This is a genomic window from Nocardioides agariphilus, assembly GCF_015352445.1.
GTDB lineage: Bacteria > Actinomycetota > Actinomycetes > Propionibacteriales > Nocardioidaceae > Nocardioides > Nocardioides agariphilus.
Genome location: NZ_JADKPO010000014.1, coordinates 1 through 55,107, shown reverse-complemented (window position 1 = coordinate 55,107; position 55,107 = coordinate 1). Strand labels below are relative to the sequence as shown.

Here is a 55,107-nt window from a genome sequence, read left to right as displayed (position 1 = left end):
CCGTGCTCGTCAAGGCCGCAGCCGGCGGTGGCGGCAAGGGCATGCGCATCGTGCGCCGGGCCGAGGACTTCGACGAGGCGGTCGCGGCCGCGAAGCGCGAGGCGCTGTCGGCCTTCGGCGACGACACGATCCTCGTGGAGAAGTACGTCGAGCACGGCCGCCACATCGAGGTGCAGGTGCTCGCCGACCACCACGGCAACGTCGTGCACCTCCACGAGCGCGACTGCTCGACGCAGCGTCGCCACCAGAAGGTGCTGGAGGAGGCCCCGGCACCCACGATCAGCGACGGCGTACGACGTCTGGTCACCGACAGTGCGGTCGCCTTGGCCCGCGAGGTCGGCTACACCAACGCCGGCACGGTGGAGTTCCTCCTGGACGTCGACACCGACGAGGCCTACTTCCTGGAGATGAACACCCGGCTCCAGGTCGAGCACCCCGTCACCGAGGCGATCACCGGCCTCGACCTCGTGCACCTCCAGCTCGACATCGCGGCCGGCAAGCCGCTGCCGTTCAAGCAGGACGACATCGCGGTCACCGGGCACGCGATCGAGGCGCGCGTCTATGCGGAGGACTCCTTCGGTGGCTTCTTGCCGCAGGCCGGACGCACCTCGCTCGTGCGGTGGCCCGAGGGCGCGGGCATCCGGGTCGACCAGGCGTTGGAGAGCGGCCAGGTCGTGAGCACGTCCTACGACCCGATGCTCGGCAAGGTCATCGCGCACGGTCCCGACCGCGAGGCCGCGCGACGGGCCCTCCTCGGAGCGCTCGACCGCACGGGCATCCTCGGGTTGACCACCAACACCGGGTTCCTCCGAGCGCTGGTCGCGAGCGATGAGTTCCGGCAGGCGAGGATCGACACGGCCTGGCTCGACACCGCCGAGGTGGCGGCCCCGGACGCGGACGTCCCACGGGTGTTCGTCGCCTGGGTGCAGGCCATGCTCGCCGCGACCACTGACAGCGGTCACCCTTTCCAGGCCGACGGCTGGCGCCTGGGCGGGCCGGCGGCGGACACGCGGGTCGAGCTCGACAGGCCGGTCCTCGTCGGTCGCGACAGCGTGGGCGAGCACCGGGTGCGGATGCTCAGTGCGGCCAACCACATGGCCGTGCTGGAGATCGACGGCCGTCGCGAGCAGGCGGTCGTCAACGTGCAGCCGCACATCGCGGAGGTCTGCTGGCGCGGACAGCGGTTCGTCTTCGACCGCCCCGACGTGTTCGCCGACCACGGACTCCTCGCCGGTGACGGTGCGGTGGTGGCGCCGATGCCGGGAACGGTCCTGGAGGTCCGGGTCGCCGTCGGCCAGAGCGTCGCGGAGGGCGACGTGCTCGGTGTGGTCGAGGCCATGAAGATGGAGCTGGCGCTGAAGGCGCCCTTCGCCGGCACGGTGTCAGCTGTCGACGCCGTGGCCGGTGAGCAGGTGTCGCTGGGCGACCAGCTGTTCATGGTCTCGACAAGCTCGACCAGTTCGACCACCTCGACCACGGAAGGAGAGGCGTGATGGACCGGCCAACCGTCGTCACCGTCGAGGGGCTCCCGGAGCGGGTCACGATCTACGAGGTCGGGGCGCGCGACGGCCTGCAGAACGAGGCCGCCCTCGTGCCGACCGAGGTCAAGGCGGAGCTGGTCACCCGCCTGCTCGACGCGGGCCTTCCTGTCGTCGAGGCGACGTCCTTCGTGCACCCGAAGTGGGTCCCGCAGCTGGCCGACGCGGCCGAGCTGATGACCCTGCTGGGCGAGCGGGGACGCGACCTTCCCGTGCTGGTGCCCAACGAGCGCGGCCTGGACCGCGCGTTGGAGCTGGGCTGTCGCCACATCGCGATCTTCGGCAGCGCGACCGAGACGTTCGCCGCCAAGAACCTCAACAGCACGCTCGACGGGCAGTTCGCGATGTTCGAGCCGACCGTACGCCGGGCGCGCGACGCCGGTGTCGACGTACGGGCCTATGTCTCGATGTGCTTCGGCGACCCGTGGGAGGGCGCCGTACCCGTCTCGCAGGTGGTCGAGGTAGGCAGGCGCCTGTTCGACCTGGGCGCCTCACAGCTGAGCATCGGGGACACCATCGGTGTCGGCACCGCGGGCCACGTCTCGGCCCTGGTCTCGGCCTTCGTCGACGCGGGGCTGGGGATCGAGGCCCTCGCGATGCACTTCCACGACACCTACGGGCAGGCACTGGCCAACACCCTGGCTGCGCTGCAGGCCGGGGTGACCACCTTCGACGCGAGCGCGGGCGGCCTGGGCGGCTGTCCCTACGCCAAGTCCGCCACCGGCAACCTCGCCACCGAGGACCTCGTCTGGTTCCTCACCGGCCTCGGCATCGAGCACGGCGTCGACCTCGACGCGCTCGTCGCCACCAGCAGCTGGCTCGCCGGTCACCTCGGCCGCCCGAGCCCGAGTGCCGTCGTACGCGCGCTGGCCACGGCTGGTTGAGGAAGGCGCGCACGCGCTGGTTGAGGAAGGCGCGCAGCGCCTGTCTCGAAACCACGTCGCGGCCATCTGCGACCGGGTTTCGAGACGGTCGCTGCGCGACCTCCTCAACCAGCGGGGCGGAGACGGGCCTGCCACAATCGGGGCATGAGCCGGGTCGTCCACCTGCACATCGGTGCGCCGAAGACGGGGACGACGTACTTGCAGCACCGGCTCGCCCGCAACACCCGCACGCTGGCCAAGCACGAGGTCTACGTGCCGACGCGCAGTCCGCTGGTCTCGCCGGAGCTGTTCCAGTTCCGGGCGGCGCTCGACCTCCTGGGCCAGGACTGGGGCGGCCCGCCCGGGCACGCCGACGGCGCGTGGCGGCAGCTGGTGCGCCGCATCCGCAGCAAGTCCGGTACCAGCATCGTCAGCCACGAGATCCTTGCGCCCGCGCCACCCGACGTGATCGCCAAGGCGATGCGCGACCTCGAGGGCTGCGAGGTGCACGTCGTCTACTCCGCGCGCGACCTCGGGCGAGCGCTGCCGGCAGCGTGGCAGGAGAGCATCAAGCAGGGCCGCCGCTGGGCCTACCGCCGCTTCCTCAACCGGGTCGAGTTCGGCCGCCCGTGGTTCTTCCGCGCCTTCGACCTGCCGTCGGTGCTGACCAGCTGGAGTGCCGGTGTACCCCCCGAGCGGATCCACCTGGTCACCGTGCCGCAGCGCGGTGCCGACCCGAGCGAGCTGTTCCGGCGGTTCTGCACGGCGTTCGGGATCGACCCGGAGTGGGCGCCCCTCGACAGCGACCGCCTCAACACCTCATTGGGCGTGGCCGAGACCCAGGTGATCCGTCAGCTCAACCGGCGCATGGACAGGTCGACGCGGCGCGAGGCCGAGTACGACGACCTGATCCGTGAGCTGCTCGCCCAGGACCGCCTCGTGCACCGCGACTCCCCGCCCGTGCTGCTGCCGCCCACGCGCCTGCCGTGGGCCAGCGAGCAGGCCGACCGGTGGATCGAGTGGGTCAAGGGCAACGGCATCCACGTCGTCGGCGACCTCGAGGACCTGCGGCCGTTGCCGATCGCGGACGACGAGGCGTACGTCAACCCTGACAAGGTGCCGCCGCGGGTCGTGCTGGGCGCAGCCGTCGACGCGCTGTCGGCGATGACCCGCGAGGCGGCGGCCAGGACCGACCCGCGCCGCAGCCTGGGTGCGAGGTTTCGCAAGCTGCGCGAGCGCACGTGAGCGACGAACGCCGGGCATGGGGCTGGATCGCTCACCTGCTCGACGGCGGTACGACGCCGTGGCAGGACTGGCGCGAGGCCGGCGAGCCGCAGACCGGCCAGACCGGCCAGCCCGGCCAGCTCGGCCAGCTCGACCAGGTCGGCCGCTATCTGCCCGGCGCCCAGCAGCTGGAGCTGCTGCGGCGTATCAACCTGGTCGGGCGACCGAGCGCGGAGCTGGCCAGGCAGGTGCTCGACGCCAGTGCGGCGGGGCGTGGCCGTCCTGACCTCGAGCTGAGCGGGGTCGGCCGCAGGTCGAGCTTCGGCCCCGACCCCGTTGACCCCGGTGACCTGCCCGCGGGGGAGCTGGTCCGGGTCGCGGCGAGCATCCTGGCCGACCAGCTGGTCGACAGCGGTGCCCCGGCCGAGGTGCCACCGGGCAAGCCCGCTTGGTGGCGCCGCGGCTACCGCCTGGTCGGCGACCCGGAGATCGCCGATGACCTGCGCGCCCAGCTCATCGCCCGCGGGCGAGCGCCGGGGGGGCGGCGAGCAGTGGTCTACGTGTGCGGGTCCGACCTGGGCACCATGCTCGGCCACGCGTGGACGCAACGCGCCTTCGGCGAGGGCGTCAACGCGTGGCGCGAGTGGCTGCGCGCCCTGCGCGAGCGCCGCGAGCTTCCGCCTCGCGCGGACCTGCTGGCCGCCTGCCGCGTGTGGGCCGACCGCGTCGGCAAGGACCGCGTGCAGGTCGTGCTCGAGCCGGGGACCGTGGCATCGCTGGTGGGGGAGCGCCGGCCGCTGACCGTGCCGGGCACCGTGCCCGGCGAGGGCGGGGAGCTGGCGCGTCGCGTGGGCTCCGTGCTCGGTCTGCTGGTGCGACCCGAGGAGCGGGCGAGCCTGCTCTCCTCCCGCCTGCGGCCGCGGGTCGATGCGAGCCTGGCTGGGCTGCGCGGCGGCCGGCCACTCGTCGTACCACCGGCCCACCGCGACTGGGTCGAGCGCGAGGCCGAGCGGTTGCGACACGGCATCGAGCGCGCTGGCTACGCTGTCCACGGTGACCTGGACCGGCTCCTGCCGACGTGGCCGGCCGACATCGACCCGGCCCATGTCGGCCCGTCGCCGGATGCCACCCTCGACCTGGCGGTGCAGGTGCTGCTGACCGAGGGTCAGCCCGACAGGAGGACGGCATGACGCAGAAGGTCATCCTTCACGTCGGCACCCCCAAGACCGGCACGTCGTACCTCCAAGACGTGCTGCACCGCAACCGGGCCACCCTCGCCGGGCACGGCATCCTCTATCCGGCCGATCGCTTCGACGCGCACTTCCTGGCCGCGCTCGACCTGATGCGGCTGCCGTGGGGCGGCCTCGAGCGTGAGGCCGTCGGCGCCTGGGACGACCTCGCTCGGCGGGTGCGCGGCTGGCACGGCCACACCGCGATCATCAGCCACGAGATCCTCGCCGCCGCCTCGCGCGCGCAGGTGGGACGCGCGCTGTCCTCGCTGGGGATGGCGCGGGGCAGTGACGTCGAGGTGCACCTGGTGCTCTCGGTGCGCGACCTGGTCCGCCAGATCCCCGCCGAGTGGCAGGAGAACGTCAAGCACCGCAGCGCGATGAGCTACCAGCGGTTCCTCGCGCGGATCACCGACCCGAGCCGCAACAGCCGGATCGCGTCGTGGTTCTGGAGCGTGCAGGAGATCCCCGAGATCCTCGACCGGTGGGGCGCGGACCTGCCGCCCGAGCGGATCCACCTGGTCACCGTGCCCTCGCCGGGGGGCGCTCCCGATCTGCTCTGGAAGCGGTTCGCCAAGGCGTTCGGGCTCGAGGGCATCGACCTCGAGCTCGGCGTCGAGCGTGTCAACCCCTCGCTCGGCGTACCCGAGACGGCACTGATCCGCCGGATCAACCGCTCGGCCAACCGGGTCGTCGAACCTGCCGACTACCGGCCGCTCGTCCGCGAGCTGCTGGCCCACCAGACCCTGTCGCGCCGGGTGACCTCGCCGCGACTGTCGCTGCCGCCCGAGCACGTGCCATGGGTGCGGGAGCGGGAGGCGGCGTTCGTCGCCGAGATCGAGAGCCGCGGGTACGACGTGGTGGGTGACATCCACGACCTGCGCGGCAACCCGGGCCTGCATCCGTACGTCGACCCCGACCGCCCGCGCGAGCGCGACGTCGCCGGCGCCGCGGTCGATGCCATCAAGGCACTGCTGCTGGAGACCTCACGCATGCGTGCGGAGGAGTCCAGGTTGCGTGAGGAGCTCGAGGAGACCCGTGAGGCGTTGCGGCGGTCCTACCTGCGGCCGTCGTACCGCTTGCGCGAGAAGGCCGTGCTCGCGATCAGCAAGAGCCGTGGTGGTCGCGGTCTGCTCGGTGTCTACCGTCTGGCGCGAGGCAGGAGCTCTCGGTCGGCGTAGCGGCCGACCTTCCACGTCGCGAACCCGTCGGCGCCCATGCCGACGACCCCGCCCACCAGGGGGATCCGACGGCCGACCGTGGTCGCGAGTCGCTTGCCGGCGATCTTGGTGATCAGGTTGGTGGCCACCGCTGCGGAGATCACCTGGTCGATGCCCGCGTCGTGGGCCGGTGCGGTCGCCAGCGCCATCGGCGGTGCGGGAACCTCCTTGGCCTTGACCAGGTCGCCGACGATCTCCTCGCCGAGCAGGGTCACCAAGATGGCGTTGCGCACGCGCGGGTCGTCGAGGTCGTAGCCGCGCAGGTGCGCGATGCCGGCGATCATCCGGCACTGGATCAGGGCGAGCCCGGTGATGTTGGCCGGGATGGTGACCGCTGCCGTCACGAGACCGCCGAGGTTGGTGACGAAGCCCTGCGCGCCTGCGAGACGTACGTGGTTCTCGATCACCTCGTGGATCGCCCGCTCGATGTCGCCACGCTGCTCGCGCAGCTGCTTCTCGGCGGCGTGCGCCGCCGGCGGCAACGGCCCGATGCCGTGGATGGCCCGCGCCAACGCCTCGCGGACGAACGCCGTGGTCAGCCCCGGCGCCAACCCCGCGATCCGCGGCGCCAGCTGCTTGCCCACCGCCTCCTTCACACCCATGGTCCCCAGGGTACGGGCGGGCTGGGGGGATAGTCCGGTACGAACCGAACCCTGATGAGGCCGGTCCAGGGTTCGGTTCGTACCGGACTATCCCGACGCCCTACCGTTGTCCACATGCGAGTGGAACCGCCGCGGAGTGAGTGGCGGTTTCCGGGGCCGGCGAGGTTCGACCCGGACGACGACCTGGTGGCGGCGGGGGCGGACCTGGCGCCTGGGACGCTGCTGGAGGCGTACCGGCGCGGGATCTTCCCCATGCCGTCGGGGCGCCGTGGGGATCCGCTGCTGTGGTTCTCGCCCGTACGTCGCGGAGTGCTGCCGCTCGACGGCCTGAAGGTCTCCCGCTCGCTGCAGCGCTCGATGCGCCGGTTCGAGATCCGCGTCGACACAGCCGTGCACGAGGTCATCGATGCCTGCGCGGACCCCCGGCGGCCCGCGGGCTGGATCGACCCCGACATCCGCTCGGCGTACGTCGAGCTGTCCCGCCTCGGCTGGGTGCACTCGGTCGAGACCTGGCGAGACGAGGTGCTGGTGGGCGGACTGTACGGCGTGTCGATCGGCGGCCTGTTCGCCGGCGAGTCGATGTTCCACCGCGAGACCGACGCGTCGAAGGTGGCACTGGTCGCGCTGGTCGAGATGTTGCGCGACGACCCAGCAGAGCCTCGACTCCTCGACGTCCAGTGGCAGACCCCGCACCTGGCCTCCCTCGGTGTGGTGCAGCTGAGCCGTCGCGACTACCTCTCGCGCCTGCCGCACGTGATCGCTGCCGCCGTACCCCGGGCCTTCGCTTGAGACCTTGGAGGCGTCGGGCAAGGTTGTCGCGGTGTCCCGCCACCGATGACCGAGGAGCTCGACGATGCGTCTGACCACCAAGCCCGCCGCACTGGTGGCCGTTGTGCTGCTCGTCCTCACGGTGCTCACCGGCTGTGGCGGCGACTCCAGCCGCGACTCCAGTGCCGCCGACGGTGCCGGTCAATCCGGGCAGGGCCCGGGTGACGGGCCGCCCACCAACGGGTCGGTCGAGGACTTCTGCGCCACCTTCGTCGACATGATCCAGCAGGCCTCTCAGTCGGGCGGCGCCATCAGCGACGCGGAGGCCATCAGGCTCGCCAAGCAGACGGCCGCCAAGCTCGCCGAGATCGGCACTCCCGAGGACATCCCGGCTGACGCGCGCCAAGCCTTCGAGCTGGCCATCGAGAGGATCCAGTCCATCCCCGACGACGCCACGCGGCAGCAGATGAACGAGATCGCCGACGACTTCACCGCCGAGCAGCAGAAGAACCTCGACTCCCTGACCACCTACGTCACCAACAAGTGCATCTCGCTGCCGTCGGGCCTGCCGTCGAGCTGATCGCCTACTTGAGGAGGCGCGACATCCGCCGGTCGGCGAGCGGCTTGCCGCCGGTCTGGCAGGTGGGGCAGTACTGCAGCGAGGAGTCGGCGAACGACACCTCGCGCACGATGTCGCCACAGACTGGGCACTTCTCGCCGGTGCGCCCGTGCACGGCGAGGCCGGACTTCTTCTCGCCCTTGAGCTCGCTGGCGGCAAGGCCACGCGAGCGGTCCACGGCGTCGCCGATGACGGTGCGGATCGCGTCGTAGAGGGTCTGCAGCTCCTGGTCGGTCAGGCTGTTGGAGGGCTTGAACGGCGACATCCTCGCCGCGTGGAGCAGCTCGTCTGAGTAGGCGTTGCCGATGCCGGCGATGGTGCCCTGGTGGCGCAGTACGCCCTTGATCTGCGAACGCCCTGCCTGCTTCAGGATCCCGTCGAGGACCTCGATCGTGAACGAGTCATCGAGAGGGTCGGGTCCCAAGGAGGCGATGCCGGGTACGTCGAGTGGTTGCCGCACGACGTACGTCGCCAGCCGCTTCTTGGTGCCCATCTCGGTGACGTCGAAGCCGGACTCGTCGTCGAGGATGACCCGCACGGCGAGCCCGGACTTCTGGTTGGGCCGGGGCGGGATCGGGGGCAGCTCCGCACGCCAGCGCACCCAGCCGCCGCGGGCCAGGTGGAGGATCAGGTGGAGGCCGGACGCCGAGATGTCGAGGAACTTGCCGTGACGCGTCACGTCGTCGACGAGGGTGCCCTCGAGGGCGTGGACAGGCGGGTCGAAGGTCTTGAGCGCGTTGATGGCCACGACGTGGACCTTGGCGATGGCACGGTCGGTCAGCCGGCCCTTGAGGTCGAGGGCCAGCGCCTCCACCTCGGGGAGCTCCGGCACGGAGGCGAGTCTAGGCCGCTGCGCCGACCTCTTCCGCCTGTCGGCGGTCGGGGTCACAATGACCCATGCCCACCGCGCGACCGCTGCCCGAGACGGGCTCGGTGTTCCTCGATGCCCGCGGGGGAGACCGCGCGCTGCGGGTCTCCTGGCATACCGATGCGGGCGTGGTGATCCTGTCGTTGTGGCACGGCAACGTGTGCAGCGGCTCGTTCCGGTTATCGGTCGACGAGGTGCCCGACCTGATCGAGATGCTGCGCGACGGGCTCGACCAGGCCTACTCCGAGGCCCTCGGCAGGCGTCACTCGCAGGCCGGCTGAGTGCCTGACTCCTACTCCCTGCGGTCGATCGGCGTGGTCCGGTCGCTGCTGGCCGACCGCAGCGAGGCTCCGCGCCAGCCCGACGAGGACGCTCCCGCAGCAGAGATCGTGCTCGACGACGATGTGTGTCCGGCTCTGGTCGGCATCGAGCCCGGCGACCGCATCGAGCTGCTGACCTGGCTGCACCTGGCTGACCGTTCGACGCTCTCGACCCATCCGCGCGGCGACGCCTCGCGACCGCTGACCGGGGTCTTCGCGACCCGCTCGCCCGACCGACCCAACCCGGTCGGCCTGCACACCGTCACCGTCACGGCGGTCCTCGGCAACGTCGTACGCGTCGATGGCCTCGAGGCCGTCGACGGCACTCCGGTCATCGACATCAAGCCCTCGCTCGGCGGGCTCGGTCTGCGCTGACCCGCCGCGCGAAATCTACGGATCGCGCTAGACACCCCGATACCGTCCGATCATGGACCCGATCCGCAACCCGTACGCGCCCGGCGCCGGGCAGCGACCGCCGGAGCTGGCCGGTCGCGACAAGGAGCTCGGTCAGTTCGCGGTCACGCTCGAACGCGTCGCCGCGGGGCGCCCCGAGCGGAGCATGGTGCTCAGCGGGCTGCGCGGCGTCGGCAAGACCGTGCTGCTCAACGCCCTGCGCGGTCAGGCGGTCCAGCGGGCGTGGGGAACTGGCAAGATCGAGGCCAGGCCCGACCAGAGCATCCGGATCCCGGTGGCGCAGGCCGTGACCGCCGCCATCCGCGAGGTCAGCCACCGACACCGCGATCCCGACCGGGTCGACGAGGTCGCGGGGGTCGTCAAGAGCTTCGCGCTGCGTACGCCGGTCGAGGACCGCAAGGGCATGCGCTGGACCCCACCGGCCGACGTACCCGCCGCCAAGGGCCGCGCCGACAGCGGCGACCTCGAGCTCGACCTGACCGAGCTGCTCTCCGACGTCGCGGCGGTCGGCGGCGACCTCGGCGTGGGCATCGCGCTGTTCGTCGACGAGATGCAGGACATCGCGCCCGACGAGCTCGCCGCGATCTGCGGCGCCTGCCACGAGATCAGCCAGCAGTCGGCGCCGTTCCTCCTCGTCGGCGCCGGGCTCCCGCACCTGCCGGTCGCGCTGTCGGCGTCGAAGTCCTACGCCGAGCGCCTGTTTCGATACGTCGTGGTCGACCGCCTAGCCCCGGCCGAGGCGCGGCGGGCGCTCACTGTGCCGGCCGACTCCGAGGACGTCGACTACAAGGACGACGCACTCACCGAGCTGCAGCGCCTGACGGGCGGCTACCCGTACTTCGTGCAGGCCTTCGGCAAGGCCACCTGGGACGTCGCGACCGAGTCGCCGATCACCCGCGACGACGTACTGGCTGCAGCTCCCGAAGCCGAGGCGGAGCTGGCCGTCGGGTTCTTCGGGGTCCGCTACGAGAGGGCGACCCCCGCCGAGCGCGACTACATGACCGCGATGGCCGAGCTCGGCGTCGCCTCGGGCGATGCTCCCGTCGCGACCGCCGACCTCGCCCGCCACCTCGGCCGCAAGCCGCAGTCGCTCTCGCCCGCCCGCGACGGCCTGATCAAGAAGGGCCTGGTGTACTCCGGCGAGCGCGGCCGCGTCGCGTTCACCGTGCCGCACTTCGGGCAGTTCCTGCGGGGCCGCTGACAGGCTCGGTTCAGCCCAGAGCGGAACGACGCGACGTACTGCTCGTTGCCGACCTACGGTGGCCGCATGGGTGAGGTGCTGCCGCTGCGACCGTCCTCCACTCCGGCGTCCGAGCAGGAGCCGCTCTGGCGTGAGCTGGTCGGGGCCGAGCTACGTCGCGAGCGGCTCGCCCGTGAGGAGCGACTGAGCGACGTCGCCGAGCGGGCGGGCGTCTCGACGCAGTACCTCTCCGAGATCGAGCGTGGCCTCAAGGACCCGTCGTCCGAGATCCTCTCCGCCGTCGCGGGTGCCCTCGAGCTCTCCGTCCGGAAGCTGTCCATCCGCGTCGCGCGGGCCTCGGTGTCGGCGTCGGGAACGTACGGCGCCCTCTGCCTCGCCGCCTGAGGTTGCCCGCCAGTTCTCTGGGTTGGCACGACATGCATTGGCCGACAACCCAGGGATTCCCCGGCCGGCCGGGGAATCCCTGCGGTCACCCAGCCACCACCTGCGAGCTCAAGACGGCGTCGGCGATGCCGTAGTCGACGGCGGCCTGGCCGGGGAGGACGAGGTCGCGGTCGGTGTCCTCGCGGACCTGCTGGGGGGTACGGCCGGTGTGGCGGGCCAGGATCTCCTCGAGCAGCGCGCGGATGCGGGCGACCTCGTCGGCCTCGACGATGAGGTCCGGGATGGTGCCGCGCTGCGAGGTCGCGGGCTGGTGCAGGACGACGCGCGCGTGGGGCAGCATCTGACGGTGGCCGGGCTCGCCGCCGGCGAGGAGTACGGCGGCCGTCCAGGCTGCCTGGCCGACACAGGTCGTCTCGACCGGCGCCGACACGAACTGCATCGCGTCGTAGATCGCCAGCATCGCGGTGATCGAGCCGCCAGGGGAGTTGATGTAGAGGCTGATCGGCGAGGCCGGCGCCTCCGAGGCCAGGTGCAGGAGCTGGGCGATGACGGCGTTGGCGACGCCGTCGTCGATCTCGGTGCCGAGGTAGATGATCCGGTCCGACAGCAGGCGGGAGTACAGGTCGACGGTGCGCTCGCCGCGCGGGGTCTGCTGGACGACGTACGGGATCGTGTAGGTGCTCATCGGGCGACCCCCGATGAGTGAACCAGTCCCACGAGGGTGCGGCCACCGGACGGAGCGACGTCGTCGACCGACGACACGACCTGGTCGACGAACCCGTACGCCTGCGCCTCCTGCGCACTGAACCACCGGTCGCGGCGCGAGTCGCGCTCGATCGTCTCGATGCTCTGGCCGGTGTCCTCGGCGACCAGCGCCAGCACGGTGTCGCGGGTGTAGCGCAGGTCCTTGGCCTGGATCTCGATGTCCATCGCGGTGCCGCCGATGCCGGCGGATCCCTGGTGCAACAGGATGCGCGCGTGCGGCAGCGCGTGACGCTTGCCCGGTGTGCCCGCCGAGAGCAGGAACTGGCCCGCGCTCGCGGCCATCCCCATGGCCAGCGTGGCCACGTCGTTGGGGATCAGCCGCATCACGTCGCGGATCGCGAGCATCGCCGACACCGAGCCGCCGGGGGAGTTGATCCAGAGGCTGATGTCGGCGCGTTTGTCCTCGGCCGAGAGCAGGAGCAGCTGGTGCATCAGCCGGTTGCCGTTGCCCTCCTCGAGGGCCTCGCCGAGTACCACGATCCGCTGGTGCATCAGGCGACGGGACAGCTCGTCGTCGAGCTGGGTCAGTGAGGTCATGCGCCCACGGTGACCGACGACGTACGCCGGCCGAAGGGCACGCCGCTGCAGGCAGATCTGCCCTCAGCGGAGCAGGTCCAGCAGCTCGGGCGGACCTGACGCGACCAGGAGCGCGCTGCGGGCGGACGCCGACACGTAGCCACTGGCGACCATGTGGTCGAGCAGAGCCAGCAACGGCGCCCAGAAGTCGTCGACGTCGTAGAGCGCGACCGGCTTGGCGTGCAGGCCGAGCTGGGACCAGGTGATGATCTCGATGAGCTCATCGAGGGTGCCGGTGCCGCCGGGCAGGGCGACGAACGCGTCGGCTAGCTCGGCCATCCGGGCCTTGCGCTCGTGCATGGTGTCGACCAGCTCGAGCGTGGAAAGACCGGTGTGGCCGACCTCGCGGCTGAACAGGTTGCGCGGCAGCACGCCGACGACATCGCCACCTGCCGACAGCGCCGCATCGGCGAGCACGCCCATCAGGCCGACGCCGGCGCCGCCGTACACGATCGCGTGCCCTGCCTCGGCGATGGCCCGACCCAGCTGGGCGGTCGCCGTCTGGTGGGTGGAGAGTCCGGGGGAGGAGCCGAGGAAGACCGCGATCCGCATGCGCCCATCATGGACGGGTGCCCCGCCCGGCTGGCCGCCCCACCGGACTAGGGTCGCGACCATGGCGGACCGGGTGGCGGTGTACTTCGACTTCGACAACGTGGTGATCTCGCGCTACGACAACCTCCACGGTGACAGCGCGTGGCGGCGAGATGACGCCCGCCACCACAAGCCCGACCTGGCGTCCGACGACCCGGTCGACGTCCGGCTGGCCGAGGCCGAGGTCGACCTCGGCGCGATCATCGACTACGCGGCGTCCTTCGGCACCGTGGCCTTCACCCGTGCGTACGCCGACTGGTCGGTCCCCGCCAACGCGGCCTACCGCAAGGCCCTGGTCGACAAGGCCGTCGACCTGGTGCAGATGTTCCCGGCCTCGGGAACCAAGAACGGCGCCGACATCCGGCTGGCCGTCGACGCCGTCGAGGACCTGGCCCGCCACGCCGACATCACCCACGTGGCGCTGGTGGCCGGCGACTCCGACTACGTGCCGCTGGCCCAGCGTTGCAAACGGATGGGGCGGTTCGTGGTCGGCATCGGCGTCGCCGGCTCGACGAGCCGTGCGCTGGTCAACGCCTGCGACGAGTTCCGCGCCTACGAGCGGCTGCCCGGCGTCTCGCCGCCGCCCCTGCCCCAGCCTCGGTCCAAGGTCGAGGCGGAGGCTGAGGCCGAGACCGGGGCGGAGACCGAGGCTGAGACCGGGGCTGGGCCAGGGACCAGGCCCGCCAAGAAGGCGGCTGCCAAGAAGACCGCCAAGAAGTCGACCGCCAAGAAGGCCACCTCACCCGAGCCACTCAGCCCTGATGACGAGGCGACCCGGCTCCTGTTGAGGGCCGTGCGCGTGGGCCTGCAGAAGAGCGATGACGAGTGGATCTATGCCTCCGGGGTGAAGAGCCAGATGCAGCGGATGAACCCGGAGTTCAACGAGAAGTCGTTCGGGTTCTCCTCCTTCAAGGCCTTCGTGGAGTCGCGGTCGTCAGTGGTCGCCTCCCGGGTCCACGACAACGGCCAACTGCTGATCCGCCTGGCCTAGCGGCCGTCACGAGCGGATCGGACGGTTGCTCCGGACGATCCCGAGCGGGTCGGCCACCTGCTTGGCTGCCGCGAGGCGGGCACGCGTCCCGGCGGACCACCACAAGGCGGGGTCCTGGTCCGACTCGAGGAAGTTGAGCAGCGTGCGCCCGCTGTCCACCGCGCTCACGGCGTCGGCGACGCGGGCGAACTGCCCGTGGATCGCCGGCACCAGCTCGGGTACGGCGGGCACGCCGAGGGCGAACACGGAGTACGGCTCGGTGACCGGTCCGTGCGATCCGGCGTCAGCAACCTCAGCGGCGAACGCGGCACCCAGGTGACGGATCTGGAAGACCGTCAGGGGTGAGCCGCTGTCGGGCCCGACGGCCGCGACGATCGCGGCAGCCGTCTGGTCGTCGAGCTCGCGCAACAGGTGCGAGGACTGCAGGCCCGGCATCGGTTCCGTCGGCTCGTCGGCGATCGAGCCGAGGGCGGCCATCGGCAGCTCGCCCATCAGGTCCATCGCGATGCCCTTGACCGAGCGGAACGGCGCGAGCATCCGTTCGCCCTCGACGGCGTTACCGAGGTAGGCCGCGGCCACCGATACGAAGGACTTGCCGCGGATCGGCTCGGGCAGCTCCGGGAACGGCGGGAACTGGTAGGTGTGGAACCACAAGGTCAGCTCGGGAGGAGCCGTCGCCGTGGCCGTGCGGAACGCGTCGAGCACGGCGGCCATCTGCTCGAGCGGCCACAGCAACCGGCCGCCGTACAGGCTCGGGGCGGGGTGCAGGGCGACCTCGATGCGGGTGATGATCCCGAAGGAGCCTCCGCCTCCGCGGACCGCCCAGAACAGCTCGGGCTCCTCGTCCGCCGAGAGCCGCCGCAGCCGGCCGAGGCCGTCGACGAGCTCGACGGTGACGACGCTGTCGGCGCCGAGCCCGAAGCTACGTCCGAACCAGCTGATGCCGCCGGTGATCGTCATGCCCACGACCGTCGGGTCGGGGTTGGAGCCGGCCAGGAAGGTCAGGCCGGTGCCGTCGAGGGCGGCGAGCAGCTCGCCGGACTTGACGCCGGCGCCGACCCACGCCGTACGCCGCTGCACGTCGACGCTGATCTCGTCCAGCGCGCGCGTGCGCAGGAGCAGCACACCGTCGGCGGCCTCGGACACGGCACTGTGCCCGGTGGGCTGGGCGGTCACGTCGACTCCGTGGTCGACGGCCCAGCGGATCGCGGCCTGCACGTCGTCGGCGTCGTGGACCTCGAGGACGGCCAGCGGCTGCTGGTCGACGTTGACGGTCCACGCCATCCGAGCCCGGTCCCAGGCGGGGTCCTCGGCGGTGTGGACGGTACCGACCACGCGGCGGCGCAGGTCGGCGATGGCGTGTGCGGTGTTGCCCCGAGGAGTGTCCCGAGGAGTGTCCCGAGGGGTGTCGCGAGGAGTGTCGCGAGGAGTGTTCTCGTGGGGGCCGCGCGTCTCGAAAGTGCTGGTGGAGTTCGTCATGGCACCACACTGGCGGGCAGCGCTTGTTGCGTACTTGTGCCTGACTTTCGCGGCCTCCGAGCCAGAGGTTGTCCGCCATTTCTATGGGTTGGCACGACATGCATTGGCCGGCAACCCAGGGATTACCCGGTCGGCCGGGTAATCCCCACCGGGCCGGCCTCAGCCAGCGACTCCAGGAGCGCGAGGGCCTTGCGGTGCCAGGGACGTACGCCGATGGCGGCGGTCAGCTCGACGGCGGAGGCTGCTTCGTCGAGGGCGCGGGGGTCGCCGAGGGCGTGGTGGCCGAGGGCGAGGAAGTAGTCGACGGCGCCGAGGTGGTCGACGGTGCCGTAGATCGCGACGGAACCGGCGTACGGCTCGAGGCGGGCGACCGCGTCGGCGAGCTCGTCGGTCGGCCCGGTCTCGGACAGGACGAGGACACGCAGGCACAGCGCGGCCTGGAGGGCGTAGTCGCTGGCACCGACCGGCGGCTGGGGGCCGAGCATGTCGTGGGCCGCCTCGGGCTCGCCGGACTCGAGCAGCGCGACCGCGACGATCGCGCGCATCGCCGGGCTGCCCTCACGGGCCCGCGTCACGATCTCCTGCGGCACCGCGCCGCCGGGGGGCAGGAGACGGACCCTGGCCAGGTTCTCCAGCTCGAAGGAGAAGATGTAGCCGCTCGTCTGGTGCAGCTCGAGGGCCGCCCGCGTCAGGTCGTCAGCCTCGGGGTCCTCGCGGTCGCGAGCCCTCGCGACGTGCCACCACGCCATCGGGATCTCCACGCCCGTGTGCCGCAGCGCCGACACCTCGACGGCGCACCCCGCCATCGCGGCGTCCGCCTCGTCGGGCCGGCCGATGTCGAACAGCGTCCCGCCGAGCCGGAACAGCATCAGCGCGCGTGGCTCCCCGACGAGCTCGAGGTCGAGCAGCTCCTGGAGCACGCCGAGCCGAACCTCGGCACCGCCCGGCTCCCACAGCTGGAGGGCGCGCACGAGCAGCACCTCCTGGAGGACGGCGACATCCCCACTGGTGCGGGCGAGCTCGATGGACCGGTTCCCGGCCTCGTTGGCGGCGGGTCCGTCCATCGCGTAGAACAGCTCCATCTGCAGGGCTGCCTGCAGCCGGGCCTCGTCGCGCGGGGCGGCGATCGCCGCCGACTCGCGCAGCAGCTCCAAGAAGTCCTCGTCGCGGACACCGTGCTCGCGCCAGGACCAGACGCCGGCACCGTTGAGCACGCTGACCGCGTCGGCGACCAGATCCGGTCGGCCGAGGTCGCGCGCGAGCCGGGACGCGGCCAGGATCTCCTGCCTGGCTTGGGGAGTGCCGGCCAGTCGTAGCAACGCGGCGGCCTTGCCGCGGTGGGCGTCGTACTCCGCCAACGTGCCGGTCTCCGCGTCGGTCATGGCCTGGTCCCACAGAGCCAGTGCCTCGGCGTGGGCGTGGCGAGAGGCGGCGAGCCTGGCCGCGCGGGCGAGCCAGCGGGCGGCACGCTCGGTCTGCGGCCGACCCAGTGGCGCGGCCTGGTGCGCGTGGTGGGCGATCGTGGCCGCGGTGTCGGGGTCGTCGCCGAGCCGGTCCTCCAAGACGGCGGCGGCAGCGTCATGGACGCGCATCTGGCGAGCCGCGCTGAGGGTCGCTGCGACGGCGTCGCGGGCCAGGGCGTGCACGAACGCGTAGCCGGCGCCGCGCTCCTCCAGCAGGCCGGCGGTGACGGCCAGGTCCAGGCGGTCCAGGAGGTCCGCGACCGGCTCCCGGGTCAGCTCGGCCAGCACGTCGGGGTCGACGAAGGGCCCGAGCACCGCGGCCGTGGCCAGCGTCGCCTGCGTGGGCTCGGGCAGGCGCGCGATCCGTTGGGCGAGGACTTCCCGCACGCCTTCGGGCACCGGCAGCGCTGCGGCGTCCACGGACTCCACGTCGGCCAGGCCCTGGAGGAGCCGGGCGTACTGCAGGACGAAGAACGGGTTCCCGCCCGTCACCTCGGCGACCCGCAAGTCCAGGCGCGGGTCGTGCTCGCCGACGGCCTCGGCGAGCAGCTGGCCGACCGCCTCGTCGTCGAGCCCGTCGAGAGGCAGCCGTTCGGCGCCTGCCCGGGCCAGCGCGGCCATCGTGTCGACGAGGTGGTCGCCCGGGTGTCCGTCGGCCGTACGCCGGGTGGTGACCACGACCAGGGGCGCTGGGGGTGCCGTGCTCGCCAGGTGCCGCAACAGCTGCAGGCTGGTCGCGTCGGCCCAGTGGATGTCCTCCAGGACCAGGAGCAGCGGCCGCCTCCACGCGGAGGCGACGAGCAGCTCGACGACGGCGTCGAACATCCGCAGCCCCGACCCGCCGGACAGGTCGGTCGGCGAGCCGCCGAGCAGCGGCGCTAGCTCGGGGGCCTGGTCGGCCTCGGCCAGGCCGCGCACGATCGTGACCCAGGGCCACAGCGCCGGCGCGTAGTCGCCCTCGTGGCAGCGCCCGACCAGTACATCGATGCCGGCCTCGGCCGCGAGCCGGGAGAGGTCGGCGACCAGCCTGGTCTTGCCGATGCCGGCCTCGCCCGAGACCGCCAGGTAGTGCGTGCGCCCCGAGGCCCGGGCAGCATCGAGCACCGAGGCGGCAGCAGCGGTGACACCGGCGCGGCCGGCGGTGGCGGTACTGGGCGTACCACTGGGCGTACCACTGGGCGTACTGCTGGGCGTGCTGCTGGGCGCCGGGGACGGGCTCGGAGCCGGTCGGGAAAGGGGCGTCGTCGCCGGCGGTGCGGCGATGGCGAGGTCCTGGGCGAGGACCGCCTGCTCGAGCTGCCGGGCCCGATCGGACGGGTCGACGCCGAGGTCCTCGGCCAGGCGGGACCGCAGCGTACGCAGGGTCTCGAGGGCCTCGGCCTGACGGGCCGACTGGTACTGCGCCAGGGCGAGCAGGCACCACAGGCCCTCGCGATAGGGCTCGGCCGGTGCGAGGGGGGAGAGCAGGAGGGCCGCATCCCCCGGGCGTCCGCAGTCGAGCAGGGCGCGGGCACGGGACTCGTGGACCACCATCCGGAGCTCGCGGAGCCGGTCGGCCTCGGCGACGGCCATCGGCGCGGTGCACCCGGAGTACGGGTCGCCCGTCCACCAGCTGTCCGCCTCGTCGGCACGCTGCAGGGCCTCCTCGGGCGAGCGGGCCGCAGCCACCGCCGATGCGGCGGCCTCGAAGGCCCACGTGTCGACATCGAGCGCGTCGGCGTGCACGGCGTACCCGGCGGCGGTGCTGACCAGGCGGGTCCCGGCCCGGCTGCTGCGATCGGGCTCGAGGATGCTGCGCAGTCGCGAGACCGAGACCTGCAGCATCCCGAGCGCGGTCGGTGGTGCGTCTGCTCCCCAGACCTCGGTGACGATGCGCTCGGCGGGTACGGGCGAGCCGTGCGCGGCCAGCAGGACCGCGAGCACGCCGCGGTCTCGGCCGCGGGTCAGCACGTGGCGGGTGTCGTCGACCGTCACCGCCATCGCGCCGAACGCGGTGTAGGTCACGGGCACGCGGGCATCGTAGGTGGTCAGCCGCCGTAGGGCCGGGTGATCGCCTCGAGCACGTGACCGTCGGGTGCGAGCCAGTAGACGCCGCGGCCGCCGTCGTGGTGGTTGATCTCGCCGGGGTGTCGCTGGTGCGGGTCGGCGAAGTAGGTGATGCCGCGCTCGGTGAGGCGTGCGAAGACGGCGTCGAACTCGTCCTCGCCGACGAGGAACGCGTAGTGCTGGGCATGCACGCGACCGGCCTGCATCACCGAGAGGATCGCGTCGTTGGTGAGGTGGACGTTGAGGAACGGCGGCTCGTCCTCGGCCGCGGGCAGACCGAGGACCCAGGTCAGGAAGCCAGCGGTCGCGCGCTGGTCGGTCGCGTTGACGATGGTGTGGTTGAGCTCGATCTTCATGGCACCAGCCTCGGGGTCAGTACTTTCCTGCTGCTTGCGCCGCGCTTGCCACCACGGCGGCCCAGGTCCGGTCGATGTCCGCCTCGGTGGTGCGCCACGATCCGGTGGCCAGGCGCAGCGCCGCTCGGCCCTCGACCTTGGTGTGGGACAGGTACGCCGTGCCCGACGCGTTGACGGCCTCCATCAGGTCCATCGTCAGCTGGTCGCTGGCCTCTTCGCTGGCATCTTCACTGGCCCCTTCACCGGCCCCTTCACTGGCCCCTTCACTGGCCCCTTCACTGGCACGGAGCCGGAAGACGACCAGGCCCAGCACCGGCTCGGTGACGATCTCGAACCGGTCGTCGGCACGCACCAGGTCGGCGAAGCGGGAGGCCTGGGCGACGCCTGCCTCGATATGGGCGCGCAGGCCGCTCAGCCCGTACGTGCGGAGTACGGTCCACAGCTTCAGCGCGCGGAACCGGCGACCCAGCTGCGGGTGCCAGTCGCGGTAGTCGACGACGGCGCCCGACTCGGTGGCCGGGTTGCGGAGGTACTCGGGGAGGATCGACAGCGCCCCGACGAGCGCCGCGCGGTCGCGGACCCAGAAGGCGCTGCAGTCGAAGGTCGTCAGCAGCCACTTATGCGGGTTGGTGACGTAGGAGTCGGCGTGCTCGACGCCCTCGTGGATCCAGCGGTGCTCGGGGCACACGGCCGCCACCCCCGCCCACGCCGCATCGACGTGCAGCCAGGCGCCGTGCTCGCGCGCCACCTCCGCGATCGCTGCGGTGGGGTCGATCGCGCCCGTGGACGTCGTACCGACCGCCGACTGGACCAGCACCGGTCGCACCCCCGCCGCCACGTCGGCCGCCATCGCCTCGCGAAGTGCCGCCACGTCCATCGCCTGGGTCTCGGGGTCGACGGCGATCGAGCGGACGGCCCGCTCGCCGAGGCCGCTCATCATCGCGGCCTTGAGCAGCGAGGAGTGCGCCTGCGTGGAGCCGTAGATCGCGAAGGAGCCCTGCGTGAGGCCGTCCACGCGGGCCGACCCGCCGGTGGCCCGATGGAGCGCGGCGAGCACGGCGGTGAAGGTCGCCGTCGACGCGGTGTCCTGGATGACCCCGCCCCCCTCGCCGTCACGAGCGAACGTGTCCGGCAGCGCGAGGGCGACGCGCAGCTGCTCGAGAACGACCTGCTCGAGCTCCGTGGCGGCGGGACTGGTGGCCCAGATCATCCCCTGCACCCCGATGCCACTGGAGAGGAGGTCGCCGAGCACTCCGGCCGGTGAGGAGTTCGCCGGGAAGTACGCGAAGAACCTCGGGTGCTGCCAGTGCGTCAGGCCTGGCACCAGGTGGGCATCGAGGTCCGCCAGTACTGCGTCGAGGGCCTCCGGCTCCTCGGGTGCTGTCGTGGGCAGCGCCGCCGCCACCTCGCCGGGCCTGACCTGGGCGAGTACGGGGAGGTCGCCGACCCGCTCCCAGTAGTCCGCGATCCAGTCCACCACCCGGTGTCCCTGCTCGCGGAACTCCTCGGGCGTCAGGTGGGGTCGGGTCATGGCTGCACGCTAACGGGATCGGTGGTCGCGGTTGTCGAGACCTGGACGTGGTCTCGACAGGCTCGACCACCGGATGAGCCACCGGGTGAGGACTCACGGCAGGCGCAGCACCCACTCGTCGCCGTCGTCTCCGACGACGCTGAGGCCGAGGCGCTCGTACAGCGCCAGGGCGCGTGGGTTGTCCTTCTCGACCGAGAGACCGAAGCCGCGCCCGGACGCCGCCGCCTCGGCCATCAGGTCGCGGACGATGTGGGTGCCGATGCCCTTGCCCTGGTGGGCCGGCAGCAGCTGGAGACCGGAGAGAGCGACGAGCTCTGGGGTGCGTACGACGCGGAGCCGGCCGACGTCGACGCCGTACGCCGTCACCACGGAGGTCGTACTGTCCGGCACGCCGGGGCCCAGCTGCTCGCGGGTCCACTCGAGGAAGCCCTCGCGGTACTCGGCGCGGTCGAGCTCCGCGGGGAACCTGCCCTGGTCCTCGGTCGCCGCCATCGCCGCGTCGGTCAGGAACTCGGCATCGGCCGGGGTGGCCGGCCGGATCGCGACGCGCTCGGCGGGCAGCAGCGAGTAGACGAGCGAGTCGAACCAGCGCCCGCCCGGGTAGCGGGCCGACTGCCGCTCCCGCCCCTCGCAGGTGAACCCGGCGCGCTCGACGACGCCCACGGACGCGGTGTTCTGGGGGTCGACGCGGGCGAAGACCCGCATCAGCCCGTGCTCGCGGAAGCCCCAGTCGGCCACGAGGAGGAGGGCACGGGTCGCCAGGCCGCGCCCGCGGACGGACTGGCGCAGGAAGTACGCCGCCTCGCCGACGCCAGGGTCGGCGAACCGCAGCATCGCGCCACCCACCACGTGCCCGTCGACGACGACGCGGAACACCCCGCCCCAGCCGTCGGCCCAGGCACCCTCCGACCGTTCGATGTTGGCCAGCGCCTCGGCCTCGCCGGGAAGGTCGCCGTCCCAGAGCATCCAGTGACGCGTGTCCGCCTCGGAGTAGACCTCGCTGATGTCGCGGGCGTCGGCCGGTACGGCTCGCCGCAAGGTGAGCTCTCTGTCGACGAGGGTGTCGGTCATGTCGGCTCGTCCTCGGGCTTCCCGGGCGGCAGCGGCCGACCCTCGGCCAGCGCCGCGAAGCGGTCCAGCAGGATGTGCCACTCGCTGAACCGGGCCCTCCCCGCGACGTTGCCAGCGGTCCAGCCACCGTGGCTGAAGTGCACGATCGTGCCGTCGCCCAGCTGCTCGAACCGCACATCGAGGGTGCTCGGGTGGTCGGGATCCTGGGCGAGCGTGAAGTCCATCGCGAGGCGCTGCCGCGGCTCGTAGGCGGTCACGGTGCCCCAGCGGTACGCCGACCCGTCGGCGATCCGCATCACGCACTCGCCGCCGACCCGCGGCTCGATCGCGACGTCGCTCAGACCGGGTGGTGCGTAGGCCGGGTGCCACCAGCTCCCGATCTCGCGGGTGAACACCTCGAACGCACGCTCGGGCGCGCACGCCACGACGTACGCATGCTCGATCGGCCCTGCTGCGGTGCCACCGCCCTCGGTCGGGATGTCGTCCTCGACGAGCTGGTGGAAGACCAGCCGGTTGGCGAACGGGTCGATGACCGCGACCTCCAGGCCCCACGGCATGGTCTCGATGCCGGGGCTGGCGTAGGAGTACTCGCGCTCGTGTAGCTCCCTGTGCAACCTCTTCACGTCGCTGACGAGGATCCGCACGGTCGCGCCGGGGCTGGCATCGCCGTGGTGCTCGCTGAGGTGCAGCACGGCGCCGTCGCGGCTGGCCTGGAGGTAGACCGGTGAGTGGTCGTCGAAGGTGTGCTCCCAGTCGACGCTGAAGCCGAGGAACTCGGAGTAGAACTCGCGGGCCTTGGCCACCTCGAAGATCCGGAGTACGGGGATCACCGGGCCGAAGTCGCCGCCGGGCTGGGCGGGTCGGGCTGCCAAGGTGTTCCAGTCGCGGGCGCCATGCTGGTGTGCGACCAGCTCGAGAGCCTCGGAGTGGGTGAGGTCGACGCCGCGGTCGACGAGGTCGGCGCGAAGCCTCCTGGCCTGGTCCTTGTACGGCGCCTTGAGGTCTGTCGACATGCTGCTCTGCTTCCCGGGCGGACGGGTCCTCGATGGACAGGTGCAGGTGCCTGCGTTGCTGCGTGGTCCGCCCCAGGTGTGCAGGCGTGTCACAGGCAGTCGTGGTACTCGTCACGGGCATTCACCGAGCCCGGTCTCCCGGGTGCAGGCGGCCGGCTGCCCTGGCCGTGCCGGAAGACTACGCCGGAGCCGACGGCCGCGACACCTGCTCGGCCAGGTCGCGAGGGGCCTGCACGCAGTAGGAGTCGGTGAGCAGCTCGCCGAGCTCCTCCCAGTCGGTGTGCGCGTCGAGGAGCATGCCGACCACGTTGCGTCCCCAGCCGGCCCGGAAGTACGGCGGCCCCAGGTGCTGCAGGGCCATCACCTCGTCGGGCTCGGCCCGGAACACCACCCGGAACAGCTGGTCCTCGCCGCCGAAGACGTGCGCGACCGTGTTCCCCGCCACCTGCCAGTGGATGCCGACCCAGGCCGGCTCCTGCCGGCACTGGGGGAGGGCGTCGAGGACCCGGCCGATCCGCCGCACGAGGTGAGCGGGGACCTCCGGCCGGTCGCGCCGAGGGTTGCCACGGGCCACGGGTCCAGCCTGCCAGAATGGCTGCCCATGGAGTCGGCCGTGCGGCCCCAGGTCGTCGCTCACCGGGGTGCCAGCCACGAGAGCGCCGAGCACACCCTGGGTGCCTACCTCAAGGCGCTGGACCAAGGTGCCGAAGCACTGGAGTGCGACGTCCGGCTGACCGCCGACGGCCACCTGGTGTGCGTCCACGACCGCGACCTGCGGCGTACGGCGAGCACCAAGGGCGTGGTGTCCTCGATGGAGCTGGCCGACCTCAGCCAGCTCGACTTCGCCTCGTGGAAGAACCCGTGGGCAGACCTGGACGACGAGGCGCCCGACCGCGACCCCGACCGTGATGGCGTGCTCACCTTGCGGCGACTGCTCGAGACCGTGGCGGCCTACGAGCATCGCGTCGAGCTGGCCATCGAGACCAAGCACCCGACCAGGTACGCCGGGCTGGTCGAACGCAAGCTGGTCGAGATGCTCGCGGAGTTCGGCTGGCACGAGGCCGACGCGCCCGTGCGGGTGATGAGCTTCTCCTACGTCGCGCTCCAGCGCGTGCAGCGCCTGGCGCCTGACCTGCCGCTCGTGATGCTCCTGGAGCATGCCCGCCACTGGCCGGTGCTGCGTCCCCTGGTCGACGACGACTGGATCGTCGGCCCGGGCATCGCCACCTTGCGCAAGCACCCGACGTTCGCCCGCCGTCTTGCCGACTCCGGCCGCGACATCCACGTCTGGACGGTCAACCAGGAGGAGGACCTGCGTACCTGTCTCGCCCTCGGCGTGAAGGCCGTGATCACCGACCGTCCGAGGTTCGTGCTCGACCTGCTCGACAACGTCTGGCCCCTCCCACCGCCGATTCGTCAGAGCAGGCGTCGCGGCGCGGACCCGGCCGACCGCTGACGAATCGGGGCGGGGGCCGGTCGATAGGGTCGCCGCCATGGCCAAGAAGTCCCGGACCAGACAACGCGCTGGGCAGCGCGAGCAGAGCGCCACCCGTCACGAGGGTGAGGTCGGGCCGCGCCAGCCGTGCCCGTGCGGGTCCGGCCGTCGCTACAAGAACTGCCACGGGTCCCAAGACGGTGCCGCGGTGTACGTCGCTCGGCCGTTCGAGGGTCTGCCGTGGGAGTGCGATCTCGTGGCGCTGCGGGAGCTGGTCCCGTCCGCCACCGCCCCGCTGAGGGTCGAGGACACCACGCGCGAGGTCACCTTGTGCACGCTGCTGCCGATGGCGGCGCCGGCGATGGTGCGTGACTCAGCTGAGGTCTGGCTCGGTCTCCAGGTGCAGCACAGCTTCGGCGACCCGTCCCGGGACCTGGCCGCCGTGCTGATCAACGCTCTCGGCGCCGCCGAGGAGGGCAGGGGTGCCGGCATCGTCGGCCTCACCGACCCGCCCGGCCTCGGCCCGCGTCTGCAGGACCTGGTCACCAACGACAAGCTCGAGATCACCGTGCACGACGGCTTCGGCTTCTGGGTGGCCGACGCCGAGGAGGACGCCGCGACGGCTGCCGCCCTCGAGCAGGCCAACGCGGCCGCCTCGCCCACGGCGAGGCTGACCAGCGTCGAGGCGGCGTACTGGACCAACGTCGGCACCAAGGAGCACCTGCGCTGGGTGATGCCGCAGCCGGAGGGCGAGTTGCTCGACGCCCTGGCGCGGTTGCACGCCGCGGGTCGCGACAAGATCGCTGAGGAGTCGCGGCTGGTCGGGATGTTCCGCGCCCACGGTCTGCTGGTGCCGGTCTGGGACCTCCCTGTCGGCACGGGTGCGGAGGCTCTCGAGGAGGCGGCCGACGCGTTCGCGACCGCACTGGGAGAGGCCCTGGCCGACGGCTCGGCGCTGACCAGCGAGGAGCGCTCGGCCCGCGCCGGCCTGGCCAACCGACAGGTCACGCTGCGCAACTGAGCGCTCTCACCCGCCGACGATGTGACTCTCGTCATCGTGGCCGCGGAGAAGTCGTGTTGATCTCGCGTGGATGCTTTGTGTCAATGGTGACGATCGGTTAGCGTCGTTCTCGACCCGGTCGTTGTCGCATCCCCCGTCGACAACGGCCGGGTTCTTCCTTGTCGACCGCCGGCTCGCTGACAACCTCCGGGACGATCCGGGCGTCCCAGCGGCATGGGGACACGGGGACTCGGGATGGTCGCAGCGTCGGCGGCGCTGCTGGTGTCGACGATGCTGACAGGGTGCGGGGAGGCGGGTCCGCCCGACCGCGCCACCCCCCAGCAGCCGGTCGCGACACCGAGCTCGGTCGAGGACCTGCCCACCGGCCGGCCGACCTCCTTTGCGTTGCTGAGCGACGGAGTCCTGCACGTGGACGGCTTCTCGATCAGCACTGACGCCGACCGGCTCGTGCATCGCGGTGGCACCACCCTGGTCGGCAGCGTTGACGAGCAGCACAGTCGTTGGTGGCTGGTCGACGGCGGGCGTCTCGAGCCGTTGATCGACGACGCGACCGCCTACCTGGTGCCGGTGCTCTCAGCCGACGGAGGTACGGCCGCCTGGCGCGTCGATGCGACCGTGACCAAGGTCGACGACACGACCTCGCGTTACCACTGGGAGCTCGTCGTCTTCGACGTGCCCTCGCGGACCGTGCTCGGCACGACCGGCCTCGATGGCGATGTGACGTGCTGCGACCAGGGCGGCCTGCTGATGATCACCGGCGTCACCAACGACGGTCGCGTCGGCCTCTCGGGCGGCCCGGCCGGCAACCTGTCGATCTGGCGTGCCGGGGACGCGCTCCTGCCGGTGAAGGTGCGGGCGTCGTCGTACTCCGGCTTCGACCCGTGGCCGCTGGGCGTGAGCTACGTGCTGGCCGCGGATCCCGGAGCGCGGGTCAGCTTCGGGAGGGTCGACGCGGCTGGCGTGGTCACCGAGGTCGGCTGGACCAGGGCCACGGCGATCTGGTCGGCGGACGGGAGGCGCGTCGTCGACCGCGTCTCGAGCCGCTCGACACAGACGAGTCGACTCGAGGTCTCGGTGCCGGTCACCGGCGCGACCGTACCGCTCGCACTCCCGCCCGCGCCCGACTGGCAGGCGCTCGGCTGGGAGGACGACGGCCACGTGGTCGCGGCGCGCGTGAGTACGCCGGACGCCGGCCCCCCGACGTATCTCGCGGTGGTGCGGTGCGAGGCAGCTAGCGGTGCGTGTGAGCGAGTGCATGCCAGTGCTTGACCGCTTGCCGCGCGCTGCCTGGTCCGCCTAGCCCGGGAGGTCGGCGCGGCTGATGGGGCAGCTCATGCAGCGCGGGCCCCCGCGGCCGGAGCCGAGCTCGGAGCCGACGATGCGGACGACCTCGATGCCGGCGTCCTCGAGACGGGAGTTGGTCTCGTCGTTGCGTTCGTAGGCGACCGCGACGCGTGGGGCGATGGCGAGGGTGTTGTTGCCGTCGTCCCACTGCTCGCGCTCGGCGGTGACCGGGTCGAGGCCGGTGTCAATCTGGTGCAGGGTGTCGATGGCCATCGCCTTGGCGGCGGCGACCAGGAACGGCTCGGCGTCGGCCACGTGGAGCACGAGGTCGGAGTCGGTCTCGCCGTGCTCGGCGACCGTCACGGTGTAGGCCTGCAGGGTGCCGGCGACGTTGGGGTACATCACGATCTTGTCGACGTCGACCATCGTCAGCACCGTGTCGAGGTGCATGGTGGCGCGCTCCTGGGCGATCGGCACCGCCAGCACCGTGTGCACGAGGCCCTGGTGCATGATCTCGCGCGCGAGCTGCTCCACGCCGGCCGGCGTCGTACGTTCGCCGACGCCCACGGCGACCACGCCGGGAGCCAGGAGGAGTACGTCGCCGCCCTCGACGTGCTCGTCGCGCCAGCCGTGGAGGGTGCCGGTGCCGGCGAACCTCGGGTGGCGGGTGTAGATGAGCTCGGTCAGCTGGGTCTCGCGCTTGCGAGCGGGCATGGCCAGCGAGGTGATGGCCACCCGGTCGCGGATCCAGACGCTGGAGTCGCGGGTGAACAGCAGGTTGGGCAGTGGGTCGACGATGAAGTCGTGCTCGTCGATGAGCGAGGTCACCAGCCCGAACCCGCCGCGCACCTCGTCGTTGCGGATGCCGGCGGTCAGGTAGGTCGTCAGCTGAGCGGGGGAGGACTCGGTGAGCAACGGCCGCAGGTAGGTGCGCATGGTGTCGCCGATGTGCAGCTGGGTGAGCGCGGTCTCGATCGCCTCGGCCCGCACGCTCTCGTCGGCGAACGTCTCGGTCAGCAGGTCGGTGAGGTAGAGCACCTCGACGCCGCGACCGCGCAGCGCCTCGGCGAACGCGTCGTGCTCGTCTTGTGCCCGAGACACCCACGGAATCCCGTCGAAGAGCAGGCGGTCGTTGTTGCGCGGGGTCAGTCGCTTCAGCTCCAGGCCCGGCCGGTGCAGCATCACGGTCTGGAGGGTCCCGACCTCGGAGTCGGCTCCCAGCGGGGGCGTGTGCTCATCGGTCATGCCGCGACTCTATGAGACAGCGTCGTCAGGCGACGAGTTCGTACACCGTCAGCAGCCCGAGAACCAGGCAGACCGCAGCGCCGGCGTAGTGCAGCGCGTGCAGCGGCAGCCAGCGCAGCAGCTGGCGCCCGACGACGACCGCGAGGCCGCTCACGACCAGCAACGCCAGCAGTGCGCCGATGAACACCGAGACGGGTGCGTCGTAGCGGGTGACCAGGGTGATGGTGAGCAGCTGGCTCAGGTCGCCCCACTCGGCGGCGAAGATCACCAGGAAGCAGGCGAGCACCTGGCGCAGGCCGCGTACGTCGCGCGCGTTGGCGACGAACTCCTCGCCTGACGACTGATGGTGTGACCGGCCCTCGCGGAAGAGGACCACCGCACCGATCAGGAACATCGCGGCCGCCACGCCGCGCACCAGACCGTCGGGCAGGAACGAGGCAGCATGTCCGAGCAGGACCGCCACCGTGGTCTGCACGGCGAAGGCCAGGCTCACGCCGATCCACACGAACAGCGGCCGGTATCGCGTGGCGAGCACCAAGGTGGCCAGCAGCGTCTTGTCGGGGAGCTCGACGAGGAAGACGGTCCCGAACGCGACGGCAAGCGCGACCAGGTCCACGGCCCGAACCTACCGAGACGTCAACAGACCCCCCGCACAGACCCGTTGTATCAGCGCCTGCCCGGGTGTTTCCTGAGGGGAGAGAAGCGCGGGGAGGGAGTCACGGCATGCCCGTCTTCGATGACTACGCCCAAGGAACGCCCAACTGGGTCGAGCTGATGACGCCCGACCAGCGCGGGGCCGCGGACTTCTACGGCGCGCTGTTCGGTTGGCAGATGGTCGAGAACCCGCTCGACGACGGCCACGTCTACATCGTCGGCAACCTCCAGGGCGACGCCGTTGCCGGCATCACCTTCCAGCTGCCCGAGCTCGAGGGTCACCCCGCGTTCTGGAACGTCTTCCTCGCGGCCGACGACGTCGACGCGGTGGCTGCGAGGGTCGGGCCGGCCGGAGGTGTGGTCGAGGCCGAGCCGTTCGACTTCTTCGACTACGGCCGCACCGCACGCATCCAGGACCCCACCGGAGCCCGGGTCTCGCTGTGGCAGCCGAGGTCCGTGCGGACCGTACGTGCCAACGAGCCCGGCACCCCGATCTGGAACGAGCTGCTCACCCCCGACGTCGGACGCGCCACGCAGTTCTACTCCGACGTACTCGGGCTGAGTTCCGACACGCACCCGGTGCCGTGGGCGAGCGTGCCGACCTACACGACGTTCGCGGCTGCTGGCCGCCAGATCGCCGGCGTGGCGCCGCCCCTGGAGGAGGCACCACCCCACTGGAACGTCTACTTCAACGTCGTCGACGTCGAGGAGTCCGTCGCCCAGGCCGAGGCCCTCGGCGCCAAGCTCATCGTGCCCGCCTACGACCTCGAGGCCACCGGCCGGATGGCCACCCTCACCGACCCCCACGGTGCCCTGTTCTGCCTGATCGAGTCCGCCGCTGGTTGAGGAAGGCGCGCTGGCGTAGGGAAGCCGCCGCTGGTTGAGGAAGGCGCGCTGGCGTAGGGAAGCCGCCGCTGGTTGAGGAAGGCGCGCTGGCGTAGGGAACCCGCCGCTGGTTGAGGAAGGCGCGCTAGCGCCTGTCTCGAAACCCGGCGAGTAGGGAGTCCGCCGCTGGTTGAGGAAGGCGCGCTGGCGTAGGGAATCCGCCGCTGGTTGAGGAAGGCGCGCTAGCGCCTGTCTCGAAACCCGGCGAGTGGAGTGCCTGCCAGTTGCTGGGTTTCGAGACGGGCCCGACGGCCCTCCTCAACCAGCGGTGGCCCGGAACGGGTCGGCGGGGTAGACGCCGAGGATCTTCACGTCGGTGGTGAAGAAGCGCAGCTCCTCGAGGGCCCGGTGTACGGGCGGGTGGTCGGGGTGGCCGTCGACCTCGGCGAGGAACTGGGTGGCGGTGAACTCCCCACCCACCATGTAGCTCTCCAGCTTGGTCATGTTGACGCCGTTGGTCGCGAAGCCGCCCAGCGCCTTGTAGAGCGCGGCCGGCAGGTTGCGGACGTTGAAGATGAACGAGGTGACGATCGGCCCGTTGTCGGCCGGTGCCTCGACCAGGTCGCGCGAGAGCACCACGAACCGGGTGGTGTTGTGGTCCTCGTCCTCGACATCGGCGGCGAGCACGTCGAGGCCGTAGATCTCGGCCGCGAGCGGCGGCGAGATCGCGGCCTGCGTGGGGTCGCCGGCCTCCTTGACCTCGCGCGCGGCGCCGGCGGTGTCGCCGGAGATGACCGGCGTCAGGTCGTGCTCGCGGATCACCTTGCGGCACTGCCCGAGCGCGTGGACGTGGCTGTGCACCGTCTTGATCTGGTCGATCGAGCTGCCGGGCAGGCCCATCAGCGCGAACTGGATGCGCAGGAAGTGCTCGGCGACGATGTGCAGGCTGCTGGCCGGCAGGAAGTGGTGGATGTCGGCGACCCGCCCCGCCAGGGAGTTGTCGATCGGGATCATCGCAAGGTCGGCCTCGCCCCCCTCGACGGCGGCGAAGACGTCCTCGAAGCTCGCGCAGGCCAGCGCCTCCCAGTCGGGGTAGTGCTGCTGGCACACCAGGTGGGAGTTGGAGCCGGGCTCGCCCTGATAGGCGATCTTGTCGGGCACCCGCGCAGTTTCCCACCGTCGCCCCGGTCGCGGCGGCCGGGTTCCCAAGAGTCGGTCGGTTAGCGTCCCGGAGTGAGCCTCATCCTCGTGGTCCTGGTCGGGCTGGCCTGCGTGCTGTTGGCGGCGCTCGTCGCCGTACTCATCGTCGTCGTGACGCGATCGCGGGCCGCGCGTCGACCTACCGGCATCGACGCAGTGCCCGAGGACGTCCTGGGTCTGCGCCAGGAGGTGGCCGCGCTGCGGGCCGAGGCGCGCGGGGCGCTGCGCCACCTGTCGGTGGTCAGGTACGACGCCTTCGAGGACATGGGCGGCCACCTCAGCTGGTCGCTCGCCCTGCTCGACGACAGCGGCGACGGAGTCGTGCTGACCGCGATCCACGGTCGCTCGGACGCGCGTACCTACGCCAAGAACGTCACCGGCTGGCGTGGCGACCAGCAGCTCTCTCCCGAGGAGGAGGAGGCCCTCAGCGGCGCTCGCGCGGGATAGTCCGGTACGAGCGGAACCCTGGAAGCACGGTTCGAGGGTTCGGTTCGTACCGGACTATCCCGAGGGGCCGAGTCAGCGCTGCACGTAGAACAGGCGCTTGTTGACGAACTCCTCGATGCCGAGCGGGCCGAGCTCGCGACCGAACCCGGACCGCTTCGTACCTCCGAAGGGCAGGTCGACGCCCTCTCCCGCGGGGGTGTTGACGTTGGCCATGCCGACCTCGAGCTGTGCGGCGACCTGGACGGCGCGCTCCTCGTCGGTGCTCCAGACGGCACCGCCGAGCCCGTAGTCGACGGCGTTCGCGAGCTGTACGGCGTCCTGGTCGCTGGAGACCTGGTAGACCACCGCCACCGGGCCGAAGAGCTCCTCGCGGTAGGCCCGCATCTCGGGTGTGACCCCGGTCAGCACGGCGGGGGCGAAGTACGCCCCGGGGCCGTCGGGCAGGGTGCCGCCGGCGTGGAGGGTCGCGCCCTTCTCGACGGCGTCGCGCACCTGGTCCAGGAGCCTCTCCGCGGCCGCTCGCGAGACCATCGGCGCGTACTCGCCCTTGGCGCCCGCGCCCTCCGTGCGCGGCTTCATCTCCAGCGCCCGCTTGGTGAGTCCGGAGACGAACTCCTCGAAGATGTCGTCCATCACGATCATCCGCTTGTTGGAGTTGCACGCCTGGCCGACGTTCTCCATCCGGGTCGCCCATGCGGTCTCGGCGGCCTCGTCGACGTCCGCCGTGTCGAGCACGATGTAGGGGTCGGACCCACCGAGCTCGAGCACGACCTTCTTCAGGTGTCGCCCCGCCTCTGCGGCCACGGCGGCGCCGGCCCGCTCGGACCCCGTGAGCGAGACGCCCTGCACCCGGGGGTCGGCGATCATCGAGGCGACCTGCTCGTGCGTGGCGAAGAGGTTGACGTAGACGCCCTCGGGAACCCCCGCGGCCTGCATGATGTCGGCGATCGCGAGCGCCGACGTCGGGCAGTTCTCGGCGTGCTTGAGGATCACGGTGTTGCCGACCACGAAGTTGGGAGCCGCGAACCGGGCCACCTGGTAGAAGGGGTAGTTCCACGGCATGATCCCGAGGATCGTGCCGACTGACTTGTACTCCACCCGGGCGTCGGGGTTGCCGGGCAGCGGCCGCGGCGCGATCATCTCCGGTCCGCTGTCGGCGTAGTAGGTGAAGATCTCGCCGGAGAACTCGGCCTCGCCCGAGGCCTCCGACTGCGCCTTGCCCATCTCCAGCGACGCGATCTTGCTGAGCTCCTCGGCTCGCTCGGCGAAGAGCGAGCCGACGCGGCGCGCGATCTCGGCGCGCTCCTCGACCGGACGCGCAGCCCAGTCTGCGTAGGCACCGGCCGCCGAGGCGAGCGCGCTCTCCACCTCCGCATCGGTCGCGGGCGAGAAGGTCTGCACGACCTCGCCGGTGCTGGGGTCGGTCACTTGGTAGGCAGGCTGCGACATGGTTCTCACTCCTGGGTTGGTTGCTGCGGTTGGTCGATGAGGGTCTCCGCGATCGCCCGGGCCACGGCGTCCGCGACCTCGTCGATCTGGGCGTGCGTGATGGCCAGCGGCGGCCGGATCTTCAGTACGTCGTACGTCGGTCCGGTCGTGCCGACCAGCACGCCGAGCTCGCGGACACGGTCGGTGACCCGGCTCACGGCCTCGGCGGCGGACCCGGCCAGGTCGACCCCCACCAGTAGGCCGCGGCCGCGGATCTCCCGCACGGCGCCGGTGTCGGCGGTCCGCTCGTGCAGTCGCGCCACGAGGCGTTGGCCCATGGCGCGCGCATGGGAGACCAGGTCGTCGTCCTCGATCACGTCGAGCACGGCCAACCCGGCTGCGGCCGCCACCGGGCTGCCCGCGAAGGTGCTGAAGAACTCGGCCTGTTCGCCCAGCGCCGTGACGTAGCTGCGGCGCGTGAGCACCGCGGCGATCGGGTGGCCGTTGCCCATCGGCTTGCCGAGCGTCACGATGTCCGGCGCCAGGCCGGCCGAGACGAACGACCAGAGGTGGTCGCCCGCACGGCCGAAGCCGGCCTGGACCTCGTCGGCCACCACGAGGGCGCCTGCCCCGCGAGCCGTGGCGGTGAGCTCACGGTGGTACGACGAGTCCGGCGTATGGATGCCGTCGCTGGTGTACAGCGGGTCGACGATGACCATCGCCGGCCGGTGGCCGCGCGCGCCGAGGCGCTCGATGGCATCGCCGAATGCTGCGATGTCTGGGTCGCGCCCCACGGGTGCGGCGAACCGCTCCACGTGGTCCGGTCTCCAGCCGCTGCGCCACTCCTCGGGCGAGAAGTCGTTGGTCGCGGTCGTGACGCCGTGGTAGGCGAAGTGCGTGACCAGCGCGCCGGTGTGGCCGGTCGCGGCTCGGGCCAGCCGCCAGGCCAGGTCGGTCGCCTCGCTGCCGGAGTTGAGCAGCAGCACGGTGTCGAGGTCACCGGCGAGCCCCGGCGGCAGGGTCGCGACCAGCCGCTCGCCGAGCTCGATCGCCTTGGGGTGCAGGTAGCGCAGGTTGATCGCCAGCAGTCGGGCCTGGTCGGCGATCGCTCCGCTGACGCGGGGATGCGCGTGCCCGACGACCGGCACGTTGTTGTAGGCGTCGATGTAGGTCCGCCCGTCGCTGTCGGTGAGCGTCGCTGCGCTACCGCGCACGAGGTGGACCGGGTCGGAGTAGGTCAGCTCGGCGAGCGCATCGCCGAACACCGCCGTACGGCGTCGCGTCAGCTCGACCGTGTCGGGCGGCGGGGTGGGGCCACCGAGTCGGCGCGTCACCTCGTCGGGGCCGAGCTCGGCGAACTGGGCCAGCAGGCTGAGCGAGATCGCGTCCCAGGCTTGGATGTAGGCGGCGTTGTCGGGATGCCCTGCCGCACGCCAGCTGGAGATGCACAAGGTGATCGCGGCCCGGACGGCCGTGGTGTCCCCGAGGGCGGCCAGCTCCTCGGGCTCGAGCGGGGTGACGCTGCGGTAGCCGTCGAGGAAGCGTCGGAGCGTGGCGAACAGCGCGTCGTCCCGCATCGTCGAGGCCAGCGACCCGAACGCCGCCGCGATGTCGGAGACCAGGGTGGAGTGCGTCAGGTCGCCCAGGTCGATGATGCCGGTGACCTCGCCGTCGTCGCCGACGAGCAGGTTGTCGAGGGACAGGTCGGAGTGGACGAGCTGGGCGCGCAGCGTCGACCACACCGGTCCGACCCGCTGGTCGAACCCGTCGAAGGCGGACTCGACCAGGCGACGCGTGTCGGGGTCGGCGATGTGAGCGGAGAGCCGGCGCGTCTGGTCCTTCTCCTCGACGTGCCACAGGAGCTTGCGTCCGGCGGCCGGGTGGAAGAACCCGCGCAGCGCCTTGGACAGGCGCGCGGTGGCGGCGCCGTAGGCGACCACGGTCGGCGGCGCGAGCTCTGAGCCGAGCAGACCGGCGCGTCCGGGCAGTCGGTCGTAGGCGCGGAGGAAATGGGCCTCCCCGGTATCGGGGTGGCGGACGACGACATGGTGGGCGCCGTCCTTCAGGGTGCGTGGCGTGCTGAGCGGCAGGCCGGGGTCCGCGGCGACCGCCCAGAGGGCTGCGGACTCCTCGAGGTCGATGTTGGCCGGCGACTCTGCCGCGTTGGAGACCTTGACCACCAGCTGCTCGACCTCGTCACCGAACAGGACGACCTGGTCCCGCTCGCTGTTGAGGCGCTGCAGCACCCGGCCCTCGACCCCGAACGCGTCGAGGACCAGCTCGGCGATGGAGTGGTCGGCGAGCCGTGGCGCCGAGCTGGTGAGGACGTCGTCGGACACGCTGGTCACGAGCGGAGCCTATGACTGAATGGCTGTTCAAGCCAGGCGGAAGACACGTGACTCCCAGGGAGCGAGGGGATCGGCCGGTCCGGGGGTCGCATCCTGCACCGAGCCGATCAGCAGCTCGGCGTCGTCGTAGGCCACCTCGCTCAGGTCAGCTACGACACCGGGGTCGGACGACAGGTTGGCGACGACGAGCAGCCGGACTCCGTCGTACTCACGGACGAAGGCGTAGACCTGAGGGTCGTCGACCAGCAGCATCCGGAAGGAGCCGTGCGCCACGACGGGCTCGTCGTGACGCAGCGCGATGAGCCGCCGGTAGTGGGCGTAGACCGAAGCCGGGTCGTCGACCTGCGCCGCCGCGTTGATCTCCCCAGCAAGGGGGTGCACCTCGATCCACGGGCTGCCACTGGTGAAGCCGCCGGTCGCCGAGGCGTCCCAGGGCATCGGGAGGCGGGCGTTGTCGCGGCCCTTGCGAGACAGCGCACCCATGGTGTCCTCGGGGGAGCGACCCGAGGCGACGGCCGCGGCGTAGTAGTTGAGCGACTCGACGTCGCGCAGCTGGTCCAGGCGGGTGAACCCGGCGTTGGGCAGGCCGAGCTCGTCGCCCTGGTAGACGTACGGCGTGCCGCGGTGCAGGTGCAGGACGGTGGCCAGTGCCTTGGCCGACTGCTGGCGATGCGCGGGGTCGTCGCTGCCGAAACGGCTCACGCACCGGGGCTGGTCGTGGTTGCCGAGGTAGAGGCTGTTCCAGCCGGCGGCGGCCAGCCCCTCCTGCCAGCGGTTCAGCGAGTGCTTCAGGTCGAGCATGGTCATGGGCACGATGTCCCACTTGCCCTGGGGTCCGGAGTCGAGGTCGACGTGCTCGAACTGGAAGACCATGTCCAGCTCTGCTCGCGCCGGGTCGGTGTAGAGGCGGGCCTGCTCGATGGTGGTCGCCGGCGTCTCCCCCACGGTCAGCACGCCGGGCGGTCGGTCAGCGAACACCTCGCGGTGCATCTCCTGGATGAACTCGTGGATGCGCGGACCGTTGACGACCAGCGGAGTCGTGTCGCCGTACCTCGAGGTGTCCACGACGCCGGCGCCGAGGGGGTCGCGCTCGAGGCGTCCGTCGGGCAGCTGTGGCCGACCGTCCGGGCCGTCGACCAGCACCTTGGACAGCAGGCAGACGACGTCCATGCGGAAGCCGTCGACGCCGCGGTCCAGCCAGCGGTTCATCATCGCGTAGACCGCCTGGCGGACCTCCGGGTTCTCCCAGTTGAGGTCCGGCTGCTCGGGTGCGAACAGGTGCAGGTAGTACTCACCCGTGGTCGGGTCGTAGGTCCACGCCGGTCCCGAGAACGCCGAGCCCCAGTTGGTCGGCTCGGCACCTGGCGTGCCCGGCTCGAAGCCCGGTCGAGGCCGGCGCCACCAGTACCAGTCGCGCTTGGGGTTGTCGGTCGAGGAGCGGGACTCGGCGAACCAGGCATGGGCGGAGCTGGTGTGGTTGACGACGAGGTCCATGACCAGCTTCATGCCCCGGGCGTGCAGCTCGGCGATCAGCTCGTCGAGCTGCGCCAGCGACCCGAACAGCGGGTCGACGTCCTCGTAGTCGCTGATGTCGTAGCCGTTGTCGGCCATCGGCGAGCGGTAGACCGGGCTGAGCCACAGCACGTCGACGCCGAGCCTCTCGAGGTAGTCGAGCCGCTCGATGATGCCGCCCAGGTCGCCCACCCCGTCGCCGTTGCTGTCGGCGAAGCTGCGTGGGTACACCTGGTAGACGACGGCCGACTTCCACCAATCGCGTGCGGTCACGTGGCTCAGTCTTGCGGACCGGTGGTCGGGCCCTACCACCGACGGGGCTCGGGCTCAGCCCTTCACGTACGAGAGCTTCTCGCAGACCAGCCCGTCGCGGAACCTGATCACATCGACGCCGCGGACGTGACCGTCCTCGCCGCCACCGTCGTCCGCCGATCCCCAGGCGTAGCGCCAACGTACGACGGCGCGGTCGCCGGTCACCAAGGACTCCTCCTCGGTGAAGGTCATGCCGGGGGTGCCCATCACCTCGACCCACACCGGACGCACGGCGTCACGCCCCTCGAAGCGCTGCCCGTCCGGCGACGGCGAGGTCGAGTCGAAGACGATGTCGTCGGTGACCAGGGCGAGCGCTGCGTCGACGTCGCCGGATCCGAACGCCGCGTTGAACGCGGCGAGCACGCGGTGGTTGGTGCCCCAGCTGGCGTCCCGTCCGAACCTGGCCAGCAGGTCGTGGTGGGCGTCACCGTTGAGCTGCCGCCGGGCGGCGATGGCGCCCGCACCCCGGTAGCCCGCCTCGTTGTCGTCGAACCACGCGGTGAAGGCCGCCACGAGATCGCTGTCCATGCTGGTGTCGCCGCCGATGGCGACGGCCAGGTCCCATCCGTGGATGAGGTGGTCGGCGGCGAGCTGCATGGCGTACTCGTCCTTCGGCGTCTCGCCGAACGACAGGTGCACGGTGCCGCCCTTGGGGAGCTCGTCGGTGACGGCCTCCACGGCCTCGCGGGCTGCGGTCAGCGCCGCGTTGACGGGGTCCGTGCCGACGACGTCACCTTCGAACTGGTCGCCCACCTCCTCGATCGTGGCGCCGCGCATCAGCGGCACGGTCCAGAGATCCTCGTAGGTGATGTGGTTGACCAGGCCGCGCACGTCCCAGTCGACGCACGGCGTCGGTTCGGCCCACTGGTCCTCGCCCACCGTGCCGAGGCGGTCGGCGAAGTAGTCGACAGATCGCAGGTAGATCGTCTTCACGTCCATGCCAGTCATCTCCCTTGGCTCCTTTCAGACCAGCCCGGTCCCGAGCGCCAGCTCTGCTTGGCGCAGCCACCAGGGCAGCGCCGCTCGTTCCCTCTCACGTACGGCGGGATCGGGGTGGTCGGCGATGTCGAGCGCCTTGTTCCACCCCAGCCTCGCCAGACCCGCGAGCAGGCCCAGCCTCATCGCGTCGTCGTCGTAGGCCGGCCCCGCCGCTTCGCAGTACAGCTGGACCAGGTCCTCGGGCCCGTCGACCGCGAACAGGTGCGCACAACGAGCGAGCAGCTCGCCGACGTCGAGGGCGCCCGGGCCGGCGGTCGCCATGCCCCAGTCGATGAGGGTCAGGCAGCCGGGCCGGTCCGGCTCGAAGGCCATGTTCACCGTGGCCAGGTCGCCGTGCACGAACGTGGCCGGGAACCGCGCGCAGGCTGCCGCGATCGGCGAGGTGTCCAGGGCCAGCTCCAACACTCGCTCGCCGACCTCGCCTGGTGCGATCTCGGCCCACAGCTCCCAGCCGCGCAGGGCGAAGTCGATGATCGCGTCGCCGGCGTACGGCTGGATGCGGCGGGGCTCGAAGATGCCGAGATGGACGTCGAGCGGGGTCAGTCCCGCGGGTGCGGCGCCGAGGTAGGCACTGTGCAGCTCGGCGGTCGCGGTCATGGCCGTTCGTGCCTGCTCCGGCGTGACGACGGATTCCCAGTCGAGCACCGCGTCACCGAGGTCGCGCATGACGAGCACGCCGGCGTCCTCGTCGTACCAGCCGCCCAGCGCAGCGTGTCGCACCGTCGGCGGCAGCCCGTCGAGCACACCGCGGCGCACCATCCGTACCTCGCGCCCGTGGTCGTCGCCGGTGATCAGCATGACCAGGTCGATCTTGGGGTCGAAGCGCTTGACCACCACCCGCGACCCGTCGGCCAGTGTCACGCGCTCCAACGTCGCACCCGACCGGCCGTCGTCGTTGACCGAGGTGCGTTCCAGAGCGGTCTCGAGCGCCGCGCGGTCCATGCGCCCATCGTCCTCGCCCGAAAGGGTGAGCGCAGCCCCCAGTTCTGACGGAGTGCTATCGGCCCTCTACCTGGGCACGCGGACCAGCAGTCGCCCGTGGACGCAGTGCATCCGCAGCTCGCGGCCCGGCCCGATGGAGTCGCCGTCGAGCTGGCGCGGGGTGTCGGCGCTGGCGCGCACCACCACGGACTGGCCGGTGAGGCGTCCGATGGTCTCGTCCACGCGCTTGCCCTTGCTCAGCACCCGCGCCACCAGAGGCAGCCACGACAAGAACCGCTTGGGGTGCAGGATCACCACGTCGAGCACGCCGTCGTCGATGGCGGCGTCGGGCAGCAAGGGCATGCCCGCCTGGAGGAACCCGACGTTGCCGACCACGACGGTGACCGCCTTGTACGACGTGAACTCGCCGCCGTCGACCGCGATCTCGACCTTCACCACCGGGGACATCAGGGCCTTCAGGCCCGAGAGCACGTAGGCGATCCAGCCGACCTTGCGCTTGATGTCCTCGTTGACGCCCTCCATGATCGCGGCGTCGAGACCCATGCCGGCCATCACCATGAAGTGGCTGTCCTCGAACCCGTCGCCGCTGACCTCGACCAGGTCGATAGCGCGATCCTGGCCGTTGAGGGCCACGTCGATCGCGGCCCGGATGAACAGCGGGATCTGCAGGTTGCGGGCGAGCAGGTTGCCGGTGCCCGCCGGGACGATGCCCACCGGGATGCCGGTACCGGCCAGCTCGGCGCACACCTCGCGCACCGTCCCGTCGCCGCCGCACACCAGCACCAGGTCGGCGCCGGCCACGGCGGCCGCCTCTGCCATGCCGGTGCCGGGGTCCTCGACGGTGGTGTAGTGCCAGGCGGGCGTGGACCAGCCGGACTCCTGGGCCATCGCGGTCACGATCGAGCGGAACTGGTCGGCGTCCTCCACCTTGCTGGGATTGAGGATCACGGCCAGCTGGCGGTTCCCCGGCACCGCCTCGTGTAAGGGTCGCGCGTGCGCTGCGTGGCTGCGTGGCAGCGGGCTGTAGACGGCCATCCACAACAGCGCGACCCCGACCGCGAGCGCCGTACCCCCGATCAGGTCGGTCGGGAAGTGGCGGCCGAGCAGGAGCCGGTCGGCCCAGATCAGCAGGACCTCCGCGGCCGCCAGCGCGTAGATGACCCGCCGCATGCTCGAGCGGCGTACGAACATCAGGGCAAGAACGCACACCACGGCCATCAGGGCGGCGTTCATGGAGGTGTGGCCCGACGGGTAGGACCGGTTCCCCAGCACGCCGAGGGCGTCCTGCCACTCCGGGCGGACCCGCGCGAACATCGCCTTGGTCAGGTCGGTGACGATCCAGGTGGTGAGCACGACCAGGATCGAGTACGTCGCCGCGCGTCGGTGGCCCCGCACGGCCAGCCACACCGCGAGCACGAGCGCGGCCAGCAGCACCCACGTCGCGCCGAACCACGCCTCGATGTGACGCAGGAGCGCGATCAGCGACGCGTGCCCGTCGGCCCAGCGCTCCGCGTCGCGGCCGAGACCGTCGATGGGGTCGAGTGGAGTGCGCTCGGCGGAGACCGCGACACCGAGCACCCCGAACAGCGCCAGGAAGAAGACAGCCCACGAGAGCGTGATCACTCTGGGGCGGTCCAGCACGGGCGTCAGTATGCACTTCCGCTGGTTGAGGAAGGCGCGCCAGCGCCTGTCTCGAAACCATCGGGGGGCTCGTGAAGGTCCCTGGCGGGACGTCCTCGACCAGCAGGTATGGATAGCCTCGTCCCATGATCGACCCCCGGCTGATTCGTGAGGAACCCGACCGCGTCCGCGCCGCCCAGGCCAAGCGCGGCCTGTCCGACGAGGTGGTCGACCGGGCGATCTCCGCCGACGAGACACGGCGCGCGGCCATCGCCGAGTACGAGCGGCTGCGCGCCGAGCAGAAGTCCCTCGGCAAGCAGATCCCCCAGGCCGCGCCGGAGGAGAAGGCCGCCCTGCTCGAGCAGACCAAGGAGCTGGCGGCGCGCGTCAAGGCCGCCGAGTCCGCCCAGTCCGAGGCCGAGGACCTCTGGCGGTCGACGCTGATGGAGATCCCCAACGTCGCGGCCGACGAGGCGCCGGCCGGTGGCGAGGACGACTACCGCGTGATCGAGACCATCGGCACCGCGCCGCAGTTCGACTTCGAGCCCCGTGACCACGTCGAGCTCGGGCAGATGCTCGGCGCGATCGACCTCGAGCGCGGCGCCAAGGTCTCCGGGTCGCGCTTCTACTTCCTCACCGGCATCGGTGCCCAGCTCGAGCTGGCGTTGGTGATGATGGCGATGGACCAGGCCCGCAACGCCGGCTTCACCCAGATGATCGCGCCGGCGCTGGTCAAGCCGCGCGCCATGGAGGGCACGGGTTTCTTGGGCCAGGCCGCCGACGACGTCTACAAGATCGAGGACCAGGACCTCTACCTGGTCGGCACCTCCGAGGTCCCGCTCGCGGCGTACCACTCCGACGAGATCCTCGATGCCTCGTCGCTGCCCCTCCGGTACGCCGCCTTCTCGTCCTGCTTCCGCAAGGAGGCCGGCTCCCACGGCAAGGACACGCGCGGCATCTTCCGGGTGCACTGGTTCGACAAGGTCGAGATGTTCGTCTACACGACCGTCGAGGAGTCCTACGCCGAGCACCTGCGGCTGCTGGCGTGGGAGAAGGAGTTCCTCGACAAGCTCGAGCTGCACTACCGCGTCATCGACGTGGCGGCCGGCGACCTCGGCACTTCTGCGCAGCGCAAGTACGACTGTGAGGCCTGGATCGCCTCGCAGGGCCGGTTCCGCGAGCTCACCTCGACCTCCAACTGCACCGACTTCCAGACCCGTCGCCTGGACACCCGTGGTCGCTTCGCCGACGGCTCGATCGGGCCCGTGGCCACCCTCAACGGCACGCTGTGCTCCATCAACCGGCCGATCATCGCCCTGCTCGAGACCCACCAGCAGGCCGACGGATCGGTCAAGGTGCCGAAGGCGCTGCAGCCCTACCTCGGCGGGCTCGACCTCATCAAGCCCCCAACGTGACACCAGATGTGACACCAGCCGTGACACCTGACGTAAGCCCGAGCGACTGGCTGCCGCGCGTCGTCGCACTCGACATCGACGGGACGCTGCTCAAGTGGGTCGAGGGCTCGGGGCAGACCCACGAAGAGGTACCTGCCGCCGTACGTGACGCCGTACGCCGGGCCCACGACGCGGGTGCCCACATCGTGCTGGCCAGTGGTCGTTCGCCGCACGGCATGACGGTGATCGCGGACCTGCTCGGCCTGCCGCTCGATGACGAGGACCCGCTCTGGGTGGTGGCCTCCAACGGTGCGGTGGTGTTCCGCTACCCGCCCCTCCAGGTCGTCCACGAGGAGACCTTCGACGCGCGCCCGGCGGTCGAGGCGATCCTGCGCGAGCACCCGACCGCGCTGGTGGCGGTCGAGGAGCGTGGCGTCGGGTACCGCGTCAACCGGCCGTTCCCGGTCGGCGAGCTGTCCGGTGAGATGGTCATCACCGAGGTCCGCGACCTGGTGGCCGAGCACGTCAGCCGCGTGATCATCCGCGACCCCGACTCGACCGCCGAGGACTTCCTCGAGCTCGCCGCGCGTCTCGGGCTGCACGGCACCGACTACGTCGTCGGCTGGACCGCCTGGCTCGACCTGGCTCCCGTCGGCGTCAACAAGGCCAGCGGGGTCGCCCATGTCGCGACCCGGCTGGGCCTCGAGGCCGCCGACGTACTCGCGATCGGCGACGGCCGCAACGACATCGAGCTGCTCCAGTGGGCCGGCCGCGGCGTGGCCATGGGCCAGGCCGTCGAGGCCGTGATCGCCGCCGCCGACGCCGTCACCGCCACGGTGTACGACGACGGCGCCGCCACCGAGCTCACCCGCTGGTTCCCCGTCGCCTCGGGTGGTTGAGGTGCTGGGTCGGCGATCGGTGGTTGAGGTGCGTGCGGAGCGAGGCTCGGAACCCCGCCTCGTCGCCACCGACCTCGACGGCACGCTCGTACGTTCCGACGGCACGGTCTCGCCGTACACCCAGGCCGTGCTGACGGCGCTCGACGAGCGGGGTGTGCCGGTGGTGTTCGTGACCGGGAGGCCGCTGCGCTGGGCCGAGGACGTCTTCGAGCACGTCGGGGGCCACGGGCTGGCGGTCATCTCCAACGGCGCCCTGGTCTGGGATGTCGCCCGTCGCGAGCCGGTGCTCACCCGGACCATCGAGCCGGCCGCCGGCATCGAGGTGTGCGAGCTGATCCGCTCCGCCGTATTCGGGAGCGCGTTCGCGGTCGAGACGCTGTCGGGCATCTCGCTCGAGCACGGGTTCCGGGAGAGGTACCCCGTTCCGAGCGGCACGCGGCGCGGGCACCTCGCCGAGATCTTCGCCGGACCCGCCCTCAAGCTGCTGGCGCGCCACGAGGAGCTGGGCTACCAGGAGTTCTGGGACCGCGCCGTCGCGGCCATCGGCGACCGTGCGGTCGTGACGTGGTCGTCGACATCGTCGCTGCTCGAGATCAGCGCGGCGGGCGTCACCAAGGCGACCACCCTCGCGCTGCTGTGCGAGGAGCGCGGCATCGATCCCCACCAGGTGATCGCCTTCGGGGACATGCCCAACGACATCGCCATGCTCGCCTGGGCCGGCACGTCGTACGCGATGGCCGACGCGCACCCGACGGTCGCCGATACTGCCGACCACGTGGCCCCCGGTAACGACGAGGACGGCGTTGCGCGCGTGCTCGCCTCGGTGTTCGGACTGGCCATCGCCCCTGTGGTCGAATAGACGCATGGTCCCCCTCCTGCAGCGGCTGCTCGTGCTGCTGGTGGTCGGGTTGACGTTGACCATCGTCACCGACGCCCCCGCCCACGCCGCCTGCACCTGCCAGCGGCGCTCCGTGGCGCAGCAGGTCGAGAGGGCCGACGCGGTGTTCTCCGGCACCGTCACCATGGCCTCGGGGCCGACCACGTCGGGCAAGCAGCAGCTGATGTCGTACGACGTCAAGGTCGACCGCGTCTACAAGGGCGACATCACCTCCCAGACGGTGACGGTGAAGTCCAACGCCGACCCCGCCAAGTGCGGCCTGACCGGCATGACGGCCGACACCCGCTACCTGGTCTTCGTGCGCGCCAACGCGCAGGGCACGTTCGTCGCCGACCGGTGCAGCGGCACCGCACCGGCGACGAGCACCAAGACCCAGAAGGTGGTCGCCATCCTCGGCGAGGGCAGTACGCCCGTCCCGCCGAAGCCCGACAAGGCGACCTACACCCGGGTGGCCGACTCCGATCCTCCGGACCTGACCCGGATCGCCGCGCCCGGTGCCGCCATGGTGCTGGTCGGTCTGCTCGGCCTGATGGTCTTCGCGGCGCTCGGGCGAACCCGGCGTACCTGACCCGACCGATCCCTCAGAGGTACATCCCGCCCGTGCCGGGACCCTGCTCCGGATCGCCCTGCTGATCGCCCTGCTGCGGCTGCCCGTCGGGGCCCGGCTGGCCGGTGGCCAGCTGGACGCCGGGTGGCAACGCGCGGCGGATCTGCTCGAACTGGGCGCGAGCGGCCATCTGCTGGGCGTAGATCGCGGTCTGGATGCCGTGGAACAAGCCCTCCAGCCACCCGACGAGCTGGGCCTGTGAGATGCGCAGCTCGGCGTCGGACGGCGTCTCGTCGCCCGTGAACGGCAAGGTCAGTCGCTCGAGCTCCTCGACGAGCTCGGGTGCCAGCCCCGACTCGAGCTCCTTGATGGAGCGCCGGTGGATCTCCTTGAGGCGCTGCCGGCTGGCGTCGTCGAGCGGCGCCGACTTCACCTCCTCCAACAGCTGGCGGATCATGCTGCCGATCCGCATCACCTTCGCCGGCTGCTCGACCAGGCTGGTGAGGTCGGACTCGTCGTCCTCCTGCTCGCCCTGCTGCTGCAGCGCCGACGCGGGTACGGCGGCTACGGGCTGCCCGTCGGGACCGACGACGACGACGTGACCCTGAGGATGACCGGGACGTTCCCCCTGCTGGTCGCCCTCGGCTGCGAGCTCCGGGGCGTGCTCGGGGGCGTGCTCGGGCTGTTGGCTCATGCGCCCCACCCTAGAGCGCTGACCCTCAGGAGACGGTGAGGAGGATCTTCCCCGATGACTCACCCGACTCCATCAGGGCGTGTGCTCGGGCCGCCTCGGCCAGGGGCATGGTGGCGCTCACCACGGGCTGGATCGTCTCGTCGGCGAGCAGCGGCCACACGTGCTCGGTGACGGCGGCGCAGATCGCGGTCTTCTCCTCCACCGGCCGCGGCCGCAGGCGGGTCGAGATGATGGCCGCCCGCTTGCTCATCAGCTGATCGAGGTCGAGCTCCGCCTTGGTGCCGCCCATCAGTCCGATGATGGACAGCCGGCCCTCGGTCGCGAGCGCTGCCAGGTTGCGCCCGAGGTAGGACGCGCCCATGTTGTCGAGGATCACGTCGGCGCCATGGCCCCCGGTCGCCTCCTCGACCACTGCCACGAAGTCCTGCTCCCTGTAGTCGATGGCGACCTCAGCCCCCAGCTCGGAGCAGCGAGCCACCTTGTCGGCCGAGCCTGCTGTGGCCAGCACCCGAGCGCCGACCGCCCGGCCGAGCTGGATCGCCATGGACCCGATGCCGCCGGCGCCCCCGTGGACCAGGAACCACTCGCCCTGCCGTAGGCCCGCGAGCATGAACACGTTGGACCAGACCGTGCACGCCACCTCGGGCAGGCTCGCGGCCTGCTCGAGGCTGACCCCGCGAGGTACGGGCATCACCTGACCCGCGGGACACACCACGAGCTCCGCGTAGCCGCCGCCCGCGAGCAGGGCGCAGCACTCGTCGCCGACATGCCAGTCGGTCACCCCCTCGCCGACCGCCGCGATGGTGCCGCTGCACTCGAGCCCGAGGATGTCGCTCGCGCCCGGGGGCGGGTCGTAGAAGCCCCTGCGCTGCAGCAGGTCGGGCCGGTTGACGGCGGTGGCGACCACGGCGATCGCGACCTCGCCGGGTCCGGGTCGGGGGTCGGGTACGTCGGCCAAGGTCAGTACGTCGGGTCCTCCAGGACCCGTGGCCACGACGGCCCTCATCAGTCGTCGAAGCGATCGCCGGTGTGGTCGACCAGGCTGTCGTCGGGCACGTCGTCGGTGATGTCCACCGGGTCCGTGGCGTCCGACGGTCGGTCCCAGCCCTCTGCGAGCAGCTGCGCACGGGCGGCGAGCTTCTCCACGGCCTCGGGGTCCGCCTCGTTGAGCCCGGCGGCGTACCCCAGGAGGTAGGCGCTGATCGGGGCCGCCTTGCGCACCACGTTGTCGGCCACGACCTTGGCGAGGTCGAGCACCAGTCCCTCGTCGACCTCGGTGTCGATGTCGAGGACGTCGCACAGCTCATCGATCCAGTCGTGCAGGTTCACGGCAACATCATGCTCGACCGCGCCCGACGATCACACCTCTGGGCCAGGTCGGTGTTCCGGCCCAGCTCGAGCGAGTGCTCAGGACGGCTCCAGGTCCGACCACTCGTCGACGTCGTACGCCTCGTCGTCGCGGGCTGGTACGTCGGCCAGGTCCAGGCTCGCCCACAGCCCCCGCATCGCCGCCCCGGCCACCTCCGCCGGCCGCACCCGCGCCAGGGCCTCGGCCTCCACCGCGAACGCCAGGTGCCGCCGCCCCCCGTCCACCAGCACCGCCCCGTCGTGTCCCTGCATGCCCGCCACCAACCGCCGTACCGTCCCCTCGCCGACTCCCGGCATGTCGACAGCCAGCACCACCAGTGGCGTACTCCCGTGCGGTTGACGGGTCATTTCAGCCTTTTGACCCGTCAACCGCACGGGACTACCGCGGCGCAGCGCCTCGAGACCGGCGTACGTCGCCGCAACCGGCCCGCCGTACGGCGGGTGCTCGCGGGTCCAGAGGACCGGGCGGGAGGTGGGGTGCTCGTCGCCGACGACGACGACGCGGTGGGCGGCGCGGACGGCGGCGAGGGTCCGCTCGAGCAGCGTCGTCCCGTTGACCTCGACCGCGGCCTTGTCGGCGCCGCCGAGCCGGGTGGCGCGGCCACCGGCCAGGACCACCGCGTCGAAGACCACGAACCGCAGTGTGCCCTGTCCGATCCGGCGGATGTGATCAGCGGGCAGACTGGGCCCATGCAGGTCACCTTGGTGCAGGAGGCGTCCACGCTCGACCCCGCCGAGAACCGGGACCGGCTGGCGGAGCTGACGCCCGAGGGCAGCGATCTCGTGGTCTTTCCCGAGGCCTACGCCCGCGACTTCGGCGAGCCGGGGTCCGATCTCAGCGACGCGGCCGAGGAGCTCGACGGCCCGTTCGCCACCGAGGTCGCCCGCGTCGCCGCCGCGCGCGGCACCACGATCCTGGCCGGCATGTTCGAGCGCAGCGCCGACCCTGCTCGCCCGGTCAACACCTTGGTCATGCGCGGCGCCGCGCAGGCCGACTACCGCAAGATCCACCTCTACGACTCCTTCGGCTACCAGGAGTCCGACCGCGTGACGGCAGGCCCCCTGAGTCCGGTGACCGTCGAGCTCGGTGGCCTCACGCTCGGCCTGATGACCTGCTACGACCTGCGCTTCCCCGAGCTCGCCCGTGCGCTGGTCGCCGAGGGCGCCGACGTACTCGTCGTCCCCGCCGCCTGGGTGGCCGGGCCGCGCAAGGTCGACCACTGGAGGACCCTGGCCCGCGCGAGGGCGATCGAGAACACCGCCTACGTCGTCGCCGTCGGCCAGCCCGGCCCGCGCTACTGCGGACACTCGATCGCCGTCGACCCTCTCGGCGAGGTCCTGGCCGAAGCCGGCGAGAAGCCCGAGTCCCTCACCGTGACCCTCGAACGCGACGTCGTCGACCAGGCCCGCCGGACCAACCCGTCCCTCGCCAACCGCCGGCTCTGAGGCTCGACCTCCTCCCGGCTACCCTCCCGCCCGTGCCCCCCACCGCCCCTCGCCGTCGTGCCGAGCGGGTCCCCCGACGCTCGCGGCTGCGGCCGGGTCGGCGCGTCGGGGTGATGGTGTGGGCGCTCGTGCTCGTCGCCGGGATGGCGGCGCTGGCCTACGCGGCGCTCCCGGACGCACCGGCGTACGTCGGCGAGAGCGGCGGCGTGGCGATCGCGGTGGCCTTCACGACCGGACTGCTCGCACGTACGGGTGGCCGTACGTTCGTCTACGGCGCCCTGGCCACCGCACTGGGTGCCGCCGTCGTCGTCACCGACGAGCCCGTGCTGCGCACCGGAGCCGCGGTGCTGACCTGCGTGGTCACTGCCGTCTTCGCGGTGATGGCGACCACCCCCGCGGCGACCGTGCTCAACGCGGCCCGCGAGGTGGTGGTGGCGATGCTCGTGGGTGTGGTCGGGGCCGCGGCGGTCGTGGGACTCGAGCCGACCGTGAGCCTGGACCGCTTCGCCTACACCACGCTCGGAGCCTCGCTCGCGCTCAGCCTGGTCGTGGTCTACCGCCTGGGCGCCGGCCTCCACGGTCTGGGTCGGCGGGGCCTGGTGGCTGTCGTGATCGGTGGTGGACTGCTCGCGCTGACCATGGCGTACGCCGAGGTGCTGCGCCGCTACGGAGCGCCCGACCTCGTCGACACGCTGCTCGAGGGTCGTTCGTGGGCCTTGGAGACGCTGCACGGGGCCCCTCGTCCGGTGCAGGCGCTGCTCGGCGTGCCCGCCCTGGTGTGGGGCACGCACATGCGGGCACGGCGCCGACAGGGCTGGTGGGTCTGCGCGTTCGGCGTGACCGCGGCGGCCCAGGTGACCCATACCTTCTTGGATCCCACGCTGACGGTCACGCAGGCCGGCCTGACCACTGTGTACTCGGTCGTCCTCGGCATCGTCATCGGCGCGATCGTGATCCGGGTCGACGTACTCCTCACGGGCTCTCGGCGCGGCCGACGGGCTCGCACCGGCCACGAGGCCGGCGCCCTGCGCCCCGAACCGGGCCGTACGCAGCCGCTGCTGTGAACCTCTGGGCCACAGTGGGCTAAGTTCGGCCCGTGCCCCGCGAACAGCACGTCGAGATCCTCGCCGAGATGGTGGCCAACGTGCTCAGCATCACCGTCGAGGTGGGAGACACCGTCGCGGTCGGCGACATCGTCGTCCTGCTGGAGTCGATGAAGATGGAGATCCCCGTGATGGCCGAGGTGGCCGGCACCGTCACGGCCGTCAAGGTCGCCGACGGCGACGTCGTCCAGGAGGGTGACCCGCTCGTCGAACTCACCGCGTGACCCGAGGTCTCGTAAGGTGGTGCCCCTTGGAGGGGTGCCGGAGTGGCCGATCGGAACCGCCTTGAAAGCGGTCGCTGGCAGAGATGTCAGCCGCGGGTTCGAATCCCGCCCCCTCTGCTGCTACTCGCTGCCGCCGATCTCCTCCTCGACCTCGTCGTAGGCGAGGTCGTGCAGCCGCTGTACGTAGTGGTCGATGTCGACCAGGAGCCGCTTGAGCCCTTCGCGTACCTCATCGACGTCAGCGGTCTCCAGTACCTTCGGACCGTACGCCGCCAGCCGGCGCAGCAGTGCCGCGCGATCCCGCGCCGACTTGCCGTGCCGAGCCGACAGGGCGCTGTCGTCGGGGTCGAGGTGCTCGCGCTCCAGCGCGTCACGCACCGGGACCATGTGTCGGCGCACGCTCCACCGCCAGCCGCCCAGCTCGGCGGCGGGGACGGGCTCGTCGAGGGCGCGCTGCAGACCTGCGAGCGCGGTTGCCGTACTGATCGGGCGATCGAGCGTGGAGCGGGTCATCGAGACCTCCGCGACGGGGGGTGGACGTCGAGCGAGGAACCACGAGTGTGACTCGCGGCGCGACTGCCGGACAAGACACCCGGGCGAACTCGGGAAGAATTGTGGTGAAGTGCCCAGGAGACGGTTGAATCCGGCGTGTGGACCCAGCGCCTGACCCAGCGTTAGACCCAGCGCCTGAACCAGCGCCTGACCCAGCGCCTGACCCAGCGCCTGGGCCAGGGCGAGCGGCCGAGTACCGGCTCGCCCCCGCGATCGTGGCTCGATCCGCGGGTGCCGGCCTCGTGGCGCTGGGAGTTGTCGTCGTGGCCCTCACGGTCGTCTGCGCCGCCCTCGACTGGAGCCTCGCGGTGGTGGGCCTGGTCGCGACCGTCGGGCTCGCCCTGCTGCTGGGCGGGGTGTGGTGGGCGACCAAGCTGGCCTACGTCGTCCGGCTGGACCGGTTGGGCTACGAGGTCCGGCTGGTCAGGGGTGCAGGCGTGATGCGGGCTCGCTGGGCTGATGTGGCGGACGCCTCGACGGTTGCCGTACGCGGGGTGTCGTGCGTGGTGCTCGCCCTGCGTGACGGTCGGACGACGACCATCCCGGTGTCGCTGCTCAGCGGCGACCGCGACGAGTTCGTCGCCAGCCTGCGGGCCCGTCTGCAAGGCTGATTCGGCGCTCACGGACGCCTGCTTGTAGCCTGTCTGACGCTTCGGGGAGGCGTCGCCTAGTCCGGTCTATGGCGCCCGCCTGCTAAGCGGGTTGAGGGTCAAACCTCTCGCGGGTTCAAATCCCGCCGCCTCCGCAGCGAGTCGGTCCTCTCGGGCGCCCACCAGCGGGACAGGGAGGGCCGACTCACCCTGCCCGGACGCGAATTGCAAAGTTTTGCATTGCAATTAGTTGAGCCAAGAGCGGGCTGACGCCGGTCCCACGAGTTGGGGAGACTGAAGATTCGGACGGCGGGTACCACTCAGGCCACCGCTAGAGGGAGATGCTGATGACGATTCTTCGTAAAGCCGCGATCCTCGTAGCCGCTGCGGCGATGACGGTCGGGCTGGTCGGAGTGAGCTCACCGGCCGGCGCCGTCGACACGGGGTGGGACTGCCACTCCGGATGTGTCATCGGGGGCCGCTGACCAAGCGCCACACCAGACGTGAGACGGGACTCTCCGGCCGACCCCCCATGGCCGGGTCTCCTCAGGCCACCCCCCCGGCCGTGTCTCATGAACGAGGGCAGCGCCGCCGGCGCTGCCCTCGTTATACGTCTGGGTTATACGTCTGGGTTAAACGTCTGGGTCAAACGCCTGGGTCAAACGTCTGGGTCAAACGCCTGGGTTAAACATCTGGGGAGTCCGGGTTGCTGATCGCCTCATCGTCAGGTGCTTCGGGCTCGCCCTCGGCGCGGTCGGTGCCCGAGATGCCGAGCTGTCCCATCGTGTAGCCCAGCTGGAACCTGGTCTCGGCCTCGAACTCCTCCTTGAGGTCGGCGATGTACCCGGCGTAGGTCCGCGGGCTGACACCGAGCCGCTTGGCGCTGGCCGGGTCGGCGTACCCCTTGATCAGCATCCGGATCGTCATCTGCCGCTGCTCGTGCGCGATGTCGCGCTGGGCCGCACTGCCGCGACTGGTCCACGGTTGCGCGCGCTCCCAGGTGCGTTCGAACATGTCGACGAGGTAGGCCAGCAGGTTGGGTTCGCGGATCACCAACGCCGAGCCCGGACCGCCCGCTCCCGGGATGACCGCGATGCGGCGGTCGATGACGATCAGGCGGTTGAAGAACTCATCGAGCGTGCGCACCTCGGCGCCATGGGCAGTGACAGCGGCGACCCACCGCTGGGTGCCCGTACTGCGGCGGGCGCTGTGCTGGTACAGCGTGCGCATCTTGACCCCGCGCTCGAGCGCGGCCGTGTCGCGACGTGCGACGTCGTCGAGATAGGCCTTGAGGCCGGCGTTGTTGCGCTGGCCCTGGGGCTGTGCGGTGAGCAGCTCCTCCTCGGCGTCGGCGACCGCGGAGGCCAAGAAGGCCCCGATCGCCTCCAGGCCGGTGATCTCGGTGATCGGTCCGCGCTGCACCGGCGAGGAGCGCCGCCAGGTCTGGCCGAGCCCTGCGAACGCGCGCGCCCACTGCGTCGACTCCGCGAGCAGCTCGGCGGCCTGGGTGCCCATCGGCGAGACGACCTGGGCCTGGACGGTCGCCGGGTCGACGGCCTGCCACACCTGGTCGTCGGTGTCGAGGGTGAGCAGGCCGAGCCGCACCAGAAGGTCGAAGGCCTCACGGACCTCGGGCTCGGAGGTCAGCCGGGGATCGTCGGCCTGGAGCCCACCGGACGCGAGGGCATCGTCGTACAGCTCGGTGGCGCGCGTCTCGAACAGCGCGCGGTCATCAGGGCCGAAGTGCGACACCCACATCCCCTTCCGGCTACCCCCGGTCCGGATCATGGCATACCGATCGACGGCACGAGGCCCGGACCATCGGCTGTGATCCGGGCCTCGTGGCGTTGTCTGGCGGCTCTCAGACGCTCGCTTCACCGAGCCGAGCGCGGAGCCCGTCGAGCTCGGTCCAGAGCACGGCTGGAAGCTGGTCGCCGAACTTCTCGAACCACTCCTGGATCTGCGGCAGCTCGGCACGCCACTCGTCCGGGTCCACCCGCAGCGCGGCCTCGACCTGCGCGGGTGTCAGGTCCAGACCGTCGGTGTCGAGGGACTCGGGGGTGGGCACCCGGCCGATCGGGGTCTCGACCGCGGCCGCCTGGCCCTCGATGCGCTCGACGACCCACTTGAGCACGCGGCTGTTCTCGCCGAAGCCCGGCCACAAGAAGCCGCCGTCCTCATCACGCCGGAACCAGTTGACGTAGAAGATCTTGGGCAGCTTCGACGCGTCGTTGTCCTTGCCGACCTCGATCCAGTGGTTGAAGTAGTCGCCCGCGTGGTAGCCGATGAACGGCAGCATCGCCATCGGGTCGCGCCGCACCACACCGACCTGACCCACCGCCGCGGCAGTCGTCTCGCTCGACAACGTGGCGCCCATGAACGTGCCGTGCACCCAGTCGCGGGCCTCGGTCACCAGCGGGATCGTGGTCTTGCGCCTGCCCCCGAAGAGGATCGCGTCGATCGGCACGCCGCGCGGGTCGTCGTACTCCGGCGCCAGGATCGGGCACTGCTTGATCGGCGTGCAGTAGCGGCTGTTGGCGTGGCTGGACAGCTCGCCGGTCTCCTCGCTGATCTGGGGCGTCCAGTCCTCGCCCTTCCACGACGTGGCGTGGGCCGGCATGTTCTCCAGGCCCTCCCACCAGATGTCGCCGTCGTCGGTCAGGGCCACGTTGGTGAACACCGAGTTGCCCAGGTTGATGGTCTTCATCGCGTTGGGGTTGGTGTGCTCGTTGGTGCCGGGCGCGACGCCGAAGAAGCCGTACTCGGGGTTGACCGCCCACAGCCGGCCGTCCTCGCCGATCCGCATCCAGGCGATGTCGTCGCCGATCGACTCGACCTTCCAGCCCGGGATGGTCGGGGCGAGCATGGCCAGGTTGGTCTTGCCGCACGCGCTCGGGAACGCGGCTGCGACGTACTTCGTGACGCCGGCCGGGCTGGTCAGCTTGAGGATCAGCATGTGCTCGGCCAGCCAGCCCTCGTCGCGCGCCAGCACGCTGGCGATCCTCAGGGCGTAGCACTTCTTGCCCAGCAGCGAGTTGCCGCCGTACCCGGAGCCGTAGGACCAGATCATCCGCTCCTCGGGGAACTGCACGATGTACTTGGTCTCGTTGCACGGCCACGCCACGTCGGCCTGGCCCTCGGCCAGCGGCATGCCCACCGAGTGGAGTGCGGGCACGAAGTCGGCATCCAGCTCCTCCATGCGGCGCAGCACGTGGGAGCCCATCCGCGCCATCACGCGCATCGAGGCGGTGACGTAGGCGGAGTCGGTGATCTCGACGCCGAACATGGGCTTCTCGGCATCGAGGTGGCCCATCACGAACGGGATGACGTACATCGTCCGGCCCTTCATGCAGCCGGCGTAGAGCCCGCGCATCAGGGTCTTCATCTCCTCGGGGTCCATCCAGTTGTTGGTGGGCCCGGCGTCCTTCTCCTCGACGCTGCAGATGTAGGTCCGGTCCTCGACGCGTGCCACGTCGGTCGGGTCGGTGCGGGCGTGGAAGCTGTTGGGCTTCTTGGCCGGGTCGAGCCGGGTGAAGGTGCCGGAGGCCACCAGAGCGTCCGTGAGTTCGGTCCACTCCTCGTCGGAGCCCGTGCACCAGTGGATGCGGTCGGGCGTCGTGAGGGCGGAGACCCAGTCGACGAAGTCCAGAATCCCTTGGTGGGTGGTGGCCTGCTCGGCTGGAGCCTGCGTATCGGCGGTCATGAAGTCCCTCTCGGCCTGCGCTGCATCAGCGGGGAGTCGTCACGGGATCGCCCCAACTTCGTTGTCGGCGTCGGCGCCCGGAGAGCAAGTGCCCGCGAGGCTACTCGCGCATGGGCTGCCCACATATTGGATCGATCAACGGCTAGTGGCCCGGGTCACAAAGCACACTTTCGCCAGTGCCAGAAGGCCCTTTCTAGCCTGATGAGCCTGCTTCGGCAGCGTGAGCGAACGAGCCCACCATCGACTCGGCGGTCAGTCGGTGCAGGTCGTTGCGGGCGATCTGCGCCCCGCTGACGTCGTTGGGCGAGACCGCTTGCAGCACGTCGCCGGTGTGTGCGTCGAGCACCACCACGAGGCCGCCCTTGTCGCGCGCCCGATCGGCCGTCTTGGCCGCGGACCAGTGATCGTGGCTGGCGAACCTGACGTGCACGACCCAGCGGCCGCCGCCCGTGTCCAGCTGCATCCAGGCTGCCGTCACGGTCGCCGGTCGCAGCCGCCCCGTCAGGGTGTAGGTCTTCTGGCCGTCGACCGAGCAGCGCTGCCGTGCCGACTGCGGGCGGCAGCCCAGCCCGAAGACCGCCACCGCCGTCCCGAGCTCGACCGCGACCCGGCCCGTCAGCTCCGGCGGGTTGCCGCCTCCGGCGTCGTCGGCGACGAGGGTGGGCCCGCTCGTCGGCTCCTGGTCGGGTCCGCCGCCGAAGTCGCAGCCGCCCAGCGCCCCGGCCGCCAGCACGGTCACGAGCACCTGGACGAGCGCCGTACGACGTCCCCGCATGCCCCCATCGTCGCTCGCCCACTGATTTCGGCAACCTCCGGGCGTTCGGCTATCCTCGACCAGTCGTCCGGCCGGTCTCGTGATCAGCCTCCGCGGCAGGCGCCCGTAGCTCAACGGATAGAGCATCTGACTACGGATCAGAAGGTTTGGGGTTCGAATCCCTACGGGCGCGCCACTGTGATGTCTCGGGACATCGGCATGGGGCGAACCCTCAGGATGGGGGTTCGCCCTGCGTTTTGTGTGGCGGTGGTCCGGGTGGTCGGCCGAGTGGCTGGTAGTCGCGGGTGAGGTCGATGGTGAGCTCTCTGAGGAGTTCGCCGGTGGCGGCGTTGATGATGCGGACCTCGAGGTCTTGGACCAGGAGTAGGACGTAGGTTCGGGCGTGGGTTCGTCCGGTGGGGATGTGCCGTAGGCGGCCGGCCACGCGCAGGGTGACGGTGCCGGAGTTGTCGAGGCGGTCTTTGCGGACCCGGTCGATGGTTTCCGGGCGGGGGTGCCCGGGCGGAGCGG

Annotated in this window: 55 protein-coding genes, 3 tRNA genes and 1 pseudogene (1 of these 59 only partly in view); 29 read left to right on the top strand and 30 right to left on the bottom strand. The window is 71.2% G+C overall.

The features are described from left to right. From ISU10_RS11940 to ISU10_RS11920, 5 genes are all read left to right on the top strand, one after another. Positions 1 to 1,493 carry the 3' portion of an acetyl/propionyl/methylcrotonyl-CoA carboxylase subunit alpha gene (locus ISU10_RS11940; RefSeq protein WP_370865238.1) on the top strand. It extends 454 nt beyond the left edge of the window, so only the last 1,493 of its 1,947 coding nucleotides appear in the window; the start codon falls outside the window, past its left edge; it ends in the stop codon at positions 1,491 to 1,493. Continuing rightward, the gene (locus ISU10_RS11935) at positions 1,493 to 2,422 is read left to right on the top strand and encodes a hydroxymethylglutaryl-CoA lyase (protein ID WP_194696624.1); all 930 of its coding nucleotides are present in this window, start codon (positions 1,493 to 1,495) and stop codon (positions 2,420 to 2,422) included. Before ISU10_RS11940 ends, ISU10_RS11935 begins: the two co-directional genes overlap by 1 nt. Before the next feature lie 144 nt (positions 2,423 to 2,566). Beyond that, a complete protein-coding gene (locus ISU10_RS11930) occupies positions 2,567 to 3,646 on the top strand; it encodes a hypothetical protein (protein WP_194696623.1) in 1,080 nt (359 codons plus the stop codon). Beyond that, entirely contained in the window at positions 3,643 to 4,815 is a 1,173-nt protein-coding gene (locus ISU10_RS11925; protein WP_194696622.1) for a hypothetical protein, read from the top strand. The genes ISU10_RS11930 and ISU10_RS11925 overlap by 4 nt, the downstream gene beginning before the upstream one ends. Beyond that, on the top strand, positions 4,812 to 6,035 hold the full coding sequence (locus ISU10_RS11920) for a hypothetical protein (RefSeq protein WP_194696621.1): 1,224 nt from the start codon (positions 4,812 to 4,814) through the stop codon (positions 6,033 to 6,035). The genes ISU10_RS11925 and ISU10_RS11920 overlap by 4 nt, the downstream gene beginning before the upstream one ends. Here the strand turns inward: ISU10_RS11920 and ISU10_RS11915 are convergent. Further along, entirely contained in the window at positions 5,996 to 6,676 is a 681-nt protein-coding gene (locus tag ISU10_RS11915) for an EcsC family protein (RefSeq protein ID WP_194696620.1), read from the bottom strand. The two genes, ISU10_RS11920 and ISU10_RS11915, sit on opposite strands and share 40 nt — an antisense overlap. Positions 6,677 to 6,790: 114 nt before the next feature. Here ISU10_RS11915 and aat point away from each other — a divergent pair, with 114 nt between their 5' ends. Further along, complete coding sequence (gene aat, locus ISU10_RS11910; RefSeq protein ID WP_194696619.1) at positions 6,791 to 7,465, top strand: leucyl/phenylalanyl-tRNA--protein transferase; 675 nt, start codon at positions 6,791 to 6,793, stop codon at positions 7,463 to 7,465. A gap of 64 nt (positions 7,466 to 7,529) precedes the next feature. Further along, positions 7,530 to 8,024: a hypothetical protein gene (locus ISU10_RS11905; RefSeq protein ID WP_194696618.1), complete on the top strand. Its 495-nt coding sequence runs from the start codon at positions 7,530 to 7,532 to the stop codon at positions 8,022 to 8,024. Between the two features lie 4 nt (positions 8,025 to 8,028). Here the strand turns inward: ISU10_RS11905 and ISU10_RS11900 are convergent, their stop codons facing one another. Beyond that, positions 8,029 to 8,895: an Fpg/Nei family DNA glycosylase gene (locus ISU10_RS11900; RefSeq protein ID WP_194696617.1), complete on the bottom strand. Its 867-nt coding sequence runs from the start codon at positions 8,893 to 8,895 to the stop codon at positions 8,029 to 8,031. A gap of 65 nt (positions 8,896 to 8,960) precedes the next feature. On the opposite strand from ISU10_RS11900, the gene ISU10_RS11895 reads away from it, so the two are divergent. The 4 genes from ISU10_RS11895 to ISU10_RS11880 all read left to right on the top strand — a co-directional run bounded on the left by ISU10_RS11895 (position 8,961) and on the right by ISU10_RS11880 (position 11,250). Then, complete coding sequence (locus tag ISU10_RS11895; protein WP_194696616.1) at positions 8,961 to 9,212, top strand: hypothetical protein; 252 nt, start codon at positions 8,961 to 8,963, stop codon at positions 9,210 to 9,212. After that, positions 9,213 to 9,626 (top strand): tRNA (N6-threonylcarbamoyladenosine(37)-N6)-methyltransferase TrmO, encoded by a 414-nt coding sequence (gene tsaA, locus ISU10_RS11890; RefSeq protein ID WP_370865233.1) that lies wholly within the window; start codon positions 9,213 to 9,215, stop codon positions 9,624 to 9,626. Positions 9,627 to 9,678: 52 nt separating this feature from the next. Beyond that, complete coding sequence (locus ISU10_RS11885; RefSeq protein WP_194696615.1) at positions 9,679 to 10,866, top strand: ATP-binding protein; 1,188 nt, start codon at positions 9,679 to 9,681, stop codon at positions 10,864 to 10,866. 66 nt (positions 10,867 to 10,932) lie between these two features. Then, a complete protein-coding gene (locus tag ISU10_RS11880) occupies positions 10,933 to 11,250 on the top strand; it encodes a helix-turn-helix domain-containing protein (protein WP_194696614.1) in 318 nt (105 codons plus the stop codon). Positions 11,251 to 11,335: 85 nt separating this feature from the next. On the opposite strand, the gene ISU10_RS11875 is transcribed toward ISU10_RS11880, so the two are convergent. The 3 genes from ISU10_RS11875 to ISU10_RS11865 form a co-directional block, all read right to left on the bottom strand. Further along, entirely contained in the window at positions 11,336 to 11,935 is a 600-nt protein-coding gene (locus ISU10_RS11875; protein WP_194696613.1) for a ClpP family protease, read from the bottom strand. Further along, positions 11,932 to 12,552, bottom strand: coding sequence for a ClpP family protease (locus tag ISU10_RS11870; RefSeq protein WP_194696612.1), 621 nt, complete (start codon positions 12,550 to 12,552; stop codon positions 11,932 to 11,934). The genes ISU10_RS11875 and ISU10_RS11870 overlap by 4 nt, the downstream gene beginning before the upstream one ends. A gap of 63 nt (positions 12,553 to 12,615) precedes the next feature. Then, a complete protein-coding gene (locus ISU10_RS11865; RefSeq protein ID WP_194696611.1) occupies positions 12,616 to 13,143 on the bottom strand; it encodes an LOG family protein in 528 nt (175 codons plus the stop codon). Positions 13,144 to 13,204: 61 nt separating this feature from the next. Here ISU10_RS11865 and ISU10_RS11860 point away from each other — a divergent pair, with 61 nt between their 5' ends. Further along, on the top strand, positions 13,205 to 14,173 hold the full coding sequence (locus ISU10_RS11860) for an NYN domain-containing protein (protein WP_194696610.1): 969 nt from the start codon (positions 13,205 to 13,207) through the stop codon (positions 14,171 to 14,173). 6 nt (positions 14,174 to 14,179) lie between these two features. Here ISU10_RS11860 and ISU10_RS11855 read toward each other — a convergent pair whose 3' ends face one another. The 7 genes from ISU10_RS11855 to ISU10_RS11825 form a co-directional block, all read right to left on the bottom strand. Then, positions 14,180 to 15,652: an FAD-binding oxidoreductase gene (locus tag ISU10_RS11855; protein ID WP_194696609.1), complete on the bottom strand. Its 1,473-nt coding sequence runs from the start codon at positions 15,650 to 15,652 to the stop codon at positions 14,180 to 14,182. Positions 15,653 to 15,774: 122 nt separating this feature from the next. Then, positions 15,775 to 19,125, bottom strand: a complete 3,351-nt coding sequence (locus ISU10_RS11850; RefSeq protein ID WP_194696608.1) for an ATP-binding protein — start codon at positions 19,123 to 19,125, stop codon at positions 15,775 to 15,777. 17 nt (positions 19,126 to 19,142) lie between these two features. Next, a complete protein-coding gene (locus ISU10_RS11845) occupies positions 19,143 to 19,517 on the bottom strand; it encodes a VOC family protein (RefSeq protein ID WP_194696607.1) in 375 nt (124 codons plus the stop codon). A 16-nt stretch (positions 19,518 to 19,533) separates the two neighbouring features. Then, positions 19,534 to 21,048, bottom strand: a complete 1,515-nt coding sequence (locus ISU10_RS11840) for a pyridoxal phosphate-dependent decarboxylase family protein (protein ID WP_228500612.1) — start codon at positions 21,046 to 21,048, stop codon at positions 19,534 to 19,536. A 93-nt stretch (positions 21,049 to 21,141) separates the two neighbouring features. Further along, positions 21,142 to 22,119 (bottom strand): GNAT family N-acetyltransferase, encoded by a 978-nt coding sequence (locus ISU10_RS11835; protein ID WP_194696606.1) that lies wholly within the window; start codon positions 22,117 to 22,119, stop codon positions 21,142 to 21,144. Further along, positions 22,116 to 23,132, bottom strand: a complete 1,017-nt coding sequence (locus ISU10_RS11830; protein ID WP_194696605.1) for a glyoxalase superfamily protein — start codon at positions 23,130 to 23,132, stop codon at positions 22,116 to 22,118. The genes ISU10_RS11835 and ISU10_RS11830 overlap by 4 nt, the downstream gene beginning before the upstream one ends. 178 nt (positions 23,133 to 23,310) lie before the next feature. After that, positions 23,311 to 23,706, bottom strand: a complete 396-nt coding sequence (locus tag ISU10_RS11825; protein WP_194696604.1) for an MmcQ/YjbR family DNA-binding protein — start codon at positions 23,704 to 23,706, stop codon at positions 23,311 to 23,313. Positions 23,707 to 23,733: 27 nt separating this feature from the next. Between ISU10_RS11825 and ISU10_RS11820 the strand changes: the two genes are divergently transcribed. The 3 genes from ISU10_RS11820 (at position 23,734) to ISU10_RS11810 (ending at position 26,857) form a co-directional block, all read left to right on the top strand. Beyond that, the gene (locus ISU10_RS11820; protein WP_194696603.1) at positions 23,734 to 24,588 is read left to right on the top strand and encodes a glycerophosphodiester phosphodiesterase family protein; all 855 of its coding nucleotides are present in this window, start codon (positions 23,734 to 23,736) and stop codon (positions 24,586 to 24,588) included. Positions 24,589 to 24,625: 37 nt separating this feature from the next. Then, positions 24,626 to 25,588: a DUF5926 family protein gene (locus ISU10_RS11815; RefSeq protein WP_194696602.1), complete on the top strand. Its 963-nt coding sequence runs from the start codon at positions 24,626 to 24,628 to the stop codon at positions 25,586 to 25,588. A gap of 234 nt (positions 25,589 to 25,822) precedes the next feature. Beyond that, positions 25,823 to 26,857 (top strand): hypothetical protein, encoded by a 1,035-nt coding sequence (locus ISU10_RS11810; RefSeq protein ID WP_194696601.1) that lies wholly within the window; start codon positions 25,823 to 25,825, stop codon positions 26,855 to 26,857. A gap of 27 nt (positions 26,858 to 26,884) precedes the next feature. On the opposite strand, the gene ISU10_RS11805 is transcribed toward ISU10_RS11810, so the two are convergent. After that, positions 26,885 to 28,117 (bottom strand): arginine deiminase, encoded by a 1,233-nt coding sequence (locus ISU10_RS11805; protein WP_194696600.1) that lies wholly within the window; start codon positions 28,115 to 28,117, stop codon positions 26,885 to 26,887. A gap of 25 nt (positions 28,118 to 28,142) precedes the next feature. Next, positions 28,143 to 28,733 (bottom strand): TMEM165/GDT1 family protein, encoded by a 591-nt coding sequence (locus ISU10_RS11800; protein ID WP_194696599.1) that lies wholly within the window; start codon positions 28,731 to 28,733, stop codon positions 28,143 to 28,145. A gap of 107 nt (positions 28,734 to 28,840) precedes the next feature. Here ISU10_RS11800 and ISU10_RS11795 point away from each other — a divergent pair, with 107 nt between their 5' ends. Beyond that, positions 28,841 to 29,617: a VOC family protein gene (locus ISU10_RS11795; RefSeq protein WP_194696598.1), complete on the top strand. Its 777-nt coding sequence runs from the start codon at positions 28,841 to 28,843 to the stop codon at positions 29,615 to 29,617. Positions 29,618 to 29,914: 297 nt separating this feature from the next. Here the strand turns inward: ISU10_RS11795 and ISU10_RS11790 are convergent, their stop codons facing one another. Next, positions 29,915 to 30,757: a prephenate dehydratase gene (locus ISU10_RS11790; RefSeq protein ID WP_194696597.1), complete on the bottom strand. Its 843-nt coding sequence runs from the start codon at positions 30,755 to 30,757 to the stop codon at positions 29,915 to 29,917. A 72-nt stretch (positions 30,758 to 30,829) separates the two neighbouring features. Here ISU10_RS11790 and ISU10_RS11785 point away from each other — a divergent pair, with 72 nt between their 5' ends. Continuing rightward, positions 30,830 to 31,243, top strand: a complete 414-nt coding sequence (locus ISU10_RS11785; protein ID WP_370865224.1) for a DUF4446 family protein — start codon at positions 30,830 to 30,832, stop codon at positions 31,241 to 31,243. Positions 31,244 to 31,315: 72 nt separating this feature from the next. On the opposite strand, the gene ISU10_RS11780 is transcribed toward ISU10_RS11785, so the two are convergent. The 6 genes from ISU10_RS11780 to ISU10_RS11755 all read right to left on the bottom strand — a co-directional run bounded on the left by ISU10_RS11780 (position 31,316) and on the right by ISU10_RS11755 (position 40,425). Continuing rightward, positions 31,316 to 32,692 carry an aldehyde dehydrogenase family protein gene (locus ISU10_RS11780; protein ID WP_194696596.1) on the bottom strand — a complete coding sequence of 459 codons (1,377 nt, stop codon included), beginning with the start codon at positions 32,690 to 32,692 and terminating at the stop codon, positions 31,316 to 31,318. A 5-nt stretch (positions 32,693 to 32,697) separates the two neighbouring features. Next, positions 32,698 to 35,019: an aminotransferase class III-fold pyridoxal phosphate-dependent enzyme gene (locus ISU10_RS11775; RefSeq protein ID WP_194696595.1), complete on the bottom strand. Its 2,322-nt coding sequence runs from the start codon at positions 35,017 to 35,019 to the stop codon at positions 32,698 to 32,700. A gap of 27 nt (positions 35,020 to 35,046) precedes the next feature. Continuing rightward, positions 35,047 to 36,804 (bottom strand): glycoside hydrolase family 13 protein, encoded by a 1,758-nt coding sequence (locus ISU10_RS11770; RefSeq protein WP_370865221.1) that lies wholly within the window; start codon positions 36,802 to 36,804, stop codon positions 35,047 to 35,049. 54 nt (positions 36,805 to 36,858) lie between these two features. After that, entirely contained in the window at positions 36,859 to 37,782 is a 924-nt protein-coding gene (locus ISU10_RS11765; protein WP_194696594.1) for a TIGR03086 family metal-binding protein, read from the bottom strand. 24 nt (positions 37,783 to 37,806) lie between these two features. Next, positions 37,807 to 38,784: a phosphotransferase family protein gene (locus ISU10_RS11760; RefSeq protein WP_194696593.1), complete on the bottom strand. Its 978-nt coding sequence runs from the start codon at positions 38,782 to 38,784 to the stop codon at positions 37,807 to 37,809. Positions 38,785 to 38,850: 66 nt separating this feature from the next. Beyond that, entirely contained in the window at positions 38,851 to 40,425 is a 1,575-nt protein-coding gene (locus ISU10_RS11755) for a bifunctional phosphatase PAP2/diacylglycerol kinase family protein (RefSeq protein ID WP_370865218.1), read from the bottom strand. Positions 40,426 to 40,550: 125 nt separating this feature from the next. Here ISU10_RS11755 and serS point away from each other — a divergent pair, with 125 nt between their 5' ends. From serS to ISU10_RS11735, 4 genes are read left to right on the top strand one after another with little or no spacing between them, the layout of a single operon-like run. Beyond that, complete coding sequence (gene serS, locus ISU10_RS11750; protein WP_194696592.1) at positions 40,551 to 41,819, top strand: serine--tRNA ligase; 1,269 nt, start codon at positions 40,551 to 40,553, stop codon at positions 41,817 to 41,819. A 20-nt stretch (positions 41,820 to 41,839) separates the two neighbouring features. Beyond that, positions 41,840 to 42,697, top strand: a complete 858-nt coding sequence (locus ISU10_RS11745) for an HAD family hydrolase (protein WP_194696591.1) — start codon at positions 41,840 to 41,842, stop codon at positions 42,695 to 42,697. A gap of 28 nt (positions 42,698 to 42,725) precedes the next feature. Next, positions 42,726 to 43,556, top strand: coding sequence for an HAD family hydrolase (locus tag ISU10_RS11740; RefSeq protein ID WP_194696590.1), 831 nt, complete (start codon positions 42,726 to 42,728; stop codon positions 43,554 to 43,556). Between the two features lie 4 nt (positions 43,557 to 43,560). Beyond that, positions 43,561 to 44,163, top strand: coding sequence for a hypothetical protein (locus tag ISU10_RS11735; RefSeq protein ID WP_194696589.1), 603 nt, complete (start codon positions 43,561 to 43,563; stop codon positions 44,161 to 44,163). A 13-nt stretch (positions 44,164 to 44,176) separates the two neighbouring features. Here the strand turns inward: ISU10_RS11735 and ISU10_RS11730 are convergent, their stop codons facing one another. The 4 genes from ISU10_RS11730 to mobA all read right to left on the bottom strand — a co-directional run bounded on the left by ISU10_RS11730 (position 44,177) and on the right by mobA (position 46,837). Then, entirely contained in the window at positions 44,177 to 44,836 is a 660-nt protein-coding gene (locus tag ISU10_RS11730) for a bacterial proteasome activator family protein (protein ID WP_194696588.1), read from the bottom strand. A 25-nt stretch (positions 44,837 to 44,861) separates the two neighbouring features. Continuing rightward, a complete protein-coding gene (locus ISU10_RS11725; RefSeq protein ID WP_194696587.1) occupies positions 44,862 to 45,842 on the bottom strand; it encodes an NAD(P)H-quinone oxidoreductase in 981 nt (326 codons plus the stop codon). Then, positions 45,842 to 46,165 (bottom strand): DUF6457 domain-containing protein, encoded by a 324-nt coding sequence (locus ISU10_RS11720; protein WP_194696586.1) that lies wholly within the window; start codon positions 46,163 to 46,165, stop codon positions 45,842 to 45,844. Before ISU10_RS11720 ends, ISU10_RS11725 begins: the two co-directional genes overlap by 1 nt. A gap of 78 nt (positions 46,166 to 46,243) precedes the next feature. Beyond that, positions 46,244 to 46,837, bottom strand: a complete 594-nt coding sequence (mobA, locus tag ISU10_RS11715) for a molybdenum cofactor guanylyltransferase (protein ID WP_370865214.1) — start codon at positions 46,835 to 46,837, stop codon at positions 46,244 to 46,246. 57 nt (positions 46,838 to 46,894) lie between these two features. Between mobA and ISU10_RS11710 the strand changes: the two genes are divergently transcribed. The 4 genes from ISU10_RS11710 (at position 46,895) to ISU10_RS11695 (ending at position 49,094) form a co-directional block, all read left to right on the top strand. Next, the gene (locus ISU10_RS11710) at positions 46,895 to 47,650 is read left to right on the top strand and encodes a carbon-nitrogen hydrolase family protein (RefSeq protein ID WP_194696684.1); all 756 of its coding nucleotides are present in this window, start codon (positions 46,895 to 46,897) and stop codon (positions 47,648 to 47,650) included. Positions 47,651 to 47,682: 32 nt separating this feature from the next. Further along, on the top strand, positions 47,683 to 48,714 hold the full coding sequence (locus ISU10_RS11705) for a hypothetical protein (RefSeq protein ID WP_194696585.1): 1,032 nt from the start codon (positions 47,683 to 47,685) through the stop codon (positions 48,712 to 48,714). A 32-nt stretch (positions 48,715 to 48,746) separates the two neighbouring features. Beyond that, positions 48,747 to 48,977, top strand: a complete 231-nt coding sequence (locus ISU10_RS11700) for a biotin/lipoyl-binding carrier protein (RefSeq protein ID WP_370865211.1) — start codon at positions 48,747 to 48,749, stop codon at positions 48,975 to 48,977. Positions 48,978 to 49,005: 28 nt separating this feature from the next. Then, positions 49,006 to 49,094: transfer RNA gene (locus ISU10_RS11695), tRNA-Ser, on the top strand. A gap of 3 nt (positions 49,095 to 49,097) precedes the next feature. On the opposite strand, the gene ISU10_RS11690 is transcribed toward ISU10_RS11695, so the two are convergent. Further along, a complete protein-coding gene (locus ISU10_RS11690; protein ID WP_194696584.1) occupies positions 49,098 to 49,490 on the bottom strand; it encodes a hypothetical protein in 393 nt (130 codons plus the stop codon). A 281-nt stretch (positions 49,491 to 49,771) separates the two neighbouring features. Here ISU10_RS11690 and ISU10_RS11685 point away from each other — a divergent pair, with 281 nt between their 5' ends. The 3 genes from ISU10_RS11685 to ISU10_RS11675 all read left to right on the top strand — a co-directional run bounded on the left by ISU10_RS11685 (position 49,772) and on the right by ISU10_RS11675 (position 50,604). After that, positions 49,772 to 50,140, top strand: a complete 369-nt coding sequence (locus tag ISU10_RS11685) for a hypothetical protein (RefSeq protein ID WP_194696583.1) — start codon at positions 49,772 to 49,774, stop codon at positions 50,138 to 50,140. A gap of 45 nt (positions 50,141 to 50,185) precedes the next feature. After that, a tRNA-Ser gene (locus ISU10_RS11680) sits at positions 50,186 to 50,274 on the top strand. A gap of 192 nt (positions 50,275 to 50,466) precedes the next feature. After that, positions 50,467 to 50,604, top strand: coding sequence for a hypothetical protein (locus ISU10_RS11675; RefSeq protein ID WP_194696582.1), 138 nt, complete (start codon positions 50,467 to 50,469; stop codon positions 50,602 to 50,604). A gap of 199 nt (positions 50,605 to 50,803) precedes the next feature. Here ISU10_RS11675 and ISU10_RS11670 read toward each other — a convergent pair whose 3' ends face one another. From ISU10_RS11670 to ISU10_RS11660, 3 genes are all read right to left on the bottom strand, one after another. Beyond that, entirely contained in the window at positions 50,804 to 51,871 is a 1,068-nt protein-coding gene (locus ISU10_RS11670; RefSeq protein WP_194696581.1) for a TrmB family transcriptional regulator, read from the bottom strand. 109 nt (positions 51,872 to 51,980) lie between these two features. Then, on the bottom strand, positions 51,981 to 53,822 hold the full coding sequence (locus tag ISU10_RS11665) for a phosphoenolpyruvate carboxykinase (GTP) (protein WP_194696580.1): 1,842 nt from the start codon (positions 53,820 to 53,822) through the stop codon (positions 51,981 to 51,983). 193 nt (positions 53,823 to 54,015) lie between these two features. After that, positions 54,016 to 54,597, bottom strand: coding sequence for a hypothetical protein (locus ISU10_RS11660; RefSeq protein WP_194696579.1), 582 nt, complete (start codon positions 54,595 to 54,597; stop codon positions 54,016 to 54,018). Positions 54,598 to 54,696: 99 nt separating this feature from the next. On the opposite strand from ISU10_RS11660, the gene ISU10_RS11655 reads away from it, so the two are divergent. Next, positions 54,697 to 54,772, top strand: a tRNA-Arg gene (locus ISU10_RS11655). 36 nt (positions 54,773 to 54,808) lie between these two features. Here ISU10_RS11655 and ISU10_RS23085 read toward each other — a convergent pair. After that, positions 54,809 to 55,107: pseudogene (locus ISU10_RS23085) on the bottom strand (hypothetical protein); the annotation flags it as partial.

Excerpts from the sequence above, each read along its gene's own strand:
- ISU10_RS11935 (WP_194696624.1), top strand. The coding sequence starts at position 1,493 with ATGGACCGGCCAACCGTCGTCACCGTCGAGGGGCTCCCGGAGCGGGTC.
- ISU10_RS11930 (WP_194696623.1), top strand. The coding sequence starts at position 2,567 with ATGAGCCGGGTCGTCCACCTGCACATCGGTGCGCCGAAGACGGGGACG.
- ISU10_RS11920 (WP_194696621.1), top strand. The coding sequence starts at position 4,812 with ATGACGCAGAAGGTCATCCTTCACGTCGGCACCCCCAAGACCGGCACG.
- ISU10_RS11915 (WP_194696620.1), bottom strand. The coding sequence starts at position 6,676 with ATGGGTGTGAAGGAGGCGGTGGGCAAGCAGCTGGCGCCGCGGATCGCG.
- aat (WP_194696619.1), top strand. The coding sequence starts at position 6,791 with ATGCGAGTGGAACCGCCGCGGAGTGAGTGGCGGTTTCCGGGGCCGGCG.
- ISU10_RS11905 (WP_194696618.1), top strand. The coding sequence starts at position 7,530 with ATGCGTCTGACCACCAAGCCCGCCGCACTGGTGGCCGTTGTGCTGCTC.
- ISU10_RS11895 (WP_194696616.1), top strand. The coding sequence starts at position 8,961 with ATGCCCACCGCGCGACCGCTGCCCGAGACGGGCTCGGTGTTCCTCGAT.
- ISU10_RS11885 (WP_194696615.1), top strand. The coding sequence starts at position 9,679 with ATGGACCCGATCCGCAACCCGTACGCGCCCGGCGCCGGGCAGCGACCG.
- ISU10_RS11880 (WP_194696614.1), top strand. The coding sequence starts at position 10,933 with ATGGGTGAGGTGCTGCCGCTGCGACCGTCCTCCACTCCGGCGTCCGAG.
- ISU10_RS11875 (WP_194696613.1), bottom strand. The coding sequence starts at position 11,935 with ATGAGCACCTACACGATCCCGTACGTCGTCCAGCAGACCCCGCGCGGC.
- ISU10_RS11870 (WP_194696612.1), bottom strand. The coding sequence starts at position 12,552 with ATGACCTCACTGACCCAGCTCGACGACGAGCTGTCCCGTCGCCTGATG.
- ISU10_RS11865 (WP_194696611.1), bottom strand. The coding sequence starts at position 13,143 with ATGCGGATCGCGGTCTTCCTCGGCTCCTCCCCCGGACTCTCCACCCAC.
- ISU10_RS11860 (WP_194696610.1), top strand. The coding sequence starts at position 13,205 with ATGGCGGACCGGGTGGCGGTGTACTTCGACTTCGACAACGTGGTGATC.
- ISU10_RS11855 (WP_194696609.1), bottom strand. The coding sequence starts at position 15,652 with ATGACGAACTCCACCAGCACTTTCGAGACGCGCGGCCCCCACGAGAAC.
- ISU10_RS11845 (WP_194696607.1), bottom strand. The coding sequence starts at position 19,517 with ATGAAGATCGAGCTCAACCACACCATCGTCAACGCGACCGACCAGCGC.
- ISU10_RS11840 (WP_228500612.1), bottom strand. The coding sequence starts at position 21,048 with ATGACCCGACCCCACCTGACGCCCGAGGAGTTCCGCGAGCAGGGACAC.
- ISU10_RS11835 (WP_194696606.1), bottom strand. The coding sequence starts at position 22,119 with ATGACCGACACCCTCGTCGACAGAGAGCTCACCTTGCGGCGAGCCGTA.
- ISU10_RS11830 (WP_194696605.1), bottom strand. The coding sequence starts at position 23,132 with ATGTCGACAGACCTCAAGGCGCCGTACAAGGACCAGGCCAGGAGGCTT.
- ISU10_RS11820 (WP_194696603.1), top strand. The coding sequence starts at position 23,734 with ATGGAGTCGGCCGTGCGGCCCCAGGTCGTCGCTCACCGGGGTGCCAGC.
- ISU10_RS11815 (WP_194696602.1), top strand. The coding sequence starts at position 24,626 with ATGGCCAAGAAGTCCCGGACCAGACAACGCGCTGGGCAGCGCGAGCAG.
- ISU10_RS11810 (WP_194696601.1), top strand. The coding sequence starts at position 25,823 with ATGGTCGCAGCGTCGGCGGCGCTGCTGGTGTCGACGATGCTGACAGGG.
- ISU10_RS11805 (WP_194696600.1), bottom strand. The coding sequence starts at position 28,117 with ATGACCGATGAGCACACGCCCCCGCTGGGAGCCGACTCCGAGGTCGGG.
- ISU10_RS11795 (WP_194696598.1), top strand. The coding sequence starts at position 28,841 with ATGCCCGTCTTCGATGACTACGCCCAAGGAACGCCCAACTGGGTCGAG.
- ISU10_RS11780 (WP_194696596.1), bottom strand. The coding sequence starts at position 32,692 with ATGTCGCAGCCTGCCTACCAAGTGACCGACCCCAGCACCGGCGAGGTC.
- ISU10_RS11765 (WP_194696594.1), bottom strand. The coding sequence starts at position 37,782 with ATGGACGTGAAGACGATCTACCTGCGATCTGTCGACTACTTCGCCGAC.
- ISU10_RS11760 (WP_194696593.1), bottom strand. The coding sequence starts at position 38,784 with ATGGACCGCGCGGCGCTCGAGACCGCTCTGGAACGCACCTCGGTCAAC.
- serS (WP_194696592.1), top strand. The coding sequence starts at position 40,551 with ATGATCGACCCCCGGCTGATTCGTGAGGAACCCGACCGCGTCCGCGCC.
- ISU10_RS11735 (WP_194696589.1), top strand. The coding sequence starts at position 43,561 with ATGGTCCCCCTCCTGCAGCGGCTGCTCGTGCTGCTGGTGGTCGGGTTG.
- ISU10_RS11730 (WP_194696588.1), bottom strand. The coding sequence starts at position 44,836 with ATGAGCCAACAGCCCGAGCACGCCCCCGAGCACGCCCCGGAGCTCGCA.
- ISU10_RS11725 (WP_194696587.1), bottom strand. The coding sequence starts at position 45,842 with ATGAGGGCCGTCGTGGCCACGGGTCCTGGAGGACCCGACGTACTGACC.
- ISU10_RS11710 (WP_194696684.1), top strand. The coding sequence starts at position 46,895 with ATGCAGGTCACCTTGGTGCAGGAGGCGTCCACGCTCGACCCCGCCGAG.
- ISU10_RS11690 (WP_194696584.1), bottom strand. The coding sequence starts at position 49,490 with ATGACCCGCTCCACGCTCGATCGCCCGATCAGTACGGCAACCGCGCTC.
- ISU10_RS11675 (WP_194696582.1), top strand. The coding sequence starts at position 50,467 with ATGACGATTCTTCGTAAAGCCGCGATCCTCGTAGCCGCTGCGGCGATG.
- ISU10_RS11665 (WP_194696580.1), bottom strand. The coding sequence starts at position 53,822 with ATGACCGCCGATACGCAGGCTCCAGCCGAGCAGGCCACCACCCACCAA.
- ISU10_RS11660 (WP_194696579.1), bottom strand. The coding sequence starts at position 54,597 with ATGCGGGGACGTCGTACGGCGCTCGTCCAGGTGCTCGTGACCGTGCTG.